Source organism: Bacteroides luhongzhouii, assembly GCF_009193295.2.
GTDB classification, from domain to species: domain Bacteria; phylum Bacteroidota; class Bacteroidia; order Bacteroidales; family Bacteroidaceae; genus Bacteroides; species Bacteroides luhongzhouii.
Genome location: NZ_CP059973.1, coordinates 1,672,470 through 1,730,140 on the forward strand (window position 1 = coordinate 1,672,470; position 57,671 = coordinate 1,730,140).

The following is a 57,671-nucleotide window of genomic DNA, read 5'->3' on the forward strand; positions in this document are numbered from 1 at the left end:
ATCAGGCGAAGTAAATCCTCGTTACGGATACTTCGTTCCAATTCCTTTTCCGCGGCACTGATGTCTATGTTTATCTGCTTTAGATATTTCAGGAACCACACAGCAGAAGAATAGATTAACCGAAAAATCAGATCCAGCTTGTTGCGTACAACGATCCCTTTTCGACGGGTATGCTCTATGAAATCCGGTAACAAATCCGTGTTGTGATAACAGACAGACACAATAATCTCGTTATTAGTGATAATTCCAATCGGTACAGTGTCGAAAGGCAGGCTGCCATTCTGTTTGTTCACTACCGGGATGCGGAGAATTGTCAACAACCAGTTACCTTCCGTATCCGTACGCGGACGTTCGTCCGTATCGGCTATATCATTAAGAAATGATTCGGGTACGTTGAGAGTTTGAGTTAGAAATTCAAAGTCATCATTGTTTGGGCATACTACATTTACCCAGCTGTTGGGAAGCCATTGTGCTTTTTCCACAAAGCCAGCCTCACAATAAAGATACGTTCTCATCTTATTGCCTCCTTTCGTTTGTTTGACACGAGCAGAGGCATCAGTTTTCAATGACTCTGTTCGCTTTAATTAATACTAGTTGTGCACGTTCGCGGGTTTGAATCGTCCATATTTCTATGATTTTAATTTAAAAGCGATGCAAAGGTACGGAAAAATGAAGTAGGTTCCGCCTTTTGTATCGGTTTTTTCGATAGACAGCTTGAAAGTTGTTTTACAAAGTAAGAAAAAGACCCATAGCCTGATACACTTCTGCCTTGTAACTTAACATAGATTAAACGTTTACGTAACTATCTTTTTTGTACCTTTGCGCCCGAAAATCAGTGTGATAATTTAAATATTGAAATATTATGAGTAAGAAAGCCCTTTTAATGATCCTCGATGGTTGGGGATTAGGTGACCAAAAGAAAGACGACGTAATCTTCAACACTCCCACTCCTTATTGGGATTATCTGATGAGTACTTATCCTCACTCTCAACTTCAGGCAAGCGGTGAAAACGTAGGTTTACCTGACGGACAGATGGGTAACTCGGAAGTAGGTCACTTGAATATCGGTGCCGGACGCGTAGTTTATCAGGATTTGGTGAAAATCAATCGTGCATGTGCGGACAACAGCATCATGAAAAATCCTGAAATCGTTTCAGCTTTCTCTTATGCAAAAGAAAACGGCAAGAGTGTTCACTTTATGGGGCTGACTTCTAACGGTGGTGTACACAGCTCACTCGTTCATCTCTTCAAACTTTGCGATATCGCAAAAGAATACAACATCAACAATACATTTATCCACTGTTTCATGGATGGTCGCGATACTGACCCGAAAAGTGGTAAAGGTTTTATCGAAGAACTTTCTGCACACTGCGAGAAATCAGCTGGCAAGATTGCTTCTATCATCGGCCGTTATTACGCTATGGACCGTGACAAGCGTTGGGAGCGTGTAAAAGAAGCATACGACCTGCTCGTAAACGGTGTAGGTAAGAAAGCTACTGATATGGTTCAGGCAATGCAAGAATCTTACGACGAAGGCGTGACAGACGAATTCATCAAACCGATTGTAAACGCTAACTGCGACGGAACAATCAAAGAAGGTGATGTAGTGATCTTCTTCAACTACCGTAACGACCGTGCCAAAGAGTTGACTGTCGTACTGACTCAACAAGATATGCCGGAAGCTGGCATGCATACCATCCCAGGTTTGCAATATTACTGTATGACTCCGTATGATGCATCTTTCAAAGGTGTTCATATCTTGTTCGACAAAGAAAACGTATCCAACACATTGGGCGAATATCTTGCTTCCAAAGGCTTGAGTCAACTTCATATCGCTGAAACAGAAAAGTATGCTCACGTAACATTCTTCTTCAACGGTGGACGTGAAACTCCGTTCGACAATGAAGAACGTATCCTTGTTCCTTCTCCAAAGGTTGCTACTTACGACTTGAAGCCGGAAATGAGCGCTTTCGAAGTAAAAGATAAATTGGTGGCTGCCATCAACGAGAACAAATATGATTTCATTGTAGTGAATTTCGCTAACGGTGACATGGTTGGTCATACCGGTATTTACGAAGCAATCGAGAAAGCGGTTGTTGCTGTAGACGCTTGCGTGAAAGATGTAATTGAAGCAGCTAAAGCACAAGATTACGAAGCAATTATCATTGCCGATCATGGTAATGCTGATCATGCTTTGAACGAAGACGGTACTCCGAACACAGCTCACTCTTTGAACCCTGTTCCTTGCGTTTACGTGACAGAGAACAAGGCTGCGAAAGTAGAGGATGGCCGTTTGGCAGATGTTGCTCCGACTATTCTGAAAATTATGGGGCTGACTGTTCCGGCTGAAATGGACGGAAACGTTTTGATTAAGTAATTTAGATTTCTATAATTGGGAGGGCGGAGTAGAACTCCGCCCTTTTTGTCTCACATAAGGTTTAAAATGATACAAATAGGTGATGTAGTAGTGTCTCTTGATGTATTTCAGGAGAAGTTCCTTTGCGATCTGGGCGCCTGCAAGGGGGCTTGTTGCGTTGAAGGTGATGCCGGTGCTCCGGTAGAGCTGGACGAGGTGATGGAGTTGGAAGAAGTTTTGCCGATTATTTGGGATGAACTGGCTCCGGAAGCACGTGCGGTGATTGAAGAGCAAGGAGTGGTATATACGGATCAGGAAGGCGATCTGGTGACTTCTATTGTTAATAATAAGGACTGTGTGTTTACCTGCTACGATGAGAATGGTTGCTGCTACTGCGCTATCGAGAAGGCTTATCGGGAGGGGAAAACAGACTTCTATAAACCGGTTTCTTGTCATCTTTATCCTATCCGGATTGGCGATTACGGGCCTTATAAAGCGGTAAATTACAATCGTTGGGATGTATGTAAGGCAGCGGTTTTGCTAGGGAAAAAAGAGAATCTTCCCGTATATCAGTTTTTGAAAGAGCCTTTAATCCGTAAGTTCGGTGAAGAATGGTACAAAGAGCTGGTTGCTGTTGCTGAAGAACTGAAAAAGCAGAAATATATTTAAATTCTCTTCCGGTTCTTGCGTATGCAATATAGCTGATATAGCAAAATGCACAATGCGATTATGATTCCGCATGCCGGCATAATCCATGCTTCCGGATGGATAATAATCAAGAAGATACAAGTCGCGATTACGCAGGAAGTCAGTACAATAAGAAACAGCCTGATCTTTGCAAATAACGGATTGGGTGCAGTAGTTTTCATTTTCATAGTTATGTTTTCTTTGCTTTTTATGCAAGATAGTGATTTTGTCTGGAAAACGTTTCCGCTGTTAGGTTTTATTAAGAGATAGGCAGTTGAACTATTCGAACATGAAAGCTCCTTTAGATAAAAGAAAAACGCCGATCGAAGGATGTTCCTTCGCCATCGGCGTTTCCTCGTTGTAAGATGTGAGGTTGGTTTATAAAAACGTGTTATTTAGATTATGTATCGATATTTGCATACGTTGCATTCTCTTCAATAAACTCGCGGCGCGGCCCTACATCTTCACCCATCAACATAGAGAAGATATAATCGGCTTCTGCGGCGTTGTCAATATTTACTTGCTTCAGCATACGGTTTTCAGGGTCCATAGTAGTTTCCCACAACTGCTGGGCGTTCATTTCACCCAAACCTTTGTAACGTTGTGTATGAATTGCATTTTCTGAACCACCACCGTAAGTGTCAATAAACTTTTGGCGTTGTGCGTCTGTCCAGCAATACTCTTCTACTTTACCCTTTTTGCAGAGGTAGAGCGGGGGAGTGGCGATGTACAGATAACCGTTCTGGATAACTTGCGGCATGTAACGGAAGAAGAACGTCATGATCAGTGTGTCGATGTGAGAACCATCGACGTCGGCATCGGTCATGATGATGATCTTATGATAACGCAACTTCTGTATGTTTGCTTCTTTGCTGTCTTCGTCAGTTCCGATAGTCACACCGAGAGCTGTGTAGATATTGCGGATTTCATCACTTTCCAGAGCTTTGTGATACATGGCTTTTTCTACGTTCAGAATCTTACCGCGTAATGGGAGAATAGCCTGGAACATACGGTTACGTCCCTGCTTGGCAGTACCACCTGCCGAGTCTCCCTCGACGAGGAACAATTCACATTTTGAAGGATCCTTATCCGAACAGTCGGCCAACTTACCCGGCAGGCCACCACCTGACATCGGTGACTTGCGTTGTACCATTTCACGGGCTTTTCTTGCGGCGTGACGTGCGGTAGCGGCAAGAATCACTTTGTCAACAATCGTTTTTGCTTCCTTCGGATGTTCTTCCAGATAATATGTTAATACTTCGCCCACTGCCTGGTCAACAGCACCCATCACTTCGTTGTTACCCAACTTCGTTTTAGTCTGTCCTTCAAACTGTGGTTCAGCCACCTTTACAGAAATAACAGCAGTCAAACCTTCACGGAAGTCATCTCCCGAGATTTCAACTTTCACCTTTTCCAGCATCTTGCTGTCTTCGGCGTATTTCTTCAACGTACGAGTCAGCGCACGGCGGAAACCTGCCAAGTGTGTACCACCTTCAATGGTGTTGATATTGTTGACGTATGAGTGAACGTTTTCGGAGAATCCGGTATTGTACATGATAGCCACTTCAATAGGAATTCCCTGCTTTTCCGAGTTCAGATAGATAACATCGTTAATCAAGTGCTCGCGTGAAGACTCGATAAAACGCACGAACTCTCTCAAGCCTTCTTCTGAATAGAACTGTTCGCCCTTGAAACTTCCGTCTTCGTTCACAACCCGGCGGTCAGTCAGGGAGATACGGAGACCAGCGTTCAGATAAGCCAATTCGCGCAGGCGTGAAGCCAGAATCTTGTAGTCGTATACCGTTTCAGTAAAGATGGTATTATCCGGCCAGAATTGCTGGCGGGTTCCTGTGATGTCAGCTGTACCGACTTCTTTTACAGAATAAAGCGGTTTACCGATCTCATATTCCTGCTGATAGATTTTACCATTACGGAATACTTGTGTAGTCATGTGGGTAGACAACGCGTTTACGCACGACATACCTACACCGTGCAAACCTCCGGATACTTTGTAAGAACCCTTGTCGAATTTACCTCCGGCATGCAGTACGGTCATGGCAACTTCCAGTGCCGACTTCTTTTCTTTCTCGTGATAGTCAACCGGAATACCGCGTCCGTTGTCCTGTACTGTGATTGAATTGTCTTCGTTGATTATTACTTCGATATGGTCGCAATAGCCGGCCAATGCTTCGTCGATAGAGTTGTCAACGATTTCGTATACCAAATGGTGAAGTCCCTTGACGCTGATGTCACCAATGTACATCGCAGGGCGTTTTCTTACTGCTTCAAGACCTTCCAATACTTGGATACTATCCGCAGAATAAGACCCGTTATTGGGAGTGATTTGTTCTTCGCTCATAATTGCCTTTCTAACTTTAATAACAGAGCAAATATAGTGAAAATAGTCGACTTGACGAAGAATAATCAGTGAAAAATGAAGAATGCGGGCGGTTTCTCTGTATTCTTGATGGGTTTGATATTCAATGGGTTATAAACAAGAAAGGCCGAACTTAAAAGTTCAGCCTAGGTGCTATGTAGAATTATTAAATTCTTCTTATTAAGCGAGCTTGTTGATGTAAAGAGCCAACTTAGATTTCAGATTGTTAGCTTTGTTTTTGTGAATGATATTCACTTTAGCCAACTTATCCAACATCTTTGTAATGCCTGGGTACATTGCAACTGCTTCTGCTTTATCAGTAGTTGCACGAAGCTTTCTAACAGCATTTCTCATGGTTTTGCCATAATATCTGTTATGAAGTCTTCTTGTCTCTTCTTGTCTGATTCTTTTCAGTGATGATTTATGATTTGCCATCTCGACTAATCTATTTTTTTAGTTCTTTATTCTTTTAACTTGTAGCCCGTGGGGGAATCGAACCCCCCTTTCAAGAATGAAAATCTTGCGTCCTAACCGATAGACGAACGGGCCATCCTATGTTGCATTTCTGCGTTTTGCTTTCTCGAATCTGTGTTTGTTTCTCGATTGCGGTTGCAAAGGTAGGAACTTTTTTGAAACTGACAAATGATTTATAGTAAAATTTTCAATGAATATGTGTTTTTTTTAAAAGGTACCTTTCTTTTTAGTTGATATTCAGCGAAATATATGATTGCGTTTTTTATAAAAAAAACTTCTCTCCTGTGAAAAACAGTAGAGAGTCTGTTTTCTTACCACCTTATTATATATAGTGAAATAAAAAACAGTTTATTTGTGACTTCTTTTGTAACTTTCATGTACGCGAAAGATAAAGAAGTGGAAGCGATATTTAACGCCGGATGTCTCCGATTATTTTGTGTTTTTTTTGTAGCTTTGCTTCGGATTGAAAACGAGATTATTCGGCTATGCTGCAAAAAACGAAAGGAATAGTTCTTCATACATTAAAATACAATGATACATCTATCATTGTGGATATGTATACAGAGTTGTCCGGCAGGGCTTCTTTCCTTGTAGCAGTACCCCGTTCGCGGAAAGCGGCTGTAAAATCCGTACTTTTCCAGCCGTTGTCTTTTATTGAGTTCGAGGCCGACTATCGCCCCAACGCAACTCTCTATCGTGTGAAGGAAGCGAAATCCTTTTATCCTTTTTCTTCCATTCCTTATGATCCGTATAAATCTTCAATGGCACTTTTCCTGTCGGAGTTTCTTTACAGGGCTGTTCGGGAGGAGACGGAGAACCGCCCGTTATTTGCTTATCTGCAACATTCCATCATTTGGCTGGACGAGTGTGAAGACGGTTTTGCCAATTTCCATCTGGTTTTCCTGATGCGTCTTTCCCGTTTCTTGGGACTTTATCCGAATCTGGAAGATTATCATACCGGCGATTACTTTGATTTATTGAATGCCTGCTTTACTTCTATTCGTCCCCAACTACATTCCTCTTATATCAATCCCGAAGAGGCTGCCCGTCTCCGTCAACTGATGCGCATGAACTATGAGACAATGCATCTCTTTGGCATGAGCCGTGCGGAGCGTACCCGTTGCCTGACAATTATGAATGATTATTACCGCTTGCATCTGCCGGACTTCCCGGCATTGAAATCACTGGAGGTATTGAAAGAACTGTTTGATTAATTAGTAACTTCTCTTCATTTGCTTGCCATATATTGTTTTAGCTGCATTTTAGCGTCCGCCACTGTAAAACGACAATTAATCAGGTGATGATAACACTTCTTAATGCGGGTTTGTATGCTGTTCCTGAAAATATATGTTACTTTTGTCCGTAGAGAATAAAAGAGAATGAACAAGCGAAAAAACAATATGAAAAGATTCCTATATCTGACGGTCTGTCTTCTCATCCTGGGGGAGTTTTATGGTTGTAACGGAGACGTGTTTGTCGACGACTTTCGTCCTTCCGATTCCGAACTGACGTTGGATGGGAACGGGGATGTCGCCACTATTCAATTTGCAGCATCCAATTGGGATTGGATGTATATTGCCTTCGGTTTTCCCATTCAATATAAAATATATGACGCGGACAATCGCCTGATAACAAATGGCCAAGGTCCATCGCTGAACGGGTTGGGAAAGATTGTGTGCACCGGAGAGTTGATTGATTTCACCATCGAACGCGTTCATCCCGAAGAAGTGAAGATAACGGTAGGCGAGAATGCCCTTTCCGCTCCTTTTCAATTCCAGCTCAGGGCGAGCAACGAGTATGAGTGGCAAGAGATATATGTCGAGATTTCTCCGACAGACAGATATGTGATGGACAGCATCATTTATTCTTTGGATGCATATTCTTACGATCCGGAAAACAGGATAGAGAAAAAAGAAGGCGTCTCCTTTCATAACTTAACAGATGGTTCGTCTACATACACGCTTTTTCCTTTCGAGTCTTTTTATCATTTCATGAGATTTAAAAGCGATGTGCCCGAAGCTTTTCAACTACTGGGCGAAGCCGGTCTGACTGTGGAAATACCAAGCATGAAAGACGGATATTTAGTGATGAACGGCAAACGGGCGCCGTTCATTTCTGCGCAACAAATGTTGTCTTGTCCCAATACGGAACAGGAAGCAGACATAATCCCTCCCCGGACTTCTCGATACTACACCTTATCGATGGTGTATGATTGGTTGGAAACGAGATATACCCTCTATGTTTCTCACCCCAAAACCAAGAAACAACGAATCGTAACCGGCACGTTGCATAGCGAAATGCCTGTAAAATATCATATAACACACAAGGATATCCCTTTCAACAACTAACCTGTCAATAACTAGCATATCAATGATTAGAAATAGGAACGCCATACGGTTGCTGTGCCTCCTTTGCCTCCTGGTACATCCGGCAATCAACGCAAATCTGGAAGCCCAGACAATCACCGGACAACGGAATGACAGCGTCAGCCATCCTCTGATCCGCCATCAGCTTGGCTTCGACATCCGTCCGGGCTATATCGTTTCTACCCATAGTTTTCTGCAAGGAGACAATGTGCAGCAAAAGAAAATCGACCAATCGTTTTCCTTCCATCTCAAGTACGCTTTCAGATTCAGTAAAGAATCCAATCTCGGCAGGCTCTTTCCTCATACCTATCAGGGTATTGGCGTTTCCTACCATACCTTTTTTAGTCCCGTTGAATTGGGAAATCCGGTGTCGGTATACGCTTTTCAAGGGTCACGTATCGCGCAACTGTCGCCCCGTCTGTCGCTTGATTACGAATGGAACTTCGGAGCTTCTTTTGGCTGGAAGAAATATGACGAACTATCCAATCCGCAAAACGTGCTGGTTGGCTCCAAGATCAATGCATACATCAATCTCGGCTTTTTGCTGAACTGGCAAGTTCACAGGTACTGGAAACTGGCGGCGGGTGTAGATCTTACCCATTTTTCCAACGGAAACACGCATTATCCTAATGGGGGCCTTAATGTTATTGGAGGAAGAATCGGCATCGTACGTACTTTGGGCGCGGATGAGTCGCTCGGTTCCATCGCTCCCGGACGGCTCTTTATAAAGCCTCATGTCAGCTATGACTTGGTGATCTACGGAGCCACCCGCAAAAGGGGACTGATTGGAGACGATGTATCGAGTATGATTCCCGGTTCGTTCGGCGTGGCGGGCATCAATTTCGCCCCGATGTATAATTTCAACAACTATTTTCGGGCAGGGCTTTCTGCGGATGCGCAATATGATGAGAGTGCCAATCTCAAGGAGTATAGAGTGGGCGAGTTTTACTCGAGCAATTTGAAGTTTCATCGTCCTCCTTTCCGTAAGCAATTTGCCATGGGGGTATCTCTTCGGGCAGAACTGGTGATGCCTGTTTTCTCTATCAATGTCGGTGTCGGTAGGAACCTGATATACAGCGGTGATGATACGAAAGGGTTTTACCAGATTTTAGCTCTCAAGACTTATGTCACCCGTCATTTGTTTCTACACGTGGGATATCAGTTGAGTAAATTTAAAGACCCCAACAATCTGATGTTGGGGCTTGGATATAGATTTCATGATAAACGATGAAAGGGTAATCTGTATTTGTATACATTTGTTTTTTATCTATTTGTTTCTTATGTTGGCGATTATCCCAAGATTTACATCTTTATATTTTAATCCATTAAGTTCAAATGTAATTCTTCCGTCATTATTAACTAAGAAATATCCATCAAAATTTGTGTTTTTACTAAAGTTGCAATGGAGATAAGTTGAGTTATCTTCATTAATTGCATAACCATCCACTAGAAAAGCAAGCCTATTTTGATCTCCTACTAAAACAGGATATAGAGAAAGTAGCGACTTTTTCACTACATCTAGATTCCAACTCTGATCTTTATCGCAAATCAGGCCACATTGAGAAGAGTTTAAAGCTGCGGATATTTTATTTGTTGGAGTTTCCATGGCAACAACAGCATTTACAATAGAAGATTGTGACCATTTGTCATCGTAGGCTTTGCCCCATACTGGATATGTTCCAATAGTGTCATATATGTATTTGGATAAAATTCCTGCTAACTCCCACCATTTGGGTGTTGTGTCGTTTCTCTCCATAATTAATGTTTCCCAATTCATATACACTCCGTTAATACTTATATATGGTTGTAGGTATGCCATTGCTTGAGCAATGCTTATAACGGCTTCTCCTGTATAATAGTTATCATACCATGCCGATCCCGGTCTACTTCCGACTCCTTCAGCATATTGTACCCATGCTTTGGGTAATAAACGATTGTGTGGTGCACTTTGTGACCATTGGGTGCTACAGAAAGGTACAATCATCACACTTACTTCTCCTGGTATAGGATCAACAGGGTAAGAACGTGTAGACAATTTGTTCTTATAGTTTTGGATTTTATCCAATAAAGTATTCTTCGCCATTTGCATCATAACATTCGGTCCTAAGGAGACTTGATAAACTGAATCATTGAATGACGGTATATATGCGAGTACTTCTTGGAATCTTTTATCTCCGGAAACAATAATTCTCCCATTCTCCGGACCGTTATTTATTTCTATTTCATAAATTAAGGGGAGTTTTTCACTTGATAAAGCTCTTGTTTTTTCAGAAGCGTGTAGCCTATATGTACTTTTTATACCAAATGCAGTATTATTATCTCTAGTTCGTGGTTCGGATGTTACAGATTCGTGAAACGTTTTGGCAATTGTAAGTGCCTCACTTTCTGACAAATCATAAAGACTACTATTAGCTTTTATATTAATCTCTTTGTCTAGTTCCTCTGTACATGCTGAAATTGATACAGCAAAAATGATACATATAAATATGTTTTTTCTCATAATGTTCTTGTTTACTTAATTATTCAATTGCTGATAGAAAACATTGGATTTTTGCACCTCTTACAGATGCATTCGGATATTTTGATTTATACTTTTCAGTAAAGTCTAATACAATGATAATTGCATGGTCGTTTACTACGGTGAATCCGTGTTTAGATATGTTGTTGTTAAAGTTTAAGGTAAGGCTGTCTTTATCCCACTCGTAGGTTCCGGCCTTTTTATTATTGTCATAGTCGGATGAAGAATAATCAATTTCCACAGCTTTAGTATCTTTATCAAAAGAGTATAGTATTCCCGTTCGGTTCTTGGCAATTTCTTTTAATTCGCTCTCTATTATTTCTCGAATGTGCAGGTCACCACCATTTATCCAAGTGCTAGAGGAATCTCCTTTTTCTATGAACTTTCCGGAAAGGTAGTCGGAAATAACTTCAATCTCTGCTAAATTATCAGGATTTCTTAAGTCACGCAGATATATGGAAGTGTTTCCTACACTGTTTCCTGTGATTAGGATTGCCTTACTATCATTTTGCGGTTCAACTGTTGCTATTCGAGGATTCTCTGACTGTAATCCAAGCCCCATTTGGAATTTTTCTAAATCAGACAATATATATACAATTCTTTTTTCTCCTGCTAAAATATGTATGGAGTTGCTACTTAATTCAATGGATTCACAATTTAGTTTGTCTTCGTTTGAGCAGCTAATTGTAAATATACAGAATATCAGAAATAACAGTTTCACTTGTCTATCTACTTTTGTATCGATCAAAATGTAAGCCCTCCTAATTGAATTATTTCATTATCCTTCCAGACATAATTAACTTTTACTTCTGTGATACCGGCATCAGGATATCGTTGCTGATATTCTGATGTTTTGTCACTTTGTAGAATATATCCGTGTGACATTCCTGTAGCAAATTTGAAGCCGAATTTCTCTGTTTTGTCGTCATACATTAGGGTTAAAGAGGTAATATTCCATTCGTATGTACCTTCTTTGAATATCCCCGAATCAGTTTTCATTGTGAACTTTTTGGTTTCTTGATTGAATGTATAAGTGGCACCGATGAATGGCTTTTCTTTTTCTCGTAACTCAATTTCTATCTCTGGAGGGATCCTTAGATCTATTGCTTTTATTATTATTCCCGGAGAACCAGGATGACCTTCGAGCGGAATTCCCCAATTGATAATTTCCGAGCTGTTGAAGTATATTACATATACGTAGATCTCACATACTATCTTATTATTGTCAGTATCAATCAGTCGTATCATGGTGCTCCCACTTTTGTATGTAGCGATGCATACGCCCATTACGTCAAGAGTTGCAGTTGCAATTTCTTGATTTTCTGATTCTAATTTATAGTTGTGCTCTGTTAAGTCTGTTTCTATGATGATGTGTGATGTCACTCCTTCCCATATAGAAACTGATTTCTTTTCAACTTCGTATGGTTGTTCTTCAGAGCAACCATACGAAGATATGAGTAATGATGCAATAAATAAAAAAATATTAATTCTCATTGCTGGGCTATTTTCTAGTTATATTATATAACATAGTCATTTCTTGGGTATAGTATGCAACATATTCTTTCTTTGTCTTAAATATGACATCACAATCTTGCAAATCATTACTTGTTCTGAAATAAGCTTTAGACCCTATTCCCCATCCAATATTTACTGACCAATAATGGTAGTACCCTGCACGTCGAGGATGTCTGGTAATAACCACTCCATCTATTAACCATGCATGCCCTCCAAGTTTTCCAGTTATATTACCATCTTTATCTACTATATGCCCTGAACCAAATAGGAAAACAGGTTTTCTTTCAAATAAAGATTGCTTGGCAAGATTTCCGTCAAATTTAGTTTTTTGATCTCCCGAAAAATTAGTCATGCTTCTTAAGTAATTTATCATATTGGGAGTAGAAGTTTCTGTTTGCGTAATTACGGACTTTGTGTATTTACTACCTGTTTCGATATCTTGCAATACTTTATCTTCATATGCAGGGTGTGAGCCTGTATCTACATATATTTTATACAATAAGCCGGAAATCATATCTATTAAATCTTGTGGTGAACTTAATTCTGGTTGCCATGGCTTACTGACAATATGATCTACTGAAGTCACATAGTTCCAATCTACTTTTTGGTTATCTTTTATAGACATGGCAGGTTTTATTATACTAAATAACATTCCTATTGCGAGATTAGCACATCCTACTACTATATGCCCTTCATATTCGCTATTGACGTCATCAAAAATCATCATTACAGGCATCGCAGAATTGTATGGAGTATTTTGTGACCATTCGACTTTCGATAAGGGATTAACAAAACCTACTACTTCTGATTTGGGCTTTTCTACACCTCCGGCTGGATTTCCCGGATTATTATTTCTGGTAGATACTTCATCAGTAGTTATAATTTGGTCTTTAATATTTTGATAAGATACTTCTCTTTGGGGAATGTTTAGTTGTTGGGCGATTTTATAGAGGGTAGAATCTCTTTTAGTAGACTTTATATCTTCTATGTGTTGGATATCTAAAAGGATATTCTTTTTGGATACTTCCAGTAAGTAACCTATCCTATTATCAGTTTCACTATCTGGGCAATAATTGTCTGTATAGAAAAGGACTTCGGGCATTCTTTCATCACCACATACTACTGCCAGACTTTTGCTGCCATCATCGTTGGCTAACTCAACATTAAATATAGGTACAGCGAGTTCATTGGGTATTGATGAACGAGTTGTAGTTATGGTTTCAATAATATTGTTATTTTGGGTAATATAATACTTCTTTTTAATAGCCACTTTTGATAGTTTTGAGTTTCGTGTAGTAGCTACTTTTTTAGTTTCTATATTATTCTTAAAATCAGAGATAACATTGGTTATTTCCTCGTCAGATAGTTCTTGGGGAGCATCATACGCAATACTGGTAAACTCCTCCGGGGTTAAAATGATCTTATCGCTCTCTGTGTTTTTCTCATTAAAGTTGCTGATAACGTTAGTATCTGTGCATGATAAAAGAAGAAATGAAGCAATAAGTGTGTATAAGAAATATTTATTCTTTGGCATATTGTTTTTATCTTACGGAAATATTATTTAAGTAATCCATTTTGTAGCACCATTCTTTAATACCTTTGGCTTCAAAACACGTATTGGCATTACTGTCTAATTTATAGTAACCTGTACACTCGTCTGCCCATCCTAAGTTGGCATGCCAGTATACATCGTTATTCTTCACTAATTGGCGGGTAACTATGGATTTTTCAGTTATTAACATGCCAGAGATGATGAAGGCATGATCGGAGGTTAACATCATAATTAAGCGTCCTGCACGTAATGCTGCCCATGCTAAATCACCATTAAAAGAGGCTTTAGGTTTGTAGTTAAAATATTTATTCATTGTCTTTAACATGTTTACTTCAGAAACTTCGCTTGCAATGACGGCACCATCCCAATCTTTTTTTGAGGTTGTATGATTTTCGCGGTAAAGATCAATTATTAGACACTCTGCATCACCGCGTCCTCTCTCACTAGATCCTGGATCATCAATCTTAGGAGTTTGTGCCATTAGATCCCAATTCGGAATAAAGCTACCATGTCCATCAGGATTAGGAAATGAAATTTGTGGAATTCTACGACGGTGGGTATACGTCATCATTTGGGCCATAGCAATGTTCACGCATCCTGCGGGAACTGCAGTATAATTTTTTCCCCCATTTTCTGTTCTTACCCAATCAAGTAAATCATTATAACCGAACGCTCCATTGTAGGGAAATTCTTGTCCCCAGTTAGTTTTCACGAGTGGAAAAATAGATGTTTCAAGAATTTGCATTTCTATATCTCCTATTTGTACAGCAGTTGATCTTGTTGTAGGCTTTGCATCAATAACAACTATATTATCTTTGACTTTCTCATAAGAAATTTCATTTATAGGTACTTCTAGTTCTTTACTAATCTTCTTAAGTGTTGGGAGCCGCAAAGAGTCTACAGCTTCTTTCATCTTTATTGTATTATATAGATAACTTGCTTTTGAAGCATGTAATAGTTTACTAGCTCCTGTTTGCTCCATCATTTTTTCACTACTACATTTAGGAATGAAGGCTATGATTGCAGGGAAATTTGCATTTGCTGAAACCACAGCACGACCGATAGAAGAGCCATTGGTAAATTCGATTTCACAAATTTTTGATGTAATATCGTCATTGTTGATGGCTCTTGTTGCTTGTTCTTGTTCTTTGAATTCTCCCTCTTTATTTATGAAACTCTCTTTTACAATTTTAAATGAAGTTGCATTGCTTCTTGTTGTTGTTCCGTTTTGCAGATTAGCAAAAGCATTTACCATATCAAAAAGAGTTTTCTCTTCCAAATCTTTTGTTTCCTCATAGGAGATGCTGAAGACTTCATCTTGTGTAAGTTTGATCTTCTTTTGAGAGATAAAATCTTCAGAAATATCATTCGTACACGAATGAATGGTGAATAGGCTGGCTATTGCACACAAAAAATAGAATAGTTTTTTCATACTTTTAATTATTAAGTTGTGTAATGATTGTATGTTTGTTATTTTTATGGTATTGAGTGCTCTATTTCAAACTCTCCAATGAAAGTTATGTCTTCTTCTATATAAAGAAGTTCATAATGACCGGCTTTGTAACCTTTTAAATCAATTTTATAAGTTTCTTGCTCATTAGGAGTTACCATTATGTTTTGGAATATGATATTTCCTTGCTGATCTTTTACTTGGAAAGTAACTTGATTGTCGACGTTTTCAAGAAAACGAACTTCAATAGAGTGTTCGTCGAGGATGGCTTCTATCGGGCTAGAAATTGGTGTCCTTTGTGGGTAGTCCCATCTTTTGAGAACTATACACTTAGCTTTACGCTCTGATAGATTGTTAGCTTTCATTGTCATGAATGAAATACTAATAAATAATAGTACAATACTTAATCTCTTCATATCTTTAATTGTTTTCTGCAAATTTATGGAGAGTAGAGGGAGGATGCAAGTAAAGTACGTTTTTGGACGTGGACAACTAGGTATTGATAATCAGTCGTTTATGTTGTTTTACGTGGACATTATTTTATACTGTAGATTATTTCTTTAGAAAACATGATTATTATTGCATGTTTTCGATTAAATATTCATGTAATGTAGAATTATTATCTGTTAATGTTATGTCTAGTTTTCTTCTAAGTCTGAGGCGTTTTTTTCTTACTGAGTCGACTGTTATATTTAATAATTTTGCTTCAGTGTTAGTGTCGAATCCATACATGTAGAGACAACAATATAGAAAGTCTTGTTCTGATAGATCTGGGCATAGACTATATATGTATTTATGGAGACTTGGGTAGATATGTGTTATTTCATCTGAGATGAGTTTCCATTGTTTTTCTGTTATTAATGGTTTGTCATTTCTTGGTCTATTTTGATTGGCTTGGTATGTTAACTCTTTGAATAGAGGTGAGTTTTCTAGAGATTTATTTTGTAATTCCTTATAATTAGCAGTCAGAAGACTTATTTCTTCTTGCATTTTATTATAGTTCTCATTTTTTTCTTTAAATGTATCTAACAATCTTCTTTTCTTTTCCAGTTCTAATGAAACATAGAGTAAATTTGTTTTTATTTGATTTAATTCATCTCGTTGTCTTTGGATTTTTTCTTTCGCTTTTTTTCGATATAGGAGATATCCTATTATTGTCAATAATAAGGAGGCCACACAAGTAGCTGAAACGATAATATGTCCTTGTTGCTTAATCTTTAATTTGTCTATTTCTTGCTTGATTTTTAGATGATTATATTTTGATTCTATATTTAATATCTTGGATTGGTTGTCGGCATATACAATAGAATCTAACATGTTAACATATTCTTCCAAGTAAGTAAGAGCTTCCGTATAATTTTTCTCTGCATTATAGATTTGATAATATAAATAATTAATACTGCATGTGTATTCTGGATTATCTTTTGGTATGTTAAATAATAACTTTTTAGCTTTATCTATTGAATCAGATGCAGTGTATAGGTCGATCAGCGCAATATAATTAGGCATTTTGTTTTTTCCAGCTAATGCTTTGAGGAAGAACTTTTCTGCTTTATCGTATTTGTCCTGCATAGAATAGATATTGCCTAAGGCGTTACTTATTGATGCGGTAACATTAATATTACTAGTATTCGCTGCTATAGAATCGGCTATAATTAGAATATTTAGAGCATGTGATAATGAATCCATTTCTGCATATTCACGTCCTACATCTCTTAACGCACAAGCATAGCTATCCGTATTATTTTCTTTTTTGAAGTATTCGGCAGCAGTCTCATATCTTTTGATGGCTTCTGTTCGCATGAATTTCTCTCTGTACAAATCTCCTATATAGTCGTAGATATATCCGATGAGATTATTGAATTTATTCTTTTCTGCAATATCCAATGCATTTGTATATATTGACATTGCTTTATCATAATCTCCATCTGCAAAAAAGGATCGACCTAAATAAATAGAGATTTGCACTTGTTCATCCGGAGTACCATGTGAGGAATACCACTCATAAGCCCTCTCTAATTGATAAGTTGGTAAGATGGTGGTGAAAATCTCGTCTGTAATCTTTCCTGATAACATACACCAGCGTGCAAAAGTTTTGTCGTCTAGTTTTTCAGGAAATGATATGTCTTTTAGTAGATTGGATGCGCTGTCAGGATTTACGGCAATGGCTTTTTCTACTTCATTTAGCAGTCTGTTAGATGCGGATTGTTGTTTGTTGCATCCTGATAGCACTAATATATATGTTATCATTATAGCAGTACTCTTTCTCATTTGTCTGTCGTGGTTAGTTTCGTTGTAAAAGTAATCTTTATTTTCTATATTATGCTCTTTTATAGGGAGATTATTTTAGTTTGGGAAATAATAATTAGCACTGTCCATATCATACATTATATTAATTTCAAATGTGTTTTTACTTTATTAAGTTCATGTGATATAATTTAGTTATTTCCCAGCTATTAATAGACTCTTCCTTATTTATAGTGAATAGTAGTATCTGTTTACTGTTATACTGAACTATTGTTTAATCCGGCTGGAGGACGAGTGCTGTTGTCCAATCAGTCGACTACTGTCGGCTATATAGACGACTTTAGTTGTCTGCATAGCCAACTGGAGTTGTCTGATAGTGAATAGGCTGTTTGTCATTGGTGTGAAGTCGTGATTAATCAGGGTGGTTATAAGCGGGCGTGAAAAGTGTGAAGGAGGTATTTTATGCTATTTGTTCACAGCAAAAGTCTGATAACCATCTTTTTATAGTCGTGTGATGAGTGTGAAAGTTGATAATGATTCTACAAACGGATATGGATTGAAATTAACGAAAGTTGCAGATGTGTGTAAGATAAAACATCTTGCACGCATCTGCAACGGTATCTTGCACAGGTTTATACTGCTATTAATCAAATATATAAACTTTGGCTAGTGTAAGGTGCAAGATAAAATCGAACTAAAGTCTTCTGTAAAAGTGCCGGAAGTTATCCCAAAAGCTCTTTTACTTTTGCGGAAATGGCACGTCCTTCTGCAAGTCCTGCCAACTTCTTGGAGGCAACTCCCATGACCTTACCCATATCTTTGCCGCTCGTAGCACCTGTCTCTGCGATAATTTCCTTCAAAGCAGCTTCCAGTTCTTCGGCAGTCATCTGTTTCGGCAGGTATTTTTCCATAACGGCTACCTGACCCAATTCTACTTCCGCCAAATCCTGACGACCCTGTCCGATATAGATTTCAGCAGAATCTTTTCCTTGTTTTACAAGTTTCTGGATAATCTTCAGAGCTGCGTCATCTGTCAATATATCGTTAGCTCCCGGAGCTGTCTTAGCTTCGAGGAAGAACTTCTTTATATTTCTCAAGGTTTCAAGGGCTACTTTATCTTTCGCCTTCATTGCGTTTTTAATGTCTTCGCTGACTTGATCGAATAAATCCATACTATTATAATTAAATATTAAAGATTAAAAATTATAACTGAGGCCTGATTCCGCGGGGCTATAATTTTCGTTCTTAAGCTCTTTGTTTAGAATGTAATCACGCCATTATCATCCGTGGCTTCTTCCGTTGCCACTTCCTCTTCCAGTGCAGCTTTCGTCCGGATTTTGGTAAGAGTTGTCTTATCACGCATGTACGTAGGAGAATCTTCCACCATGGCGATGATATCGTCGTTGTCCAAATCTTCCATGTTGAAAAGATAGATGTGGCGGCGTTTGCGGAGACTCTTGCTTCCGATATTGCTGGCGCTTTCGCCGTATGCTTTGCGGATACGTTCCTTGTTCTTCTCTTTTTCCTCTTCCAGTTGCAGTTGGCGTTCTTCCTCTTCCTGGCTGCGTGCAGCGTGCAGGCTGTCCATTCCGGGGACGTCTTCTACACCGAATCCGGTTGCCAATACGGTGATCTTTACTTTTGTCTCCAATGAGTTGTCGATGGCAACACCCCAGATCACTTCCACTCCTTCGCGGAATTTGCTCATGAACTCGTGTATCTCGTTCATTTCTTCCATCATCAGTTCGGATGACGGGCAGAAAGAAACGTTCAACATAACCTTCTTGGCATTGAAAATATCGTTGTTGTTGAGCAGCGGAGAATGCAGGGCATCGTCGATTGCTTTCGTCACACGGTTTTCTCCTTCACCGAATCCGGTACTCATGATAGCTACTCCGCCATCTTTCAGAATAGTTTTCACATCAGCAAAGTCGAGGTTGACCGTACCACGCATGGTGATAATCTCGGCAATACTCTTGGCAGCGATGGAAAGAGTGTCATCGGCTTTGCCGAAGGCATTCATGAAGGTAAGGTCGGCGTATATTTCGCGCAGGCGTTCGTTGTTGATAACCAATAGGGCATCAACATGCTGGGCGATACGTTCGACGCCGTCCAGTGCCTGGATGATTTTCTTTTCTCCTTCGAAGATAAAAGGGATGGTGACGATGCCGACAGTCAGAATATCCATTTCCTTCGCAATGCGGGCGATGACCGGTGCAGCTCCTGTGCCGGTTCCTCCTCCCATTCCGGCGGTGATGAATACCATCTTGGTGCCGTCGTTCAGTTGGTTTCTGATATCTTCTATACTTTCTTCGGCGGCGTCGCGTGCCCGTTCGGGACGGTTGCCGGCTCCAAGCCCTTGCGTGATGCTACGGCCCAGTTGCAGTTTCACCGGGACAGGTGATTCGGCCAATGCCTGGTTGTCCGTGTTACAAAGAACGAACGTTACATCATGGATGCCTTCCCGGTACATGTGGTTTACAGCGTTACCACCACCACCACCTACACCAATCACTTTGATGATCTTCGGTGAATCTGTCGGGAAATCGAATTGTACTATCTCGTCCATATCTTGATTGAATTATGAATTACGAATTATGAATATTGATTAACAAGCGGATGACGGTTACTTCATATCGTCGTCGGAGAAGATTTCTTTCGTCAACGAGTCGATCTTGCGCTGAATCCAGCTCGGACCGGCTTCTCTTTTCCGTCTTTCTTTCTCTTCCTTTTCCTTTTGCTTGCGAAGTTTCTCCGCTTCTTTGGCAGCTAACTTGGCTTCACGCTCTTCTTCCTCTTTCTTGAGGCGGGCGATGCGCGCCTGTTCCTTCAGCTCTTGGTCGTCCTCAAACATGTCTGCGGTCCTATGCACTTCCGGCTCCGGTTTGGAGACTGACGGTGCAGGGGTAGCAACTTGCGGAGTGCTTTCAGTCAGGCAACAGTTTTGGTTACCTTCAAACAGGAGACCGAACAATGTGTTCTGTGAACCGTCTTTTTTTAGTATATTGCTGGGTGCATGGACCGTATTGCGCGGAAGTTTCGCCATCCGTATCTTTTCTATCTTGCTGCGTTTGCGCAAGGTTTCGTCCAAGTTCTTCAGGTTGGCGGCTCCTCCTGTCAGGATAAGTCCTGCCAGCAGTTTGTCTTCGTAGCCGGATAGCTGAATCTGGTTCCATACGTTGGCAATGATTTCTTCAGCACGGGCTTCGATGATATTATTAAGGTCTGCCACTTTGATGATACGGTTGTCATCGTCCAGTTTGCAGGTAGCTTCTTCCTCTTCTTCGGGGTCTTCTTCGTAGAGGGCGTCACCGTAGGCTTTTTTCAGGCGTTCGGCTTCTTCCTCTTCCATTTGCAGGGTGGTGATGTCACGCGTGATACTGTTGCCTCCCAAAGGTAATACGGTGAGGAAGCGAAGGATGTTATTCTTATATACAGAGATGGTAGTCGTATCTGCTCCGAAGTCGATCAATGCACAACCCGAACGGCGTTCGCTTTCTGTCAGTACGGCGTTGGCTGTTACTAACGGGGCGATCAGCTGGTCGGCAATGTCGATTTTTGCCTGCTGGAAGCAATGCTCCAGATTCTTGCGTACGGAAGCACGGGCAACGATGTTGAGGAAACGTCCCTCAATATGGCTTCCTACCAGACCTACCGGATTGGCTTGCAGATTATTGCCCACCTTGTATTCTTGTGGAGCTACGTCCAATATATCCATATCAACCACCGGGATGGCAATGTTTTCATCACCGATAGCGCTTACAAGTTCTTCGGATATGATGGCTTCTTCCTCCAGGTCGCGGCTTACTACATTGCGAACTGTGCGGAGTGATTGTCCGCCGATGCCTACATATACCTTGGCAATTGAGTTTTTCAACTCACCTTCCAGTCTGTTGATGATCGAGGTCAGGCTTTGCGCTGTCTTGTCCAGATTGAAAATTACTCCTTTACGAATAAACGTAGAAGAGTCTTCCTGGGCATAGGCTAATACCTGCATGCTTCCGTCACTGTTCTTTCTTCCGGCCACACCGGTTATCTTCGATGAACCAAGTTCAATAGCGGCGATAAATTCTGTTGTTGCCATATATATTTATTTACGATTTTACGATTTACAATTTACGATTGAAAAAAGATTGTTCACTCCTCATCTGTCAACTATCGATTATCAACTATTACCTACTCTCGTTTTGTGCAGATAATCTGGTTATTGAATTCGAGGTTGATGCGTGAATATTTATTCCAGCCTACCCGGTTGAGTCCTTTCTTGTAGAACTTCTTCAAACGTGCCAGTTTATCTTCAAAGTTTTCCAGTTTTCCGAGATAGACGAGATGGTCTCCCACACGCGGCACCAATTCGATGTTCTGGTCGGGCAACACGTGAATCTGTTCTATCTGGGCGTCCCAGAATTTATTATTATGCAAAAATACACCAAACTTATATAAATCCTTCATTGCAAACGACTTTTCTACGTTTCCGGTGACAATTACCCGGTGAGCGACGCATTTTGCTTCCGGTGGCATGACGGTTCCTTTGTTGTCAAGGTAGTAGTTCTGACCGTTGGAACTCATCACCCGAAGAATAGGAATACGTTGTGTCACTTCCACGCATACTTTGCCGCTGGGTGTTTTGTAACACTCGGCTTCGTCAATCAACGGATGTTTGCTTAATTCCCGTTCCAGTGACTTGGTAGAGATACGCTCCATCTTCTTCCCGATGGGGTAGATCCCTTTGTGCTGAAGGATACCTTTCAGCTCTTCTTTGGTGATGAAGCCGGCGTACGCGGTATCCTTGATAACCAATTCCATGTCACGGCAGGTCTGGTCGGCAGGCTTGCGGTTGAATGCGGTGATAGCTACGGCGAGGTAAGCTATAAGCACCAGCATGACGATGGATAGAAGGATTCTTTTAATCATAATTAAAAATTAAAGATTAAAAATTAAAATGGCTGCACTGTTTCGGACAGATGGCCGGATTATTATTTATTGATCTTCTTTTCTAATAGTTCCTTTATTTCAGGGACATAGTTGTCAATGTCTCCAGCCCCCAAAGTGATTAATACTTCAATGTTTTTATCTTTCAGAATGTTCAGTATATCTTCTTTTTTGCACATACTTTTTTCAATGCCCGGACGGAGATTATCATAAATCAGTTTGCTGGTGACTCCCGGAATCGGTGCTTCACGTGCCGGATAGATGTCTACCAGAATCACTTCGTCGAGTAGCGACAGGCTATCTGCAAAATCCTGATAGAAGTCGCGGGTACGGGTATAGAGATGCGGCTGGAAGATGGCTGTGATCTTCTTGTCCTTGTAAAGTTCGCGCATAGACAACACACTCTGCTTGATTTCAGAGGGGTGGTGGGCGTAGTCACTCAAAAAGACGATACGGTCGTTCTTGATCTTGAAGTCGAACCGGCGGTCTACTCCGCGGAAACTAGCCATGCCTCTTTTTATTTCCTCATCGGTCACCCCGTTAAGGTGTGCCAATGCCATGGCGGCTACGCCGTTTTCTATGTTGATACTAACCGGAATTCCCAGTTGGATGTCGTTGATACGGGTGTCCGGGGCAATAAAGTCGATGAATATCTCTCCGTTTCCGATACGGATGTTTTCTGCATGGAAGTCGCCCTCGTCACGTGAGTAAGTATAGACACGAACGCCCGGCTGCACTTTGGGTTGCAGGGCGATGCCTTTGCGGATAATCAGTGCGCCATCCGGTTGGATAAGCGTGGTATAATGTTCGAAACTTTCCAGGTAGGCTTGTTCTGTGCCGTAGATATCCAGATGATCGGGGTCGGTAGACGTGATTACGGTCATATAGGGCGACAGCCAGTGGAAAGAGCGGTCGAATTCATCCGCTTCAATCACCGTGTAAGGGCTTGTTTGAGAGAGCAACAGGTTGGTGCCGTAGTTCTTTGAGATTCCTCCGAGAAAAGCGGTACATTCCACGTGCGACTGGTGTAACAGATGGGCTGTCATCGTCGATGTAGTTGTTTTACCGTGAGTACCTGCCACGCACAGACCTTTGCTCGAATGTGTAATCGTTCCCAATACTTGGGCGCGTTTCTGTATTTCGAATCCGTTGTTGCGGAAATAAACGAGTTCTTCATGTTCCTGCGGAACGGCGGGCGTGTATATGACTAACGTGCTTTCCTTGTCTTTGCAGGCTTCGGGAATCAGGTCGACGTTTTCTTCATAATGTATTTGTGCACCTTCAGCGATCAGGGTTTCAGTCAATGGAGTAGGGGTACGGTCGTATCCGGCTACTGCCTTTCCTTTAAAGAGGAAGTAACGTACAAGTGCACTCATACCGATGCCGCCGGCACCTACGAAATAGACTGATTTTATCGTTTCTATATTCATTTCTTCTGTTTTTTTATTTTAGTACGGATTACGTCATTTGATCCCGAGGGCTATGCCGCTACTTCACTTTGTGCAATCCGATAATCTATTTGTCTATTCTTTACTCCTGTTTATCAGTTCTTCACTTCTGCCAGCTTGATGACCTCCTGTGCGATGATTCTCGCAGAATCGGGCAAAGCCAGTTTAGCGATATTCTCTGTCAGTTCTTTCAGCTTCTGTTCGTCATTGACGGTGGATAATGCTACATCCATCAGGGTTGTTCCCGCTTCACTGTCTTTGACGTAGATAGCTGCCTGTTTGTCCACCAATGCTAAGGCATTCTTTGTTTGGTGATCTTCCGCCACATTGGGCGAAGGCACTAAGATAACAGGTTTATGTAACAGGCAGAATTCTGAAATAGAACCTGCTCCCGCACGGGAAATAACAAGATCGGCGGCTGCATAAGCGGCTGCCATGTCTTTGATGAAATCCGTTACATATAAATTCGGAAGTGTTCCTGCCGCTTTTACAGCTTCTTTCACTTGCGGGTAATAGTATTTGCCTGTTTGCCAGATGAATTGCACATCCGTATTTTCTTTGATGGTTGCCAGTCCGGAGATCAGCGTATTGTTGATGGTACGTGCACCCAGACTGCCGCCTACAATCAGAATCGTCTTTTTACCCGGTTGTAAGTTGAAAGAACGCAATGCTTCTTCTTTAGACGGCATATCCTTTGTCAGGTTTTGGCGGACAGGATTCCCCGTCATGATAATCTTGTCGGCAGGGAAGAACTTTTCCATTCCGTCATAAGCTACACAGATCACCTTTGCTTTCTGTGCCAGAAGTTTATTGGTAACTCCGGCATAAGAGTTTTGTTCCTGAATTAATGTCGGTATTCCCATCATTCCGGCAGTCTTTAGTGTCGGTCCGCTTGCATATCCGCCTACGCCTACCGCCACTTGCGGACGGAAGTCCTTGATAACTTTGCGTGCTTTCCACTGGCTGCGCATCAGTTTTATCAATACAGATACATTTTTCCATAAACGTTTGCGGTCGAACCCGGCTATCGGAAGCCCGATAATCCGGTAACCTGCGTCGGGAACCCGTTGCATTTCCATACGTCCTTCAGCACCAACAAAGAGAATTTCTGCGTCGGGGCGTAACTCTATTATAGCGTTTGCGATAGAGACGGCAGGAAAGATATGCCCTCCTGTTCCTCCACCGCTGATGATAATTCTAAGTTCTTTTTCCATCATAATGTTTTTCTTCTGTCTTTCTCAACGTTTACCGCTCATTGTTACTGCTGTCATGCTCATCCTCAAACTTGGCATCGCTGTTCAGAATCTGTGCTGTCGGTTCGGCGGCAGTCTGTGCCTCGGAACTTGCTGCTGCATCCGCTTCTAATTGCAGTTGGATCTGTGCATCGTGCGCTTTCTGTTCTTCCAGATGAGCGGTATATCGGCTTACGCTTAATATCATACCAATATAAGCGCAGTTGATTAACGTACTTGTACCTCCTTTGCTGACCAAAGGCAGGGGCTGTCCCGTGACGGGGAATAATCCGACGGCAACCATCATATTCAGTATTGCCTGCGATACTAATAGCAGCGCAATACCCATGACGAGAAAGGCAGGGAAGGTCCGCTCGCATTTCTGGGCGATTCGTCCGGCTCGCATCAGCAACCATAGATAGAGGAACACCACAAATATTCCTCCTACCAGTCCCATTTCTTCAATCACAATCGCAAAGATAAAATCGGAGAATGCCTGACTAAGGAAGTCACGCTGTATCGAGTTTCCCGGACCTTTGCCGACTACATGGCTGGTAGCAATGGCGATGCGTGCATGCGCAATCTGCGCGTCTTTGTCAATATCAAACTTGGCAGCCGGTACTTCCTCTTTCTCAAAGAAGCCGGAAATACGATTCTGCCATGTTTCGAAGCGGTGAAGTCCCGGAGTGTTATGCAGTGTTTTGGCGGGAATAGCCATCAGTACACCGACGGCAACACCGCCCGCAAGCGCCAATATACCCAACATTCCGAACAGTTTCTTCGCAGATACCCGCCCGATGAACATCATCAGGAAGACCACTCCGAAGAGTAGCATCGCTGTCGAAAGGTTTTCCGGCGCGATGAGCAGAAATACCAGTCCGGTGAGGATCATGATATATTTGAAGGCGTTCGGGTTGGCTCCGTATTCGTCCTGCCTTTTGGACAGGATGAATGAGACGGCAATGATAACCGCCATCTTTGCCAATTCCGAGGGCTGGAACTGTAATCCCATAAAGGTCATCCAGCGGGCTGCCCCGTTGACACGGTCCCCTGTGATGATACCCATCAGCGTGACAAACGCCAATAGAACCAGAGAAACCGGATACAGAAAGACCGGAAATACCTGGAACCATTTGTAGGGAACATTATGCAGAAACACTACTACCACAGCACCTACCATCAGGATGATGGAGTGTTGTGTAATCGGTCCCCAATGGTCGCCACTTTTGTAAGTCAGCGTCGACGCTGCCGAGAACACCTCGATAATAGAGATGAGGCAGAGACAGAGGAAGATAATCCAGATTACCTTGTCACCTTTGAATATGTTCTTTAATAAATCCAATCTTGTAGCAATTTAAAAAATTAATAATTAGAAATTAAAGGGCACGGACACATTCCTTAAACTGGTCGCCACGGTCTTCATAGCTCTTGAAGAGGTCGAAAGAGGCGCAGCAGGGGCTCAATAATACCGTTTCACCTTTCTTTGCCAGTTTGTAGGCAGCTTCTACGGCGTCCTTCATTCCGGTTTGTACGTCTGCTACGGGCAGGCCGAAACGATCGAAGAATTCGTGAAGCTTTTCGTTATGAAGCCCAAGGTATACCAGTGCCGAACACTTTTCGCGTACCAGGTCTTCAATTTCAGTATAGTCGTTGCCTTTATCTTTACCACCGAGAATCAATACTGTTTTGGTAGTCATGCTTTGCAGGGCATACCAGCAGGAGTTGACATTCGTTGCTTTAGAGTCGTTAATGAAATCAATTCCGCGGACACGTGCCACCTTTTCCAACCGATGTTCTACTCCCTTGAAGTCGGAGAGGGCTTTACGGATGTTTTCTTTGGCGATGCCGGCAAGGTTTGCCGAGATGCCGGCGGCTAAAGAGTTGTATAGGTTATGTTGTCCTGTCAGAGCCAGTTCCTCCTGCTCCATGTTGAAGGCAATCGGTTCGGTGATTTTCACTTCGTGATCTTCTACGTATGCGATAGCTCCATCTTCTTTTACAGCGGCAAAAGGATACAGGTGAGCTTTCAGACCGTGTTTCGCCAGTTCCTGTTTGATGATCGGGTCGTCATTCCAGAAGATGAAAGCATCGTCCGGAGTTTGGTTTTGGGTAATGCGGAATTTAGCGTCGATGTAATTCTGCATACAGTGGTCGTAGCGATCAAGATGGTCTGGAGTGATGTTCATCAATACGGCGATGTTTGCACGGAAGTTATACATATTATCCAGCTGGAAAGAGCTAAGTTCGATAATATAATAGTCATGGTAATCTTCGGCTACCTGCAAAGCAAGACTTTTGCCGATGTTGCCTGCCAAACCTACGTTCAGACCTGCGCTTTTGAAAATATGGTAGATCAGGGAAGTCGTTGTAGTCTTCCCGTTAGAACCTGTAATACAGATCATTTTGGCATCAGTATAGCGTCCGGCAAACTCAATCTCAGAGATCACCGGTGTGCCTTGAGCTTTCAGTTTCAGGATGATCGGGGCATCATTCGGGATACCGGGGCTTTTGATAACCTCGTCGGCATTCAGAATGAGTTCTTCGGTATGGTGTCCTTCTTCCCAGGCAATATGATGGCTGTCGAGAAGTTCCTTGTACTTGTCCTTGATGGCGGACATGTCCGAAACAAACGTCTCAAATCCTTTGACTTTTGCGAGTACGGCTGCACCTGCGCCGCTTTCGCCAGCTCCTAAAATTACAATTCTTTTCATCTACAATAATGTGCCCTTGTTTTCTAATCGACTGATTTATCTATTAGCTGCGCACATCTTTTAAAAGTTAATAATCGGGTTAATACTCTCTATCTTATTTTTAGCGTTATAATTGTTATTGCTGCCAATACAATGGTTACAATCCAGAAACGGACAGTAATCTTTGATTCGTGGAACAGTTGGTCGGGCTTGGTGAATTTCACCGTACATCCCGGTTCAATCAGACTCATCGAAGTACGGAAATGATCGTGAATTGGTGTGCGCTTGAACAAACGTTGTTTTACACCTTTCCGCTTTCCTGCCTTATAATAAGCCCGTTGCAGGATTACCGACAGATTTTCTACCAGAAATACACCGCAAAGAATCGGTATCAGCAACTCTTTGTGGATGATGATGGCGAACACGGCGATGATACCGCCAATGGTGAGGCTACCTGTGTCTCCCATAAATACTTGTGCCGGATAAGCGTTGTACCATAAGAAACCGATAAGCGCACCGATGAAGGCACAGATATAGATTACCAGTTCTTCCGAGCCCGGAATATACATGATGTTCAGATAGCCTGCGAACTCGATATGCGACGATACGTACGCCAATATTCCTAGCGTCGCACCGATAATGGCCGAGTTTCCGGCCGCCATTCCGTCCATACCGTCATTGAGGTTGGCCCCGTTTGATACGGCGGTAACCACGATGATTGTAACGATGACGAACAAGATCCATCCGGCTGTTTGTGCATGCTCGCCCATGAAAGAAACCAGATCGGCATAATCAAGGTTATTGCTCTTGAAAAAAGGAATCGTTGTCTGGGTCGATTTCAGGTCATTCGTTCCATGTATCACTTCCATCTCCTGTCCCGGATTATGAACTTCGATATTTTCGCGAATCACTACGTCCGGACTAAGATACAGAGTCATTCCGACAATTAAACCTAAACCGACCTGACCGATAATCTTGAACTTGCCATGCAAACCCTCTTTGTCTCTTTTGAAGATTTTGATGTAGTCGTCTGCGAATCCGAGTGATCCCAGCCATACGGTGGTAATCAGCATCAGTATCATATATATATTATGCAGTTTACCCAACAACAAACAAGGGATCAGGATGGCTACAATGATGATAACACCTCCCATGCTCGGTACGCCTACTTTGTTGACGCCGAACGGGTCTGTTTTAGCATCACGCTGCGTTTCTGTGATTTGTTTCCTTTTGAGTAGGTTGATGAACTTATCTCCCCAGATACTTGAAATAAGTAACGCGAGGATAACCGCCATCAAAGCACGGAATGAAGTATATCCGAACATTCCCGCTCCTGGAAAATTGAGCTTCTGCAGCCATTCAAATAGATAATATAACATAAATAACTTGCCAATTTATTGATGTGTTGCTATGCCGCTTCTGCCGGATGAATACCGGAGCCAGTCGGCATATTAGCACAATCTATTCATTATTTAAAAATTTCTTTGAGTACTTCTTTATCGTCAAAATGATGTTTTACTCCTTTTATCTCCTGGTAATTCTCGTGTCCTTTTCCGGCGACGAGGATTACATCTCCTTTTTCTGCCAGCATGCAAGCCGTGCGAATCGCTTCTTTACGGTCGGCAATGCTTAGCGTTTTCTTCATGTCCTCCGCATCCAGTCCGGCGAGCATGTCGTTGATGATGTCTTGCGGCTCTTCGAAGCGCGGATTGTCTGAAGTGATGATGACGCGGTCACTGGCCTTGGCAGCTTCCTTTGCCATGATGGGGCGTTTACCCTTGTCACGGTTACCGCCGGCACCTACCACTGTAATCACTTTTCCTTTTCCTTCAAGCACTCCATGTATAGCATTCAATACATTAATAAGAGCATCCGGAGTATGCGCATAATCTACAATCGCTGTAACTCCCTGCGGCGAACGGACCGCGTCGAAGCGTCCGGCTACCGGATGAAGCGTGCTAAGGGCTACAAGCACCTCTTCTTCTTTCTTGCCTAACAGAACGGCTGCCCCGAATACTGCCAGCAAATTGGAAGCATTGAACTTACCGATAAACTGAACTGCCAACTCATGGTTGTTGAAGTCGAGCAACATCCCTTCAAAATGAGACTCCAACACCCGCCCTTTAAAATCACAAAGGCTTCTCAATGAATAAGTATGGACTTTAGAACGTGTGTTCTGTGTCATCACCAGTCCGTTCTTATCGTCAAGATTGGTCAGACTGAACGCATTCTTGGGCAGCTCGTCAAAGAACTTCTTCTTCGCTTTCAGATAGTTCTCTACCGTTTTATGATAGTCGAGATGGTCGCGGGTCAGATTGGTAAAGATACCTCCTGCAAACTTTAGTCCACTGATACGTTTCTGCGCAATAGAGTGTGAACTGACTTCCATGAAAACATATTTGCATCCTTCATCCGCCATTCGTCCCAATAGACGGTTCAGCGTGATGGGATCAGGCGTGGTATGCTCTGTCGGAATCGGCTCATCGTCGATATAATTGCAAACAGTAGAAATCAATCCTACCTTATATCCGAAATAACGGAATGTATTATATAATAAGGTAGCGATTGTTGTTTTTCCGTTCGTTCCGGTAACGCCAACCAATTCCATTTTGGAAGTCGGGTCGCCGTAGAAAGTAGTAGCAATCTTTCCTACCGCATCTTCACTGTCTTTTACTTGTATATAAGTGATCCCCGCAACAGGCTCTTCCGGCATATTCTCACAAAGAATAGCGGTAGCTCCTTTAGCTATGGCAGCAGGTATGTAGGCATGACCGTCGGCTTGCGTGCCGCGCATTGCCATGAATAGTTGGCCGGCTTCCACTAGACGGGAGTCAATATTGACTCCGGTGATTTCTATGTCTGAATCTCCGGCTACCTCTACCGGTTGGATCGCTTTCAGTAACTCCTTTAATAACATCACTCTATTTAATTTTTAATCTTTAATTTTTACTTTAGCGTCAGCGTCACCGTCTGTCCCTTCTTTACGATGGTCCCGTTGGCTATCGACTGGCTTTTTACTTTGCCCACTCCGACCAGATTGACTTTCAATCCTTTACTTTCCAACAAGTAGACAGCATCTTTCGCTCCCATTCCTATTACACTCGGCACAAAATTCTGCATATTGCTCCGGCTTTCAAGAACCACAGCTTGCGGGGCGGAGTGTGTATTTCCCCACACTTCTTTTCCCGAATCGGCTACTTTTCCCTGTATATTAATCTCCAGCTCTTCCAACACCCGTTGTGTTTCGCGCATCTCTCCGGCTTTTACATTCGGAATGACTACGGAATTGGTATCAATCGCGTTGGTAAGCGGCAATCGCAGGTCTTTGGCATACACTCTTTCTGCAATCTTGCTGAATACACTACCTGCCATCAAACCTCCCGAAGCCGGCAAACCCGGTTTCTGAATAGAGACAATCATACTATATTTAGGCGCCTCTGACGGGAAATATCCGCAGAAACTAACCAGGTAGTTCGTTCTTCCCGTCTTGTATCCGGCTGCTCCTTGTGAAATCTGTGCTGTTCCCGTTTTACCTGAAACGTGGAACTGCTTGCTTCCCGCAGGCTTGGCAAGTCCTTCACCGACCACTTTCCGGAGTATTTCACGAATCTGTGCCAGGGTCTTATCCGAACAGATTTTAGGATTGATAACTTCCGTCGGGTATTCTTTCACGACTTCCCCGTCTTTTATGGCAGCTTTAACAAACTTCGGACGCACGCTGACTCCATTATTGGCTATTCCATTGTAGAATGTAAGAATATTGATCGGAGGAACCTGTGTCTCGTATCCGATACTCATCCACGGCAAAGTGGTCTTCGCAAAATAACGTTCTTTCGGACCACGGATATTCGGCTTTCCTTCTCCTGAAATCTGCAGGTGGAGCGGTTGGTCAATACTCATCCGTTTCAATCCGTCTACGAACTTCTGTGGATTGCTGCCATAGAAATGATCTATAATATAAGAGGTACCGACGTTGGACGAAACTCCCAGAATTTCAGTAACAGTCAGCTTTCCATATCCTCCACGGTGCCAGTTGTGGTCTTTCATGACACGTCCGTACATTGGCATCTGTCCGTTGCCGGTGTCTACCACATAGTCCGGAGTGATCTTGCCGTCTTCAAGAGCTACCATGATAGAGGCCGTCTTGAAAGTAGACCCCGGTTCAAGCATATCGCTGATGGCATTGTTGCGCATTTCGTAATATCCGCCGTCTTTGCCTTGCATCATGTTGACGATAGCCTTTACTTCTCCGGTAGCTACTTCCATCAATACCACCACGCCTACACTGGCATTCAGCTCTTTCAACTTGTCCACCAATGCTTTCTCGCAAATATCCTGCATACCTACGTCGATGGTACTAATAAGATCACAACCGTCAACCGGTGGCACATCAACAATATTCAGGTATTTGTTCATTACCTTCTGGCGGTGCGTCAGTCCGTCCCGTCCTTTCAGGATGGTGTCGAAAGCAAGTTCGATGCCATTTCTGGCTCCTTTGGCAGTATCTGCATACACATCTCCCAGCGTACGGGCAGCCAGTGAACCGAAAGGTTTCTTGCGCTGATTGTAAGCCTGTTCTTTGAATCCGCCTTTATAGCGGTTCAAACAGAATACAGGCAGTCTCTTTACCTCTTTATATTGTATATAGGAGATACGTTTCGGATAAATCAGATAATTGCGGCTTTTTGCCTGGCGTCCTTTCTTGAGGTGTGCCTTGAATTGAGCCGCACTCTTGTCCGGGAATATCTTGTGAAGTCCGATACAGATTGAATCCATATTGGCATTGAGGATGGAATCCCGGCGTGCCTGATCTTTCTGCCTGCGTTTTTCATCCTTTTCACCGGACATAAAGTCCATATATATTCTGTACTCGGGCAGAGAGCTGGCCATCAGTTTACCGTCAGAAGAAATAATGTTTCCACGATTAGGTTTTACCGTCACATTCTCTTTTACGAAACGGTCAGCCACATCCTGCCAGTATTGTCGTTCGGCAAACATGGTGATGCCTGCTTTTACAACAATAGCTACTCCTATCAACGCCATCAACAGGATGACGAAGAAGTAACGGGTCATTATGTTCTTTTTATTAACTGCCACAGTATTTGTCTTTTAAACGCTTAACTATCATTTATCAACTATCCGCTATCATCTATTTAATAAGGTAAGGAGGATTGGTTGATGTTTGCAAATCGCTTTCCTTACTCGATATATAATCTTCAATGCGTGACTGGCGGCTCTTTTCCATCAGCTCCGAGCTGCGAGTCAGTGCATCGTATTTAATGTCTGTCAATTCCTTTTTCAGCCGGTCTATTTCGATCTGTTGCTGTTGACTGGCATAACGATTGTGAATGTAGAAGATGATGAATACCATGATAAGTACCAGCAACTTCGTTTGACGGCGGAAAAAATCGGTAGCCAGAATGTCTCCACCCAGAATACTCTTCAGAGAGGTGCGTTTTTTCTTCTTGCCCTCTTCTGTTTTCTTATTTACTACTTCTTCTTCCATATCTTTCTATTTCTTTTCTGCAATTCGTAATTTGGCACTTCTCGACCGTGGGTTTCGTTCTATTTCTGCTTCATCGGGAACGATTACCTTATTGTTGACAAGCCGGAAAGGCGTTTGCAAATTTCCGAAGAAGTCGGTTTCTGCTTTTCCTTCTATGTTTCCTGTCTTCATGATGTTTTTCACCATGCGGTCTTCCAATGAATGATAAGTAATTACCACCAGTCTGCCGCCCGGCTTTAAAGCTTTCGTTGCTGCCTGTAACATCTCCTTCAGCGCTTCCATCTCTTGATTTACTTCGATCCGTAGCGCCTGGAACACTTTTGCCAGCTCTTTCTTTTCGCGTTCACGACCGAAAAGCGGTTTGATGATTTCCAGAAACTCGCCGATGGTCCGGATGTATTGTCCGCTTCTGGCTTTGACAATGACAGAAGCCAGTTTGCGGCTGTTTTTCAGCTCTCCGTACAGGTAGAGGAGGTTTGCAAGACGTTCTTCCTCGTAAGTATTCACGATGTCTGCTGCTGTAATTCCGGCACGCTTGTTCATACGCATATCCAGCGCTCCGTCAAAACGGAAAGAAAAGCCGCGTTCGCTATCATCGAAATGATGGGACGATACGCCGAGGTCAGCCAGGATCGAATCCACCTGTTCAATGTCGTGGTAGCGCAGGAAATTTTGCAGGTAACGGAAGTTGCTGCGCACAAAGATGAAATGAGGGTCGTTGACAATGTTCCTTTCAGCGTCCTCGTCTTGGTCGAATCCCAGCAGGCGTCCGCCTTCTCCGAGTCGTGAAAGTATTTCGCGCGAATGTCCCGCTCCTCCGAATGTAACGTCTACATACGTTCCGTCCGGCTGGATATTCATCCCGTCAACGCTTTCTTTCAGCAATACAGGTACATGATATGTCAATTCATCTTTCTCCATCTTGTCTATTATCATCGTTCATAATTTCTTCTAATGCTGCACCGAACTCTTCGGGCGACATGAAAGGCTGTTCTGCCCGCTCTTTCGCCCAGATCTCTATCTTGTTGTCGATGCCGATAAAGCGTATATCCCCATGGATGCTGCAAATCTGCAAATATCGTTTCGGGATTAATATACGTCCGTTGCTGTCAGGTGTCACCACTTCAACGTCGCTCACAAACTGTCTGAAAATGAGTTGGTGTTTGCTGTTCCATTTGTTCAGCCTGCTGCGAAGCTCGTTCAACTCCTCGTTCCACACGCTCTCGGGGTACAGGGTCAAACAGTCCTGAAATACGTCTTTGCGCATAATAAGCCTTTCTTCGGAAGCTGCTTGTAGCTGCTTCCTGAAGGTAGCGGGTATGAACACCCTTCCTTTGGCGTCCGCCCTGGCTTCAATATTTCCTAAAAAACGTATCATTACCTTATTATAATAAGCGACCGTAAAAGTATGAAATTCCCCACAATTCCCCACAACTTTCCATAAAAAACTTTCAGAGAAGTTTTCAACAGAATGTTAAATGTCTATTTGCTTGAAAATGATGCGGCTTTGAGAGTAGTCTGCTGGTGGGGGAGTTATGGCAGTAAAACGGGAAAAAATGTCTGTATAGGTGAATTTTAAATAATAGGGTAGTGAAGACTTCTTTTGATGCAATAGGAATTTGTCCGACACCCGGGTCTCATCATACCTGACACCCGGGTGTCAGACCCATTGAGACCCGGGTGTTGTAGGTGTTGAGACCCGGGTGTTGTGCAACTAATCTTAGTACTAAAAGAAAAGGCAGAATATACCGGAGTATTTCTGCCTTTTAATCATTATCAAAACTAAAATCTGTATTAAAGAAATATGTGATCTGAGATCACCAATTTATATAGTTAAGGTCTAGCGGAAGTCTTTCAATTCTTCCTGTAATTTCTGGCGCGTGAAGAAAATACGGCTTTTTACTGTACCTAGCGGGAGGTTCAGCTTTTCCGCAATCTCACGGTATTTGAATCCTGAAACGTGCATGGCGAACGGAACTCTGTATTCTTTGGGGAGTTTGTTGACTACACGGTGCATCTCTTTCAGGTCGTATGCTCTTTCTGTACTTTCTGAACTTCCGTCTTGTGGTAAATTCAGATGATAAAGATTATCCGTCTGATCGACAAATGTCTGGTCGCGAACTACCTTGCGGTAGTTGTTGATGAATATGTTGCGCATGATGGTATACATCCATCCTTTGAAATTTGTATCAGGGGTATATTTATCTTCATTATCTAATGCTTTTAATGATGTCTCCTGCAACAAATCGTTTGCTTCTTCACGGTCAGTTGTCAGTTTGTAAGCGAAGCGTAGTAATTCATCTTGTACTCCTACTAAATCTTTTCTGAAGCTTAAACTTTTCATATGTGTTGCTTTTTAAAGGTGAATATTCGTTTGTTATTTTCGATGTTGCAAGTTTACGTGAATTTCTGAAACCTGATAGGGGGAAATCCGACGTTTTTATACCCGAAAACTATCTTCGGATAGTTTTTAGGTTGTTTTTGATAGTTTTTGGGTGGTATTTTTTTATCTTCTGAACTTAAATCCTGCATTTTCTACCAAATTATTGCGATTAATAAAAAAGAACCGTTAATTTTGTGCCATCATTTTTATTTGAAAAGAATGACTGATGACTCTTTATTTTTGATTGATGTCGATAAGATACTTCGGACAAAGGCTCCGAAGCATTATAAGTACATCCCTAAATTCGTGGTTTCTTATCTGAAGAAAATTGTTCATCAGGATGAAATTAATGTATTCCTGAATGAGTCGAAGGGTAGATTGGGTGTGGACTTTCTGGAGGCATGTATGGATTTTCTGGATGCGAAAGTGGACGTGAAAGGCATTGAAAATTTGCCTAAGGATGGTCTGTATACTTTTGTTTCTAATCATCCGTTAGGCGGACAGGACGGTGTTGCGCTTGGTTATGTGTTAGGAAAACACTATGATGGGAAAGTGAAATACCTGGTGAATGATCTATTGATGAATCTTCGCGGGTTAGCTCCCCTTTGTATTCCTATTAATAAAACCGGCAAACAGGTAAAAGACTTCCCGAAAATGGTGGAGGCGGGATTCCAGTCCGATGATCAGCTGATAATGTTTCCTGCCGGACTGTGTTCGCGTCGTCAGAATGGAGTCATTCGTGACCTGGAATGGAAAAAGACATTTATAGTAAAAAGCATACAAGCAAAACGTGATGTAATACCTGTGCGTTTCGGCGGTAGAAATTCTGATTTCTTTTACAACCTGGCAAATATATGCAAGGCATTGGGTATTAAGTTTAACATCGCTATGTTGTATCTTGCGGATGAAATGTTTAAGAATCGCCACAAAACTTTTACTGTCACTTTTGGCAAACCCATACCTTGGCAGACTTTCGATAAATCGAAAACCCCTGCACAGTGGGCTGAATACGTAAAAGATATTGTTTATAAACTGTAACTGATAGAACAACTATAACAAGGAATATGGAAGAGATTATTAAACCGGTAAGCAAAGAACTGCTGAAGGCAGAATTGACGGAAGACAAACGCTTACGAATGACGAATAAGAGTAATAATCAGATTTATATTATTACTCATCAGAATGCTCCTAATGTAATGAGAGAAATTGGTCGTTTGCGTGAAATAGCTTTCCGTGCTGCTGGTGGAGGAACTGGTCTGTCAATGGATATCGATGAATATGATACGATGGAGCATCCTTATAAGCAGTTGATCGTATGGAATCCGGAAGCGGAAGAAATTCTGGGTGGTTACCGGTATCTGCTTGGTACGGACGTGCGTTTTGATGAAAAAGGCGCGCCAATTCTGGCAACTTCCCACATGTTTCATTTTTCTGATGCTTTTATTAAGGAATACCTGCCGCAGACAATTGAGTTGGGGCGTTCGTTTGTTACGTTAGAATATCAGTCTACCCGTGCCGGAAGCAAAGGATTGTTCGCTTTGGATAACCTGTGGGATGGGTTGGGAGCGTTGACCGTAGTTATGCCGAATGTGAAATACTTCTTTGGCAAAGTGACCATGTATCCTAGCTATCATCGTCGTGGCCGTGATATGATTCTTCATTTCCTTAAGAAACATTTTTATGACAAAGAGAAGCTTGTTACTCCGATTGAGCCTCTGCAGCTTGAGACTTCCGAAGAAGAGTTGAACGCATTGTTCTGCAAGAATACTTTTAAAGAGGACTATAAAATATTGAATTGTGAAATCCGTAAATTGGGATATAATATTCCTCCGTTGGTAAATGCGTATATGAGTTTAAGCCCTACGATGCGCATGTTCGGAACAGCAGTCAATTACGAGTTCGGTGATGTGGAAGAAACCGGTATCCTGATTGCTGTAGACGAGATTCTTGAAGATAAACGAATTCGACACATCCAGACGTTTATTGAAAGCCATCCGGATGCGTTGAGGTTGTCTTCTTGTGAAGGGGAAGAGGTTTTTACTCCTAAAGTGGTTACACCGCAGGCAGACTGTTCCCGTTAATTTTACGATAAAGATCAAGAGCAAAGACGTCGGTCATTCCCGATATATAATCAAGTACCGCCTGTATTCTTTCATAGAGTACGGGCGATTTTATATTGTATTGGCTGGAAACTCGGTCGATCAGGAGTTTGGAATAAGCTTCTTCCGGTGAGGTTACAGCATCTATCATTAATTCAAGCAGGGTGCTGATGACGCGAAAACCGGCCAGCTCAATATCCAGTACGTCCCGCGAACGGTAAATTTTCTTCATGGATACCTCGGCGCAGTGTTTATAGGCTGCCGCCGGACGTTCGGCAATACGTTTGATGAGTGTTCCCTCGAATGTACCGGATAACAGTTCCTGTTCATGATCCACAAAGACACGAGTGCACTCCCGGATCAGTAAACCGATAACGGAAGAACGCAAATAAGCGATTTGTTCATTGATGTCGTTGACAATCTGGAATGTTTTCCGGAGATGCCCCTGTCGTTCTTCGCTGAAATAGGACATTAACAGTTCCTTGGTTTCTTCTGTGGTGAGAAGCTTCAGCTTGTATGCATCCTCAATATCCATCATTTGGTAACAGATGTCGTCCGCAGCTTCAACTAAATAGACTAATGGATGGCGTGCGTACTTTAAAGGATGCTCGTTGAGCAGAGTCAGCCCTAATTCGGTTGCTATTTTTTGGAAGCTTTCTTCTTCGCTGACGAAGAAACCAAACTTCGATTTGGTACCCGCAAGACTCGATGAAAAGGGATATTTCACGATAGAAGCCAGAGTGGTATATGTCAGGACGAATCCGCCTTTGCGACGTCCTTCAAACTGATGTGTCAGTATCCGGAATGCATTTGCATTTCCTTCAAAATGTGTCAAATCTTCCCATTCCATCGGAGAAAGTTGCTCACCGTTCGGCTGTTTCTCTTTCAGACGCAGCCCTTTCCCTTCGGAGAAAAAGGTGGAAATGGCTTGCTCGCCTGAATGGCCGAAGGGCGGATTGCCCAAATCGTGTGCCAGGCAAGCGGCAGCAACGACAGAGCCGATCTCCGGCAGGAAAGAATCCTGAAGTTCCGGTTGACGTTCCAGAAGCGCTTTGGCTACATCATTGCCGAGTGAACGGCCGACGCTGGAGACTTCAAGGCTGTGTGTAAGCCTGTTGTGCACAAAAACGCTGCCCGGTAGAGGGAATACTTGCGTTTTGTTCTGTAATCTGCGGAAAGGAGCCGAAAAAATGAGACGGTCATAGTCCCGTTGAAACTCCGATCGATTTTCCTGTCGCTCTTCATGGAATTCTTCCATTCCGAAACGTTTAGCTGATATTAATTGGTTCCAATTCATCATTATTGTTTACGATTTAGCTGTTTACCATTCGCAAATTGGCTGCAGGTACATTATTTAACTGCAAACTTAACTATTTTTCAGTTCAAAATGTGTATTTTCGCCCGTTAAATAGTAAACATGCATTTATGAATATTCAAGTTATCAATAAATCGAAGCATCCGCTTCCGGCTTATGCCACCGAATTGTCCGCAGGAATGGATATCCGTGCTAATCTTTCTGAACCTATCACACTGGAACCGTTGCAACGTTGTCTGGTGCCGACAGGATTGTATATCGCCCTGCCGAAGGGATTTGAGGCGCAAGTCCGTCCACGTAGCGGACTGGCGATAAAGAAAGGTATCACAGTACTTAATTCTCCGGGTACGATTGATGCGGATTATCGTGGAGAGGTTTGTATCATTTTAGTCAATCTCTCGTCCGAGGCTTTTGTTATTGAAGATGGCGAACGTATCGCGCAGATGGTGATAGCAAAGCACGAACAGCCTGTATGGAAGGAAGTGGAAGTGTTGGATGAAACGGAACGCGGAGCCGGTGGCTTCGGACATACCGGAGTATGATGAATGCTTAATCGAAAAATAGAATGAAGATAAAAATAGGATGGCTGTTCGTGACGGTGTTAGCGCTCACTTCGTGTGGGGGAACCCGTTCTATGCGTACAGCAAAAACAGCAGTGAAGGCGGATGCATCCTTTTCGGTAAAAGAATCATTGATTCCTGCTGAACAACAGCGTAAATATGACTACTTCTTTTTGGAAGCCATGCGGATGAAAGAAAAGAATGAGTATGATGCGGCATTTGGCTTGTTACAGCATTGCCTGGATATCAACCCGAACGCTTCTTCGGCGCTTTATGAAATATCGCAGTATTATATGTTCCTCCGCCAGGTGACGCAAGGGCAGGCGGCTTTGGAGCAGGCGGTGGCTTTTGCTCCTGATAATTACTGGTATAGCCAGGGGCTGGTCAGCCTGTATCAGCAACAGAACGAGTTGGATAAGGCTGTAACGTTGCTTGAAAAAATGGTAACCCGTTTCCCGTCAAAGCAGGAGCCTTTGTTCAGTCTTCTTGATATTTACAGTCGTCAGGAGAAATATAATGATGTCATTTCTACATTGAACCGTTTAGAGAAACGTTTGGGTAAGAATGAACAGCTTTCTATGGAGAAATTCCGTATTTATCTTCAGATGAAAGATGATAAGAAAGCATTTCAGGAAATAGAAAGTCTGGTGCAGGAATATCCGATGGACATGCGTTATCAGGTGATATTGGGAGATGTGTATCTTCAGAATGGAAAAAAGCAGGAAGCTTATGATGCATATCAGAAGGTGCTGGCTGTAGAGCCTGACAATCCGATGGCTCTTTTTTCAATGGCTTCTTATTATGAACAGACCGGTCAGAAAGAGTTGTATCAACAGCAGCTGGATACTTTGTTGCTGAATAAGAAGGTGACTTCAGATACCAAAATCAGTGTTATGAGACAGGTGATTGTGGAAAACGAGCAGTCGTCTGCTAAAGATAGTACTCAAGTGATTGCCTTGTTCGACCGGATGATGAAGCAGGAAATGGATGATCCGCAGATTCCAATGCTTTATTCTCAATATCTGTTATCGAAGAATATGGAAAAGGAGGCTGTTCCGGTATTGGAGCAGGTGGTTGATTTGGATCCTACCAATAAGGCGGCTCGTCTGATGCTGGTTAGTGCGGCGGTGAAGAAGGAAGACTACAAGCAAATTATCAAAGTTTGTGAACCGGGTATTGAGGCCACTCCTGATGCGTTGGAACTTTATTATTATCTGGCTATTGCATATCATCAGGCAGAACAAACGGATAGTGTATTGAGTGTTTGCAACAGAGCATTGGAACATGTAACTGCCGATACCAGAAAAGAAGTTGTTTCGGATTTCTATTCAATTATGGGGGATATTTATCATACCAAGAAACAGATGGCGGAGGCTTATGCCGCTTACGATTCGTCTTTGGTGTACAATCCTTCCAATATTGGTGCATTGAATAACTATGCTTATTATCTGTCTGTGGAACGTCGTGATTTGGACAAGGCGGAGGAGATGAGTTATAAAACGGTGAAAGCCGAACCTAATAATTCGACCTATCTCGATACTTACGCATGGATTCTTTTTGAAAAGGGAAACTATGCCGAAGCCCGTATCTATATTGATAATGCAATGAAGAATGACGGCGAGAAGAGTGGTGTGATTGTGGAGCATTGCGGAGATATTTATTTTATGACCGGCGATACTGAAGGTGCGTTGGAATATTGGAAGAAGGCACTGGAAATGGGTAGCGAGTCGAAAACGTTGAAACAGAAAATAGAAAAGAAGAAATATATTGCGGAATGAAAAGAATAGTTTATCTACTGTTGGTGCTAGTGGTGTTGGCTGGCTGTAAGAGTTCGAAGCACTTGGCAACCTCGGAAACTAAGACTTCGACAAAGGCTCCGGCATCCAGTTACCTGGCTTCCAAGCTTCAGTTGACCATTCCCGGTAAGAAGGGAAGTATGTCTGTAGGGGGAACCATGAAGATGAAAACTCATGAGCGGGTACAAATCTCCTTATTGATGCCTATTCTGCGTACGGAAGTGGCACGTATAGAAGTTACTCCCGACGAAGTTTTATTGGTAGACAGGATGAATAAACGCTTTGTTCGTGCCACTAAAGCTGAATTGAAAAACGTATTGTCGAAGAATGTGGAGTTTTCCCGTTTGGAAAAGATATTGATGGATGCCTCTCTTCCTGGTGGAAAGACGGAGCTGACAGGAAAAGATATAGGAATCCCTTCATTAGAAAAGGCTAAAGTTCAACTTTATGAGTTTTCTACACAAGAGTTTTCAATGACTCCGACGGAACTGACGGCCAAATACAACCAGGTTCCCTTGGAGGAATTAGTAAAAATGCTGGTAGCTTTATTATGATGAAACGTTTCTTTGTTATTCTAATCAGTTGCCTTTGGCTGGCAGTTCCTCTTTTCGCTCAATCGAACAAGTTGATTCGTGAGCTGGAAAGTAAACGCGGTGCGCTGCAAAAGCAGATTGCCGAATCGGAATCTATATTGAAGGATACAAAGAAAGATGTGGGAAGCCAGTTGAATAGTCTGGCAGTGTTGACCGGACAGATTGAAGAGCGGAAACGCTATATCATGGCTATCAACAATGATGTGGAGGCTATCCAGCGTGAATTGGCTTCATTGGAGCGCCAGTTGAGAGGCTTGGAGAAGGACTTGAAAGATAAAAAGAAGAAATATGAAGCTTCTGTCCAGTATTTGTATAAGAATAAGTCGATAGAGGAGAAGCTCATGTTTATTTTTTCGGCAAAGAATCTGGGGCAGACTTATCGGCGTATGCGATACGTTCGTGAATATGCCACTTATCAACGTCTGCAAGGGGAAGAAATCCTAAAGAAACAGGAGCAGATACGCAAGAAGAAAGCGGAACGTCAACAGGTGAAAGCCGCCAAAGAGAACCTGCTGCAAGAACGTGAGAGTGAGAAGGGTAAGTTGGAAGAACAGGAAAAAGAGAAACGTACGTTGGTAGCTAATCTGCAAAAGAAACAGAAAGGATTGCAGAATGAAATTAATAAAAAACGCAGGGAAGCTAATCAACTGAATGCCCGCATTGATAAATTAATAGCGGAAGAAATAGAGCGTGCCCGTAAGCGTGCGCAGGAAGAAGCTCGTCGTGAAGCGGCTGCGCGTAAGAAAGAGGAAAACAAGGAGGGAAAATCCGCTGCAACGGAGACGACCGCCAAATCGAAACCTCTCGAGGCTTATACCATGAGTAAGGCGGATCGGGAATTATCGGGCAACTTTGCCGCTAATCGTGGGAAATTGCCAATGCCTATATCCGGTGCTTACATCATCACCAGCCGTTACGGACAATATGCCGTAGAGGGTTTGCGCAACGTGAAACTGGATAACAAAGGTATCGATATCCAGGGAAGGCCCGGTGCGCAGGCACGTGCCATTTTTGATGGAAAGGTGGCTGCTGTATTCCAATTGAACGGATTATTTAATGTGCTTATTCGTCATGGTGATTATATTTCAGTTTATTGTAATCTTTCTTCTGCCTCCGTTAAAGCTGGTGACACGGTGAAGACAAAGCAGAACATTGGTCAGGTCTTTTCTGATGGTACGGATAATGGACGAACGGTATTGCATTTCCAGTTACGTAGGGAGAAAGAAAAGTTGAACCCTGAACCTTGGCTGAATCGATAATTGAATAAAAAACACGTAGAATGAAGTTAACTAAAATACTAATATGCTTGCTGGTTTTTTGGACCGGAACACTATCCGCGTCTCCTTATTTTTCGTTCAAGAAATATCAGGTAGAAGATGGATTATCTCATAATACCGTGTGGTGCGCCCTACAAGATAGTTATGGTTTTATCTGGCTGGGTACCAGTGACGGATTGAACCGTTATGACGGGCGAGGCAATAAAGTGTACCGGAATGTTCTCAACGATAAACTGTCATTCCGTTTAAAATAGAATTAATAGAAAATTAAATGAATAATGGGGATGAAGGATTTCGGATCAGGAATAACTTCATTCCCATTAATAATATTTGAATATTGGGTTATTTATTCTACAACAAGAACTATTGCTCCGCTTGCCCGATTGTAGAATACTTCATACTTCCTATTTGTCCATCCTTATTCATCGTTTCCGCTTGAATAATCACCGGAGTGGAATATTGGTTATTGTAACATTCAATCACAGCTTTTCCATTTTCATCTGTCCGTACAGACGGATTCCAGTAGAGCGTTCGTCTTTTGTCCACTTTATCCATATACAATTCTTTGGTCGGGTAGGCAGGTAAATAATATTCTAGTGCATGAGTATATCCCTGAATGACCGTTTGCCGGGTACCAAGTACGGCAGTCTGACTTTTGTTCAATACATCACGTCTGGGTAGGGGAATCAGGTAGAAAACACTGTATTTATCCAGTTTGCTGATATCCACTCCCGTACTATCCGTAACTTCGGACATTTTGGTGTTTTGGATAATCTCGTCATCAATGCCTCCTGTTCCTTTGCTGATGATGATAGAAGCCAATCCATCCACTTCGGTCAACATCATTTGAGTCTCTGTCTCGGATAAAATGTGGTTATCCATGATATAGCAGATCGGTTTCTGCCGATAAGTAAGCTTGTCATTGCTACGATCCCAATCGAATTGCGGACTCAACTTTTCCATTAATTCCGGAATAGTTGTGACAATCTTCCCATTGTCACGTAATAAATCTACAGAGCGGCGTACATCGTAATAAGCGTCGATGCTTTTCTCATTGATTTTAGTAGCCATATTACTTCCTTGCCGGCGTTTGCTTTTGATTTCCACTTCATCTAATACATAAAGTCCTTCTACTTTCCGGATAGAATCCATGTATAGAGAATCAAAATTCTCGGCTTTTTGTTGCCAGTGGGTCAAGTCCTTCCATTCAGGATGAAGCTCCTTGTAGCCGTAGGCTCGGGGAGCAGGTGAGAAATTACGGTCGATCAGGATAGATGCATCCTTGTTGCGTTCTTTACCGACTTTCCGGGTTTGGATCACCGCTTCCGTGGTTCCTTCAAAGTCTTCTACAGGAATGGTGAAACGACCGTTTTCATCGGTCACGGTTCCTCCAGTGATAAATTGGTCATCTTTCTTCACTATCACACTAAGCGCTATATCTTTCAGCTTATTCTTGAGGATCGTTGATTTAACCTGTCCGTTCAACACTAATTGAGCTTCCGGTAACTGCAACGGAGTGAAAGGAGCAGTAGAAATGGCTTGGCTCATGTCATATTTACGCCATCCATGCACCATTAATAATATATCCAGTTCCGTTTGCTTCCGGGGAGACGGCGATGCAAAATAATAACCGGGCTGATGGATATATCCTTTTAAATCAGATGTTAACAGCAAATCAGTGAAGATGTTGTTATCATACTCTAGATAATCAGACCGGATGGCATCCCGGATACTGACCGATACATCTCCCGATATCGGTTCTCCTTTGGCATTCTTTACTTGTAACTCACAACGAATAGGAGCGTAGGGAGTATACACCTCTTTCAGTCCCTCTGCGGATAGTTGTAGAGGAGCACGTGGATTGGAAAAGATAAAACGTTCGCATAACGTATTACCAGCCCGGTTAATGAGGCTGACTTGCAGTACGCCTGCTGGTAGTTTGCGGGTAGGCAGAATGAACTCTTGTGGAGCGTCCGCCCGGCAACTAATCAATTGATGAACATACGGGCGTCCCTGATGACTGATAAATACAGCCAATGTGTCTTGAGGAGTAGCGGCGTTGCAGGATACTTTCACCAAAAGGGCACCGGCATTGTTGACAGTACTCAATACATACCCGTTAGGCAATGCCTGTGGAAGGGTAAATTCATACTTCTTTCCTTGAAAATTGACTTTGGCAACGGCCGGTTGTGCAGAAGGTGTATATTCAAAATGCCCCATTCCATCGTGCAAAGTCTCGAAAGAAGTGATTTCTGCTCCTTCTTTGGTATAAATCGTTCCCGACAATTCTATATTCCCTTCATCTTTACTTTCCGCCTTGAAAGCCATTTGCGAAGTCACTCCTTCCACTAATTGCCCTCCTTCAGGAAAAAAGCGCACACTCAACTTCTCCTTTGTTTTTGACGGACGGTTTTCCATCGACGGACTAAGTTCGTAAGTTGTGATACTACGTTCCAGCTTATCACTATTCGCAAGTTGATAAATAGGGAAAGTACGTGAGAAATACTGCGGTTCGTTGAAAGCAAGCATCCAGCGGGTATAGGCACGTACCTCATAATAGCCGGATAACATGGAACGAGGAAGAACGAATTGTCCGTTTCCTTCTCCCTGCGTCAGTTTGATGATTTGTTTATCTGCTATATGTCCTGTCTGATCCACCAGTTCTACATACAGAGGGCGGCTGATCTGACTGAAAATCTGTTGTTCGGCAAGAGTGACATAAGCCTTAAACCAGATCGTATCTCCGACATAATAACTCGTGTTGTCAAAATGTAAATACGCTTTTTCCCGTGGAAAGTTGTTGGCAAATGTCTGGGCTTGGCTCATGTATTGCGCAAATACAGTTTTAGCAGGAGGTGTTTCTCCCCATGCTATTGCTAATGATAAGCAAAAAGAAAGAAGAAAAGTAATTCGTTGGTTTTTCATCTCAGTAGTTTTTTTAACTAAAATACAAAGTTAGAATATATTGGCCTAAAAATAGAAAACGAATTGTTCAATAAACGAAAAAAACTATTCACAGTAAAACAAAAGTTCACAAAAACGTTATATGTCTGTTTAGTATCATATATACCTTATTTGGTTCTTTATTGGTTAGCATTTTCCTTCTTTTTCCACAAACTTCTCAATTTTTGTTTTTCCAGATAATTGATAATACTATGGAAAAGAAGAATTACTTAATAACTGTCCCTTTGGTTAGAAAAAGAAAACATTATTGGTGATAAGCGTTACGAAAATGAGGTGAAAGAGATGAAGCGGACTATGAAGCAATATGTGGAACAAGGACGTTCTACTTCCAGTGAAAAAGTATCGAATGATACGAAGAATAACTGGAATTAAGTAAAGATCTTTATGCAAGAAAAATAAACCTGTCAGAAGAGGAAATAAGATATAAAAAAAACAGCACCCTGAATAGGCTTTCAGAGGTGCTGTTTTTAGTTCAACAAGGAAAAGAGTATTATTCTATTTATTATTTATTCAGAGAGTTACAGATCTGTTGGTTGATTTCTCTGACTTTAGCTTCATTCATCTTGATAACTTTACGGTCATAAGTCATCAGACCGTTGATTTCACCTTCTACGTCTGTTGTCTGGGTATATACGGCAGCAGAGAATCCTTTCTGGATCAATTCCAACAGATGTTTGCCATATTTAATGTATTCGTTCGTTACTTCGTCCGATGTATTGAACTTCACATAACCCCAGTTTTTCTTGTCATTCACCCAAGTGTTTCCTTCTACTACCAAGCCGATACCTCCATATTCACCCAATACGGTAGCGCGTCTCGGATCGTAAAGGAACATGTTCGGGCCCGGATAGTGGTGAAGGTCGAGAATATCACCACAAGTATAGTGATTACCACCACTGGCAGGATTTACCAAGCGGCTAGGATCATATTCTTTGGTCCATGCTACGATTTCCGGAGTCTTGAATTGTCCCCATGCTTCATTGAAAGGAACCCATACGGCAATACTCGGATAGGAATACAGGCAGTCGATGATTTCTTTCCACTCTTTGCGGTAGTTAGCTTCCGAAGCAGCGGAACGAATCACTTCTCTGCCGTTAAAGTAGTTGCGTGCCTGCCACTGTGGGCTAGGACCACCGTTCGGCATATCTTGCCATACGATCAATCCTAATTGGTCGCAATGAGTGTACCAGCGTGCTGGTTCTACTTTGACGTGCTTACGTACCATATTGTAGCCGAAGTCTTTCGTCTTCTTCAAGTCATAAACCAATGCCTCGTCTGTCGGTGCAGTATATAAACCGTCAGGCCACCATCCCTGGTCGAGCGGACCGAACTGGAAATAGTCTTTGTTGTTCAATTGCAGGCGAGTGATACCATTCTGACCTTTGCGGATAGAATATTTACGCATAGCCGTATAACTCTTTACCTGGTCTATTGCTTTTCCGTCTTTATACAGAGTCACTTCCATATTGTAGAGGAAAGGAGAGTCCGGAGACCACAGTTTGGCATTGGCAGGCATTGCCAGTTCAACGGGTACTCCGTTCAACGCTGCACCTTTGGCTACAAGGTTCTTGCCATCGAATACTTTTACTTCCACTTTGTCTGCAGAGGTCGTATTGGCGGCAACTTCTACCTTAACAGAATTATTGTCAATATCGGGAGTAGTTTTCAGATTAGTGATGTATTGTGTTGCTACCGGTTCCAACCACACTGTTTGCCAGATACCTGTAACCGGAGTGTACCAAATGCCATGAGGATTTGCTATTTGTTTTCCTCTGGGTTGTTCGCCACGATCTGAAGGGTCCCATACTTTTACTACCAGGTCATTATTCCCTTTATTAAGTACAGAAGTAATATCGAAGTAGAAAGGAGTAAATCCGCCTGTGTGTTCGCCTACTTTTACATCGTTCACCCAAACTTCTGCTTTCCAGTCTACTGCTCCGAAGTGCAACAGGATTTGTTTACCACGCCAGTTGGAAGGAACGTCGAAAGTACGTTGGTACCACAGTTCTTCTTTCTCGTTTATCATTTTGCCTACGCCTGATAAAGACGATTCTACGGCAAAAGGAACAAGAATATCACCCTGGTAAGCAGCAGGTGCAGGAGTACCTTTGGGAGTGATTGCATATTTCCAAAGCCCGTTCAGGTTTTTCCAGTCACTGCGTTCCATGATAGGACGCGGATATTCCGGCAATACGTTTTTAGGGTCAAGCTGTTCACCCCACGATGTTTTGATTTTGTCACCGGCAGGTTTCCATTGAGCAAAAGTCGAACTGCATAGAGCCAATGCAAGCAGCATTGTTAGAAAATTCTTTTTCATGTTCATGGTATAAAAATATAGTTAGTTATTAGATATAAATTCTATTAAAAGGATATTGCAAAGAAAGGGGAATTAAAAGAGAATAAAGGAAATTTACCGTTCAAAAAACAATAAATTCTCTTCTTTTTGATCAAATAAAGAGTTTTTTGCTAATAAAACGGACTGTTGACTAATTTTTGTCCTTTATTGAATGGCTATTTTCGTAACTTATCGGAAAGATTGCCGAACTTTGGGTGTGAGTAATTCATATACTTCTTGTTACTAACTTATTACGATGCTATTATGAATAGAAAAGTTTTATTCTCAATCTCTGCTGTTTCCGGTATGATAAATATCATCCCAATGTCAGCACAAACACCCAAACCCAATGTTGTTATCATCATGACCGACCAACAGCGAGCTGATTTGTGTGGTCGCGAAGGTTTTCCGATGGCTGTGACTCCTTTTGCCGATTCTCTGGCATTGAGCAATGTGTGGTTTGATAAAGCGTATACGGTAGCTCCTGCTAGTATGCCTGCGCGTTGTTCCATGTTTACAGGACGTTATCCAACTGCTACGCATGTCCGTACTAATCATAATACTCCTGATATGTATTATAAGAAAGATATGCTCGAAGTGTTTAAAGAACAAGGATATAAAACTGCGTTAGTAGGTAAGAACCATGCGCATGTGAAAGGGAAAGACTTTGATTATTGTGAGGAATATTTTCATTGGGGAAAGAATCAGCGTGATACGCAGGAAGACAAGGACTTTGCATATTTTCTGAATAATAAAGCGAGAGGACAATATTTAGAACCTACTCCTTTCCCGGCAGAAGCGCAGAACCCGGTGAAGATTGTCACTAAAGCCTTAGCTTGGGCGAAACAGCAAAAAGATTCAGCATTCTTTATGTGGGTTTCAATGCCTGAACCGCATAATCCATATCAGATATCAGAGCCTTATTTCTCGATGTTTTCTCCGGAAAAGATACCGGCAACTTTGACTGGCCGGAAAGATTTATCTAAAAAAGGAAATAAGTATGAGATTTTGGCGGAATTGGAAGATACATCCTGCCCGAACCTGGCAGAAGATCTTCCTCGTTTGCGTGGAAATTATTTAGGAATGCTTCGGCTGATTGATGACCAGACCAAACGTTTGGTTGAGGGGTTTAAAGCTGCCGGACTTTATGAAAACACCATTTTTGTAATCCTGTCAGACCACGGAGATTATTGTGGGGAATATGGCTTGATTCGTAAAGGTGCGGGAGTGCCCGAATGTCTCACCCGTATTCCAATGATTTGGGCAGGATACGATATTCATCCGCAAAATGCTCCAATGGATGCGCATGTTTCTATTGCTGATATCTTTCCCACCATTTGTACGGCTATCGGTGCAGATATACCTATGGGAGTGCAGGGACGCAGTTTATGGCCGATGCTGACTGGTAAGTCATATCCTCAGAAAGAGTTTTCAAGCATTATGGTGCAGCAAGGTTTCGGTGGTGAAGATTTTACTCGGGATGAACCGTTGACATTTGTTAAAGAGGGGGCTTTGCAACCCAATAAAATAGCTCACTTTGACGAACTGAATACCTGGACACAAAGCGGAACTGAACGTATGGTCCGCAAAGATGACTGGAAACTGGTACTTGACAATTATGGTCGTGGTGAACTGTATAACTTAAAAGCCGATCCTTCCGAGATTAATAATCTTTATAATAAAAAGAAATATGCCTCCAAACAAATGGAATTGCTGGAAGAATTGATGACTTGGGAACTCCGTGTACAAGACCCATTGCCCGTGCCAAGAAATCGTTATCATTTTAAGCGGAATCCATATAACTATCATTTTGAAGATAAAAAATAGAACTGAATAACTAGAACTTCTGTATCAGTGAGATTCTTTTGTTATTCAGAAAATAGTCATTGCCATGGGAGGATTAAAACGCTCATATCTTGGCTCTGAAAGTACAGAATGTCATTAGTTCTGATTGTCTGGAGAACCCGAAGGCTTAGCTATCGGTTCTCCGGCTTTGTCCGGGATGCCCAATACAGGCATCCCGTCTTTATCCCACTCTATTTTTTGCAAGCGGGGAGAACGTGAGTCCATAGCACCCGGAGCATCATTCGGTATCTGACGGGCATGATAAAGCATATAACATTCCTTTCCATCCGGTGAAGAGACGAAAGAACTGCCGCCGGGGCCAAAAACTTCATTCTCCGGTTCCTGCTGAAATACGGGTGTCGGATGTTTCTTCCAGGAAGCAGGGTCCAATAGGTTGGCATTGGCGTCTGCTGTCAGTAATCCTACACAATAATAGGGAGTCCAGCTACCGCTGGCGGAATAAAAAATGCATACTTTATCTTTATTCTTCGGCTGAAAGAAATGAGGTGCTTCGTTCACATGGATCGGATAGGCTGTTTTGCTGCCATCGGGATTCACCCATTGACACTCCCATTCATATTCAGGTTTGGAAATCAGGACTCTGTCGGAAGAAAGAGTCCATGGATTTTCCATCGAAGCGATGTAAATACATTGTGTTTCGCTGTCAATCCTTCGTTTTTGCCATCCGCACCAAATCATGTAACGCTGTCCGTTGTGCTCGAAAGTACTCGCATGAATTGCCCAGTTGTTATCTTTGTCGGTCGGGATGCGCCCTTTCATGACAAACTTACCCTCTGTAGGAATATTAGCTTCATTCTCAATTACATAAATCTGGTGATTGTCCATGTTGCCATCGTCTGCAGCGAAGTAAATATACCATTTGTTGTTGATGCGATGCATTTCGGGAGCCCATAAGTGATGGGAGTTACTAGGGTCGGTTGGTATCCATACAGGCTTTTTAAGACTATCGTTCAAGTTTGTAATATCACTGGTTTCCCAAAGCACGATTCTGCTTTCAGCGCCTTGTGTATAATAATATTTCCCTTCATGAAAAACGGCCCATGGTTCTGCTCCCCTTTCACGTAACGGATTTGTATAAGTAGCTCCTGTTACGGCTTCCTTTTTCGGCTCTGTTTTCTTCTTGGGTTGACAGGATACACAAATAATGACTAAAAGTACGGCTAATAATAACAATCTGCTTTTCATGGCATTTTTCATTTAATAATGACACTGCAAAGAAAGCACAAAATCTTGATAAATCATCTTTTTTTTGCAGATTGGTTAGTATTTATCCTTAATTGGTTGGTATTTATTGAATTTCTAGTTGTTTTTTCTCATCTTTGTAGCACGAACTTTAAAATTGATATTGTATGAAACTGAAGCACTTTATTCTTCTTAGTATTATTTGCTGTTCCCAGTCTGTATTTGGACAAAAAGCCAATCAACAACTGAAGACGAGTGGCAATCCTGTATTCCCGGGATGGTATGCCGATCCGGAAGGAGTTGTATTTGGGGATGAATACTGGATTTATCCTACGTATTCAGCACCTTATGATGAACAAACCTTCATGGATGCTTTTTCGTCTAAAGACCTGGTGAATTGGACAAAGCATTCGAAAGTGTTATCAAAAGAGAATATAAGTTGGTTTAAACGTGCTTTATGGGCACCTGCCGTGATTCATGCGAATGATAAATATTATATATTCTTCGGTGCGAATGATATCCAAAGCAATAATGAACTGGGCGGTATTGGTGTAGCTGTGGCCGACAATCCTGCCGGACCATTCAAAGATGCGCTAGGCAAACCTCTGATTGATAAATTTGTAAATGGTGCGCAACCGATCGATCAGTTTGTTTACAAAGACGATGACGGACAGTATTATATGTATTATGGTGGCTGGGGACATTGTAATATGGTGAAACTGGCCCCGGACTTGTTGAGCATCGTGCCGTTTGAAGATGGTACCCTTTATAAGGAAGTAACCCCCGAAAAATATGTAGAGGGACCTTTCATGCTAAAACGTAACGGAAAATACTATTTTATGTGGTCGGAAGGCGGTTGGACCGGACCGGATTATTGTGTCGCTTATGCAATTGCCGACTCACCGTTCGGACCTTTCAAAAGAGAAGCGAAAATATTACAGAGAGATCCCAATATTGGAACAGGGGCCGGCCATCATTCAGTTGTAAAAGGGCCGGGAGAGGACGAATGGTACATCATTTATCATCGCCATCCTTTGGGGGAAACGGATGGAAACGCTCGTGTGACCTGCGTTGACCGTATGTACTTTGATAAAGATGGAAAAATAAAACCCATAAAGATGACTTTCGAGGGAGTAGAGGCAAGCCCATTGAAGTAAAATCTGAAAAGTTCAGCCCATCCGTAATTAATATTTTAATAAAGATGGGCTTTTTTTGATTTATTGTTTTATTTTTGTCCTTATAAATTAAACATACTTATTATAATGAAGCCAGATATACACACTCTTTCCGATTCTCTTTTGTGGAAAAGGTTTCTCGAAGGAGATTCGAGTGCGTATAACCAAATCTATAATCGAACGGTGCAAGATCTGTTTCGATTTGGGCTATTATATACTTCAGACAAAGAATTAATCAAAGATTGCATACATGATGTGTTTGTGAAAATTCACATGAATCGTGCAAAATTGGCCCCAACTGATAATATTGCAGCTTATTTGACGGTAGCGTTGAAAAACACTCTTTTTAATGCGCTTAAAAAAACAACAGACTCTCTTCCATTTGATGAAATAGGTGAGAGAGAAGAAACGGTTGACGAATCCCCTTCCACTCCGGAAACTATATATATTAATAATGAACAGGAACAACTAGTTCAGGCAACCGTACATAATATGATGTCTGTATTGACGGACAGACAGCGTGAAATTATTTATTATCGATATATCAAAGAGATGAGTATCGATGAAATAAGTAAAGTGACAGATATGAATAATCAATCTGTTTCTAACTCTATTCAACGGGCTTTGGGACGTATCCGGGACTTATTTAAGAGAAAATAAGAGAGAATAACCAGCCCATTTTTCCTGCCTACCAAAAAAAAGTGGAAAAAAACTTCGAAAAAGGTGAGTATAAAATGAAAGTACAACTGTTATCCATACGTAAAGACAATGAAAATGATGAACTCTGAACAAAAACATACAGATTTTTCCCTATATACTTTTGAAGAATTCCTTCAGAATGATTTCTTTATTTCTTCCATGAATAACCCTACGGAAGAAACACAGAAGTTTTGGGATGAATTTGAATGGTTGAATCCTTCTAATATAGATGAATATATAGCTGCAAAAAGATATTTGGAGGTTTTTTCAAAAGAGAAAGAAGAAGTGCTTTCAAACGAGGAAACGGATGATTTATGGACTCGTATTCAGGCAACCAATATAAATAAGGAGAAGGCGAAACGTAAGAACTATTTCTTGATAGGATTGAGCTCGGCGGCCAGTGTTGCCATTCTTGTGGGATGTTTCTTCTTGTTAAAGAGTTATTCTTCGATGCTGGACCCGGATATTGCCACCTTTGCAGTGAATTCCAAAGCTGATTTGCCTCTGACGGAAGAAACACTGTTGATTTTGGCGGAAGATAACGTAGTGAGCCTGAAAGAAAAAGAAACGGAGATTACGTATGATTCCGTAGAAATCAAAACAAATCAGGAAAGTATACAAAAGGAAAAATCGGCTGCTTACAATCAATTGGTCATTCCGCGTGGAAAGCGATCGGTATTGACGTTTGCCGATGGATCTAAAGTCTGGGTGAATGCCGGCACGAGAGTGATTTATCCGGTAGAGTTTGAAAAAGACAAACGTGAAATCTATGTGGATGGAGAAATCTACATAGAAGTAGCCAGAGATGAAAACCGCCCTTTCTATGTGCGGACCAAAGATATGAATGTCAGGGTGCTTGGTACTAAATTTAATGTAACGGCGTATGAGTCGGAAGCAATTAGAAGTGTAGTGCTGGCGCAAGGATGTGTTCAGGTAGAGACAGCCCGGACTCCGAAAGCGATTTTGGCTCCTAATCAGATGTTCAGTTCTGCCGATGGAAAGGAAAATATATCACAAGTAGATGTAGAACAGGCAATATCGTGGATAAATGGACTCTATTGTTTCCAAAGTGCCGATTTGGGAATAGTCTTGCAACGCCTGTCTACCTATTATGGTGTGAATGTAGAATTTGACCCAGCGCTAAGTAAAATAAAATGTTCCGGAAAAATCGATTTGAAAGACAACTTTGAAACAGTTATTAATGGATTAACCTTTGTTGCACCAATTTCTTATGCCTATGATGAACAGTATAAAACGTATCGAGTAGTAAAGAAATAGATATGAAAAGATAAGATAACAAACTAATCTAACTCCCGTATTTTATGGTAATTATTGAAGAGAGTGGATGATACGAACTATCATCTAGATGGGACTTGTGTGCCCATAAATGTTTAGATACAGAAAATAATATTATGAGAAATTTTTAACATGTTTAATATGAAAAATGCAATTAGAGAACGAAAGAGTAAGGTTCTCGGGCTATTCCTGTGCTTTTTACTTCTTGGAATGGACTACTCTTTCGCAAGTTACAACAATTATTCTCAATTTAAGACCCTTTCGGTCAGCGTGAGTAACTCGACGTTGAGAGAAGTGCTTAAAACAATAGAGAAAAGTAGTCAATTTGTTTTCTTCTATTTAGATGACGCTGTCAATTTAGACCGTAAGGTATCTATCGACAGTAAGAATAAGAATATAGAAGAAATTCTTTCTGAACTTTTTGAAGGTACTTCGTGTACTTATCGGATCTCTGACAGGCAAATATTTATTTCCGGAAAAGCCCCTGCTTCAACCGGGCAGCAACAGAATAAGCGGAAAATATCCGGACGTGTCACTGATATAAAAGGAGAGCCGCTTATTGGGGTGAACGTTACTGTGGATGGAGATGCAAACGGTTCAATTACGAATATGGATGGTTTGTATGAGATATTTGTAACCAAGAAGAGCGTAGTGCTTAAATTTACCTATATCGGGTTTAAAACTTCTGAAATACGAACCAATGCTTCGACCAACATTTATGATGTCACCTTGGAAGAACAAGTGAACGAATTGGAAGAGACTGTTATTGTGGGTTATGGTACCCAGCGTAAAATAAGTAATATCGGTGCACAGTCTTCCATGAAGATGGAAGATATTAAGACGCCTTCTGCCAGTTTAACAACTACATTGGCAGGTCGTTTGGCGGGTGTTGTGGCTGTACAACGTACAGGAGAACCGGGAAAAGATGCAGCTGATATCTGGATTCGTGGTATTTCCACTCCCAACACTTCTTCTCCGCTGGTATTGGTGGATGGAGTGGAACGTTCGTTCAATGACATCGATCCGGAAGATATTGAATCGTTGACAACGCTGAAAGATGCATCAGCAACAGCTGTGTATGGTGTACGTGGTGCTAATGGCGTAATTTTGATTAAAACCAAACCGGGAAAGGTAGGAAAACCGACAGTGAGCGCGGATTATTATGAATCGTTTACCCGTTTTACGAAGATGGTCGATTTGGCAGACGGTATCACTTATATGAATGCAGCCAACGAGGCAATGCGTAATGACGGTATTGCTACGAAATATACAGAAGATCAAATACGTAACACGATTGCCGGCAAGGATCCTTATCTATATCCGAATGTGGATTGGTTGAAAGAAATCTTTAATGATTGGGGACATAATCGCCGTGTGAATGTAAATGTACGCGGTGGTAGCGAGAAAGTCGCTTATTATGCATCAGTCAGCTATTTTAATGAGACAGGTATGACGGTGACTGATAAGAATATCAACACCTATGACTCCAAAATGAAATATAGCCGTTATAACTTTACTACCAATTTGAATATCGATGTAACTCCTACTACTAAGGTCGAGATCGGTGCGCAAGGTTATCTGGGAGAAGGAAATTATCCGGCCATCTCTTCTGCCGATTTGTATAATGCGGCAATGTCTATCTCACCGGTTGAATATCCGAAGATGTTCTTTGTTAACGGAGAAGCCTATGTACCGGGAACTTCAACCAATAACAACTTTAATAACCCTTATTCGCAGGCTACACGTCGTGGCTATGACAACCTGACGAAAAATCAGATTTACTCTAATTTGCGCGTCACACAGAATTTGGATATGCTCACGAAAGGACTGAAACTGACTGCTATGTATGCATTCGACGTATACAATGAGATACATGTACATCAGGACCGTGCGGAGTCTACCTACAACTTCCTGGACACTAGTGTTCCTTACGATATGAATGGGCAGCCTATTTTGCAACGTATTTATGAAGGAAGTAACGTGTTAAGCTATAAACAGGAAACGAGTGGTAACAAAAAGACCTATTTGGAGGCTTCCTTGAACTATGACCGGACATTCAACGACGATCATCGTGTCAGTGCGTTATTCCTGTTCAATCAGCAATCCAAACTATTATATCCGAAAGGAACACTGGAAGATGCGATTCCGTATCGTATGATGGGTATTGCCGGCCGTGCCACTTATTCATGGAAAGACCGTTACTTCGCAGAATTCAACATCGGTTATAACGGCGCCGAGAACTTTTCGCCTAAACATCGTTTCGGAACTTTCCCTGCATTTGGTGTAGGGTGGGTTGTTTCAAATGAGAAATTCTGGCAACCTCTGTCGAAGGCAGTTTCTTTCTTGAAGATACGTTATACGGATGGTAAAGTGGGTAATAGCGAAGTTTCCGACCGTCGTTTTATGTATCTGGATCAGATGAAAGAAAATGGAGACTATGGTTATAAATTCGGACCGAATGGAACTAAGTGGTCCGGTTATGAAACAGTGAATATGGCTGTCGACTTGATTTGGGAAGAATCTCGCAAACAAGACTTGGGTATTGACCTTAAGCTATTTAATGACGACCTGTCTATTGTGTTCGACTTGTTTAAAGAACGTCGTGAAAACATCTTGTTGAAGCGTGAACATTCTATACCTTCATTCTTGGGATACAACACATCTGCTCCTTACGGAAACATCGGTATCATAGAAAATAAGGGATTTGACGGAACGATCGAGTATAACAAGCGTATCAATAAAGACTGGGTAATTGCGCTTCGTGGTAATGTCACCTTTAAT

General features: G+C 42.0%; 46 protein-coding genes, 1 tRNA gene and 1 pseudogene (2 of these 48 cut by a window edge). 17 read left to right on the plus strand and 31 right to left on the minus strand.

Annotated features, from left to right (window positions below):
- Nucleotides 1-515, minus strand: partial view of a magnesium transporter CorA family protein gene (locus tag GD631_RS06075; protein ID WP_008770430.1) — the 5' portion only. 415 nt of this gene lie to the left of the window's left edge; the window shows 515 of its 930 coding nt (coding positions 1-515); the start codon lies at nt 513-515; its stop codon lies off the left edge, out of view.
- 347 nt (nt 516-862) lie between these two features.
- On the opposite strand from GD631_RS06075, the gene gpmI reads away from it, so the two are divergent.
- Nucleotides 863-2,377, plus strand: a complete 1,515-nt coding sequence (gene gpmI, locus GD631_RS06080) for a 2,3-bisphosphoglycerate-independent phosphoglycerate mutase (protein WP_143256813.1) — start codon at nt 863-865, stop codon at nt 2,375-2,377.
- A gap of 66 nt (nt 2,378-2,443) precedes the next feature.
- On the plus strand, nt 2,444-3,025 hold the full coding sequence (locus tag GD631_RS06085) for a DUF3109 family protein (RefSeq protein ID WP_143256814.1): 582 nt from the start codon (nt 2,444-2,446) through the stop codon (nt 3,023-3,025).
- On the opposite strand, the gene GD631_RS06090 is transcribed toward GD631_RS06085, so the two are convergent.
- The 4 genes from GD631_RS06090 to GD631_RS06105 all read right to left on the minus strand — a co-directional run bounded on the left by GD631_RS06090 (nt 3,022) and on the right by GD631_RS06105 (nt 5,969).
- Nucleotides 3,022-3,231 carry a hypothetical protein gene (locus tag GD631_RS06090; protein ID WP_008770429.1) on the minus strand — a complete coding sequence of 70 codons (210 nt, stop codon included), beginning with the start codon at nt 3,229-3,231 and terminating at the stop codon, nt 3,022-3,024. The genes GD631_RS06085 and GD631_RS06090 overlap by 4 nt on opposite strands.
- 212 nt (nt 3,232-3,443) lie before the next feature.
- Complete coding sequence (gene gyrB, locus GD631_RS06095; protein WP_143256816.1) at nt 3,444-5,402, minus strand: DNA topoisomerase (ATP-hydrolyzing) subunit B; 1,959 nt, start codon at nt 5,400-5,402, stop codon at nt 3,444-3,446.
- 198 nt (nt 5,403-5,600) lie between these two features.
- Nucleotides 5,601-5,855 (minus strand): 30S ribosomal protein S20, encoded by a 255-nt coding sequence (gene rpsT / locus GD631_RS06100; protein ID WP_004309474.1) that lies wholly within the window; start codon nt 5,853-5,855, stop codon nt 5,601-5,603.
- A gap of 42 nt (nt 5,856-5,897) precedes the next feature.
- Nucleotides 5,898-5,969: transfer RNA gene (locus GD631_RS06105), tRNA-Glu, on the minus strand.
- A 410-nt stretch (nt 5,970-6,379) separates the two neighbouring features.
- Between GD631_RS06105 and recO the strand changes: the two genes are divergently transcribed.
- The 3 genes from recO to GD631_RS06120 all read left to right on the plus strand — a co-directional run bounded on the left by recO (nt 6,380) and on the right by GD631_RS06120 (nt 9,491).
- Nucleotides 6,380-7,108 (plus strand): DNA repair protein RecO, encoded by a 729-nt coding sequence (recO, locus tag GD631_RS06110; RefSeq protein ID WP_143256817.1) that lies wholly within the window; start codon nt 6,380-6,382, stop codon nt 7,106-7,108.
- A gap of 186 nt (nt 7,109-7,294) precedes the next feature.
- Nucleotides 7,295-8,242: a hypothetical protein gene (locus GD631_RS06115; RefSeq protein ID WP_143256818.1), complete on the plus strand. Its 948-nt coding sequence runs from the start codon at nt 7,295-7,297 to the stop codon at nt 8,240-8,242.
- Between the two features lie 22 nt (nt 8,243-8,264).
- Nucleotides 8,265-9,491 carry an acyloxyacyl hydrolase gene (locus GD631_RS06120; protein WP_143256819.1) on the plus strand — a complete coding sequence of 409 codons (1,227 nt, stop codon included), beginning with the start codon at nt 8,265-8,267 and terminating at the stop codon, nt 9,489-9,491.
- Between the two features lie 36 nt (nt 9,492-9,527).
- On the opposite strand, the gene GD631_RS06125 is transcribed toward GD631_RS06120, so the two are convergent.
- From GD631_RS06125 to GD631_RS06230, 22 genes are all read right to left on the minus strand, one after another.
- A complete protein-coding gene (locus GD631_RS06125) occupies nt 9,528-10,760 on the minus strand; it encodes a C10 family peptidase (protein ID WP_143256820.1) in 1,233 nt (410 codons plus the stop codon).
- Between the two features lie 19 nt (nt 10,761-10,779).
- Complete coding sequence (locus tag GD631_RS06130; RefSeq protein WP_143256821.1) at nt 10,780-11,499, minus strand: hypothetical protein; 720 nt, start codon at nt 11,497-11,499, stop codon at nt 10,780-10,782.
- 23 nt (nt 11,500-11,522) lie between these two features.
- Nucleotides 11,523-12,272 carry a hypothetical protein gene (locus tag GD631_RS06135; protein WP_143256822.1) on the minus strand — a complete coding sequence of 250 codons (750 nt, stop codon included), beginning with the start codon at nt 12,270-12,272 and terminating at the stop codon, nt 11,523-11,525.
- A gap of 7 nt (nt 12,273-12,279) precedes the next feature.
- A complete protein-coding gene (locus tag GD631_RS06140; RefSeq protein ID WP_117684397.1) occupies nt 12,280-13,827 on the minus strand; it encodes a C10 family peptidase in 1,548 nt (515 codons plus the stop codon).
- A gap of 7 nt (nt 13,828-13,834) precedes the next feature.
- The gene (locus GD631_RS06145; protein WP_143256823.1) at nt 13,835-15,277 is read right to left on the minus strand and encodes a C10 family peptidase; all 1,443 of its coding nucleotides are present in this window, start codon (nt 15,275-15,277) and stop codon (nt 13,835-13,837) included.
- 44 nt (nt 15,278-15,321) lie between these two features.
- On the minus strand, nt 15,322-15,711 hold the full coding sequence (locus GD631_RS06150; protein ID WP_143256824.1) for a BT3441 family protein: 390 nt from the start codon (nt 15,709-15,711) through the stop codon (nt 15,322-15,324).
- A 160-nt stretch (nt 15,712-15,871) separates the two neighbouring features.
- Nucleotides 15,872-17,566: a BT3442 family protein gene (locus GD631_RS06155; RefSeq protein ID WP_143256825.1), complete on the minus strand. Its 1,695-nt coding sequence runs from the start codon at nt 17,564-17,566 to the stop codon at nt 15,872-15,874.
- A gap of 698 nt (nt 17,567-18,264) precedes the next feature.
- Complete coding sequence (locus GD631_RS06160) at nt 18,265-18,714, minus strand: GatB/YqeY domain-containing protein (protein WP_055235118.1); 450 nt, start codon at nt 18,712-18,714, stop codon at nt 18,265-18,267.
- Between the two features lie 86 nt (nt 18,715-18,800).
- Entirely contained in the window at nt 18,801-20,111 is a 1,311-nt protein-coding gene (gene ftsZ / locus GD631_RS06165; protein WP_143256826.1) for a cell division protein FtsZ, read from the minus strand.
- 57 nt (nt 20,112-20,168) lie between these two features.
- Nucleotides 20,169-21,626 (minus strand): cell division protein FtsA, encoded by a 1,458-nt coding sequence (gene ftsA, locus GD631_RS06170; protein ID WP_143256827.1) that lies wholly within the window; start codon nt 21,624-21,626, stop codon nt 20,169-20,171.
- Between the two features lie 92 nt (nt 21,627-21,718).
- Complete coding sequence (locus tag GD631_RS06175; protein WP_143256828.1) at nt 21,719-22,456, minus strand: cell division protein FtsQ/DivIB; 738 nt, start codon at nt 22,454-22,456, stop codon at nt 21,719-21,721.
- A gap of 62 nt (nt 22,457-22,518) precedes the next feature.
- Complete coding sequence (gene murC / locus GD631_RS06180; protein ID WP_143256829.1) at nt 22,519-23,904, minus strand: UDP-N-acetylmuramate--L-alanine ligase; 1,386 nt, start codon at nt 23,902-23,904, stop codon at nt 22,519-22,521.
- A 113-nt stretch (nt 23,905-24,017) separates the two neighbouring features.
- Nucleotides 24,018-25,136 carry an undecaprenyldiphospho-muramoylpentapeptide beta-N-acetylglucosaminyltransferase gene (gene murG / locus GD631_RS06185; RefSeq protein ID WP_143257079.1) on the minus strand — a complete coding sequence of 373 codons (1,119 nt, stop codon included), beginning with the start codon at nt 25,134-25,136 and terminating at the stop codon, nt 24,018-24,020.
- Nucleotides 25,137-25,167: 31 nt separating this feature from the next.
- Nucleotides 25,168-26,496 (minus strand): FtsW/RodA/SpoVE family cell cycle protein, encoded by a 1,329-nt coding sequence (locus tag GD631_RS06190; RefSeq protein WP_143256830.1) that lies wholly within the window; start codon nt 26,494-26,496, stop codon nt 25,168-25,170.
- A 34-nt stretch (nt 26,497-26,530) separates the two neighbouring features.
- A complete protein-coding gene (gene murD / locus GD631_RS06195) occupies nt 26,531-27,865 on the minus strand; it encodes a UDP-N-acetylmuramoyl-L-alanine--D-glutamate ligase (RefSeq protein ID WP_143256831.1) in 1,335 nt (444 codons plus the stop codon).
- An 89-nt stretch (nt 27,866-27,954) separates the two neighbouring features.
- Entirely contained in the window at nt 27,955-29,223 is a 1,269-nt protein-coding gene (locus GD631_RS06200; protein ID WP_143256832.1) for a phospho-N-acetylmuramoyl-pentapeptide-transferase, read from the minus strand.
- An 89-nt stretch (nt 29,224-29,312) separates the two neighbouring features.
- Nucleotides 29,313-30,761, minus strand: coding sequence for a UDP-N-acetylmuramoyl-L-alanyl-D-glutamate--2,6-diaminopimelate ligase (locus GD631_RS06205; protein ID WP_143257080.1), 1,449 nt, complete (start codon nt 30,759-30,761; stop codon nt 29,313-29,315).
- Between the two features lie 29 nt (nt 30,762-30,790).
- Nucleotides 30,791-32,917 (minus strand): penicillin-binding protein, encoded by a 2,127-nt coding sequence (locus GD631_RS06210; protein ID WP_143257081.1) that lies wholly within the window; start codon nt 32,915-32,917, stop codon nt 30,791-30,793.
- Nucleotides 32,918-32,993: 76 nt separating this feature from the next.
- A complete protein-coding gene (locus GD631_RS06215) occupies nt 32,994-33,350 on the minus strand; it encodes an FtsL-like putative cell division protein (protein ID WP_143256833.1) in 357 nt (118 codons plus the stop codon).
- A gap of 6 nt (nt 33,351-33,356) precedes the next feature.
- Nucleotides 33,357-34,271 carry a 16S rRNA (cytosine(1402)-N(4))-methyltransferase RsmH gene (rsmH, locus tag GD631_RS06220; RefSeq protein ID WP_143257082.1) on the minus strand — a complete coding sequence of 305 codons (915 nt, stop codon included), beginning with the start codon at nt 34,269-34,271 and terminating at the stop codon, nt 33,357-33,359.
- Entirely contained in the window at nt 34,258-34,728 is a 471-nt protein-coding gene (gene mraZ, locus GD631_RS06225; protein WP_004315379.1) for a division/cell wall cluster transcriptional repressor MraZ, read from the minus strand. The genes rsmH and mraZ overlap by 14 nt, the downstream gene beginning before the upstream one ends.
- 462 nt (nt 34,729-35,190) lie before the next feature.
- Nucleotides 35,191-35,694: an RNA polymerase sigma factor gene (locus GD631_RS06230; protein WP_004315377.1), complete on the minus strand. Its 504-nt coding sequence runs from the start codon at nt 35,692-35,694 to the stop codon at nt 35,191-35,193.
- 258 nt (nt 35,695-35,952) lie between these two features.
- On the opposite strand from GD631_RS06230, the gene glsA reads away from it, so the two are divergent.
- On the plus strand, nt 35,953-36,771 hold the full coding sequence (gene glsA, locus GD631_RS06235) for a lyso-glycine lipid O-acyltransferase GlsA (protein WP_143256834.1): 819 nt from the start codon (nt 35,953-35,955) through the stop codon (nt 36,769-36,771).
- Between the two features lie 26 nt (nt 36,772-36,797).
- Complete coding sequence (gene glsB / locus GD631_RS06240) at nt 36,798-37,814, plus strand: glycine N(alpha)-acyltransferase GlsB (protein WP_143256835.1); 1,017 nt, start codon at nt 36,798-36,800, stop codon at nt 37,812-37,814.
- Here the strand turns inward: glsB and GD631_RS06245 are convergent.
- Nucleotides 37,786-39,132, minus strand: a complete 1,347-nt coding sequence (locus GD631_RS06245; RefSeq protein WP_143256836.1) for a deoxyguanosinetriphosphate triphosphohydrolase — start codon at nt 39,130-39,132, stop codon at nt 37,786-37,788. The two genes, glsB and GD631_RS06245, sit on opposite strands and share 29 nt — an antisense overlap.
- A 125-nt stretch (nt 39,133-39,257) precedes the next feature.
- Here GD631_RS06245 and dut point away from each other — a divergent pair, with 125 nt between their 5' ends.
- From dut to GD631_RS06270, 5 genes and pseudogenes are all read left to right on the plus strand, one after another.
- Nucleotides 39,258-39,689 carry a dUTP diphosphatase gene (gene dut / locus GD631_RS06250; protein WP_143256837.1) on the plus strand — a complete coding sequence of 144 codons (432 nt, stop codon included), beginning with the start codon at nt 39,258-39,260 and terminating at the stop codon, nt 39,687-39,689.
- Between the two features lie 23 nt (nt 39,690-39,712).
- A complete protein-coding gene (locus tag GD631_RS06255; RefSeq protein ID WP_143256838.1) occupies nt 39,713-41,485 on the plus strand; it encodes a tetratricopeptide repeat protein in 1,773 nt (590 codons plus the stop codon).
- On the plus strand, nt 41,482-42,057 hold the full coding sequence (gene lolB1, locus GD631_RS06260) for a lipoprotein insertase outer membrane protein LolB1 (protein ID WP_143256839.1): 576 nt from the start codon (nt 41,482-41,484) through the stop codon (nt 42,055-42,057). Before GD631_RS06255 ends, lolB1 begins: the two co-directional genes overlap by 4 nt.
- Nucleotides 42,054-43,355: a murein hydrolase activator EnvC family protein gene (locus GD631_RS06265; protein WP_143256840.1), complete on the plus strand. Its 1,302-nt coding sequence runs from the start codon at nt 42,054-42,056 to the stop codon at nt 43,353-43,355. The genes lolB1 and GD631_RS06265 overlap by 4 nt, the downstream gene beginning before the upstream one ends.
- Nucleotides 43,356-43,375: 20 nt before the next feature.
- Nucleotides 43,376-43,612, plus strand: a pseudogene (locus GD631_RS06270) (two-component regulator propeller domain-containing protein); the annotation flags it as partial.
- A gap of 124 nt (nt 43,613-43,736) precedes the next feature.
- Here the strand turns inward: GD631_RS06270 and GD631_RS06275 are convergent.
- Both GD631_RS06275 and GD631_RS06280 read right to left on the minus strand, forming a co-directional pair.
- The gene (locus GD631_RS06275) at nt 43,737-46,298 is read right to left on the minus strand and encodes a hypothetical protein (protein ID WP_143256842.1); all 2,562 of its coding nucleotides are present in this window, start codon (nt 46,296-46,298) and stop codon (nt 43,737-43,739) included.
- 541 nt (nt 46,299-46,839) lie between these two features.
- Nucleotides 46,840-48,654: a glycoside hydrolase family 2 protein gene (locus GD631_RS06280; RefSeq protein ID WP_143256843.1), complete on the minus strand. Its 1,815-nt coding sequence runs from the start codon at nt 48,652-48,654 to the stop codon at nt 46,840-46,842.
- A 282-nt stretch (nt 48,655-48,936) separates the two neighbouring features.
- Here GD631_RS06280 and GD631_RS06285 point away from each other — a divergent pair, with 282 nt between their 5' ends.
- Nucleotides 48,937-50,499, plus strand: a complete 1,563-nt coding sequence (locus GD631_RS06285; protein WP_117512503.1) for a sulfatase family protein — start codon at nt 48,937-48,939, stop codon at nt 50,497-50,499.
- Nucleotides 50,500-50,613: 114 nt separating this feature from the next.
- On the opposite strand, the gene GD631_RS06295 is transcribed toward GD631_RS06285, so the two are convergent.
- Complete coding sequence (locus GD631_RS06295) at nt 50,614-51,723, minus strand: glycoside hydrolase family 43 protein (protein WP_117512504.1); 1,110 nt, start codon at nt 51,721-51,723, stop codon at nt 50,614-50,616.
- 164 nt (nt 51,724-51,887) lie between these two features.
- Between GD631_RS06295 and GD631_RS06300 the strand changes: the two genes are divergently transcribed.
- From GD631_RS06300 to GD631_RS06315, 4 genes are all read left to right on the plus strand, one after another.
- Entirely contained in the window at nt 51,888-52,877 is a 990-nt protein-coding gene (locus tag GD631_RS06300; RefSeq protein WP_143256844.1) for a glycoside hydrolase family 43 protein, read from the plus strand.
- Between the two features lie 105 nt (nt 52,878-52,982).
- Entirely contained in the window at nt 52,983-53,555 is a 573-nt protein-coding gene (locus GD631_RS06305; protein WP_143256845.1) for an RNA polymerase sigma factor, read from the plus strand.
- 114 nt (nt 53,556-53,669) lie between these two features.
- On the plus strand, nt 53,670-54,872 hold the full coding sequence (locus tag GD631_RS06310) for a FecR family protein (protein ID WP_143256846.1): 1,203 nt from the start codon (nt 53,670-53,672) through the stop codon (nt 54,870-54,872).
- 159 nt (nt 54,873-55,031) lie between these two features.
- On the plus strand, nt 55,032-57,671 hold the 5' portion of the coding sequence (locus tag GD631_RS06315; protein WP_143256847.1) for a TonB-dependent receptor. 792 nt of this gene lie beyond the right edge of the window; the window shows 2,640 of its 3,432 coding nt (coding positions 1-2,640); its start codon is at nt 55,032-55,034; its stop codon lies beyond the right edge, outside the window.

Excerpts from the sequence above, each read along its gene's own strand:
- gpmI (WP_143256813.1), top strand. The coding sequence starts at position 863 with ATGAGTAAGAAAGCCCTTTTAATGATCCTCGATGGTTGGGGATTAGGT.
- GD631_RS06085 (WP_143256814.1), top strand. The coding sequence starts at position 2,444 with ATGATACAAATAGGTGATGTAGTAGTGTCTCTTGATGTATTTCAGGAG.
- GD631_RS06090 (WP_008770429.1), bottom strand. The coding sequence starts at position 3,231 with ATGAAAATGAAAACTACTGCACCCAATCCGTTATTTGCAAAGATCAGG.
- gyrB (WP_143256816.1), bottom strand. The coding sequence starts at position 5,402 with ATGAGCGAAGAACAAATCACTCCCAATAACGGGTCTTATTCTGCGGAT.
- rpsT (WP_004309474.1), bottom strand. The coding sequence starts at position 5,855 with ATGGCAAATCATAAATCATCACTGAAAAGAATCAGACAAGAAGAGACA.
- recO (WP_143256817.1), top strand. The coding sequence starts at position 6,380 with ATGCTGCAAAAAACGAAAGGAATAGTTCTTCATACATTAAAATACAAT.
- GD631_RS06115 (WP_143256818.1), top strand. The coding sequence starts at position 7,295 with ATGAAAAGATTCCTATATCTGACGGTCTGTCTTCTCATCCTGGGGGAG.
- GD631_RS06120 (WP_143256819.1), top strand. The coding sequence starts at position 8,265 with ATGATTAGAAATAGGAACGCCATACGGTTGCTGTGCCTCCTTTGCCTC.
- GD631_RS06125 (WP_143256820.1), bottom strand. The coding sequence starts at position 10,760 with ATGAGAAAAAACATATTTATATGTATCATTTTTGCTGTATCAATTTCA.
- GD631_RS06135 (WP_143256822.1), bottom strand. The coding sequence starts at position 12,272 with ATGAGAATTAATATTTTTTTATTTATTGCATCATTACTCATATCTTCG.
- GD631_RS06140 (WP_117684397.1), bottom strand. The coding sequence starts at position 13,827 with ATGCCAAAGAATAAATATTTCTTATACACACTTATTGCTTCATTTCTT.
- GD631_RS06145 (WP_143256823.1), bottom strand. The coding sequence starts at position 15,277 with ATGAAAAAACTATTCTATTTTTTGTGTGCAATAGCCAGCCTATTCACC.
- GD631_RS06150 (WP_143256824.1), bottom strand. The coding sequence starts at position 15,711 with ATGAAGAGATTAAGTATTGTACTATTATTTATTAGTATTTCATTCATG.
- GD631_RS06155 (WP_143256825.1), bottom strand. The coding sequence starts at position 17,566 with ATGAGAAAGAGTACTGCTATAATGATAACATATATATTAGTGCTATCA.
- GD631_RS06160 (WP_055235118.1), bottom strand. The coding sequence starts at position 18,714 with ATGGATTTATTCGATCAAGTCAGCGAAGACATTAAAAACGCAATGAAG.
- ftsZ (WP_143256826.1), bottom strand. The coding sequence starts at position 20,111 with ATGGACGAGATAGTACAATTCGATTTCCCGACAGATTCACCGAAGATC.
- ftsA (WP_143256827.1), bottom strand. The coding sequence starts at position 21,626 with ATGGCAACAACAGAATTTATCGCCGCTATTGAACTTGGTTCATCGAAG.
- GD631_RS06175 (WP_143256828.1), bottom strand. The coding sequence starts at position 22,456 with ATGATTAAAAGAATCCTTCTATCCATCGTCATGCTGGTGCTTATAGCT.
- murC (WP_143256829.1), bottom strand. The coding sequence starts at position 23,904 with ATGAATATAGAAACGATAAAATCAGTCTATTTCGTAGGTGCCGGCGGC.
- murG (WP_143257079.1), bottom strand. The coding sequence starts at position 25,136 with ATGGAAAAAGAACTTAGAATTATCATCAGCGGTGGAGGAACAGGAGGG.
- murD (WP_143256831.1), bottom strand. The coding sequence starts at position 27,865 with ATGAAAAGAATTGTAATTTTAGGAGCTGGCGAAAGCGGCGCAGGTGCA.
- GD631_RS06200 (WP_143256832.1), bottom strand. The coding sequence starts at position 29,223 with ATGTTATATTATCTATTTGAATGGCTGCAGAAGCTCAATTTTCCAGGA.
- GD631_RS06205 (WP_143257080.1), bottom strand. The coding sequence starts at position 30,761 with ATGTTATTAAAGGAGTTACTGAAAGCGATCCAACCGGTAGAGGTAGCC.
- GD631_RS06210 (WP_143257081.1), bottom strand. The coding sequence starts at position 32,917 with ATGACCCGTTACTTCTTCGTCATCCTGTTGATGGCGTTGATAGGAGTA.
- GD631_RS06215 (WP_143256833.1), bottom strand. The coding sequence starts at position 33,350 with ATGGAAGAAGAAGTAGTAAATAAGAAAACAGAAGAGGGCAAGAAGAAA.
- rsmH (WP_143257082.1), bottom strand. The coding sequence starts at position 34,271 with ATGGAGAAAGATGAATTGACATATCATGTACCTGTATTGCTGAAAGAA.
- mraZ (WP_004315379.1), bottom strand. The coding sequence starts at position 34,728 with ATGATACGTTTTTTAGGAAATATTGAAGCCAGGGCGGACGCCAAAGGA.
- GD631_RS06230 (WP_004315377.1), bottom strand. The coding sequence starts at position 35,694 with ATGAAAAGTTTAAGCTTCAGAAAAGATTTAGTAGGAGTACAAGATGAA.
- glsA (WP_143256834.1), top strand. The coding sequence starts at position 35,953 with ATGACTGATGACTCTTTATTTTTGATTGATGTCGATAAGATACTTCGG.
- glsB (WP_143256835.1), top strand. The coding sequence starts at position 36,798 with ATGGAAGAGATTATTAAACCGGTAAGCAAAGAACTGCTGAAGGCAGAA.
- GD631_RS06245 (WP_143256836.1), bottom strand. The coding sequence starts at position 39,132 with ATGATGAATTGGAACCAATTAATATCAGCTAAACGTTTCGGAATGGAA.
- dut (WP_143256837.1), top strand. The coding sequence starts at position 39,258 with ATGAATATTCAAGTTATCAATAAATCGAAGCATCCGCTTCCGGCTTAT.
- GD631_RS06255 (WP_143256838.1), top strand. The coding sequence starts at position 39,713 with ATGAAGATAAAAATAGGATGGCTGTTCGTGACGGTGTTAGCGCTCACT.
- lolB1 (WP_143256839.1), top strand. The coding sequence starts at position 41,482 with ATGAAAAGAATAGTTTATCTACTGTTGGTGCTAGTGGTGTTGGCTGGC.
- GD631_RS06265 (WP_143256840.1), top strand. The coding sequence starts at position 42,054 with ATGATGAAACGTTTCTTTGTTATTCTAATCAGTTGCCTTTGGCTGGCA.
- GD631_RS06275 (WP_143256842.1), bottom strand. The coding sequence starts at position 46,298 with ATGAAAAACCAACGAATTACTTTTCTTCTTTCTTTTTGCTTATCATTA.
- GD631_RS06280 (WP_143256843.1), bottom strand. The coding sequence starts at position 48,654 with ATGAAAAAGAATTTTCTAACAATGCTGCTTGCATTGGCTCTATGCAGT.
- GD631_RS06285 (WP_117512503.1), top strand. The coding sequence starts at position 48,937 with ATGAATAGAAAAGTTTTATTCTCAATCTCTGCTGTTTCCGGTATGATA.
- GD631_RS06295 (WP_117512504.1), bottom strand. The coding sequence starts at position 51,723 with ATGAAAAGCAGATTGTTATTATTAGCCGTACTTTTAGTCATTATTTGT.
- GD631_RS06300 (WP_143256844.1), top strand. The coding sequence starts at position 51,888 with ATGAAACTGAAGCACTTTATTCTTCTTAGTATTATTTGCTGTTCCCAG.
- GD631_RS06305 (WP_143256845.1), top strand. The coding sequence starts at position 52,983 with ATGAAGCCAGATATACACACTCTTTCCGATTCTCTTTTGTGGAAAAGG.
- GD631_RS06310 (WP_143256846.1), top strand. The coding sequence starts at position 53,670 with ATGATGAACTCTGAACAAAAACATACAGATTTTTCCCTATATACTTTT.